Raw genomic sequence first — 55,520 nt, 5'->3', positions numbered from 1 at the left:
ACTGTCAGATTTAACAGCTATCTTTGAGGCGCTAGCTGTACTTCACTAACGAGAAGCCTTGTGCTTTTGCGTGGTGAGACTGAGCAGATGGAATCCCTATGTTCAAACAATTGATTTGCGTGCTCCTGCTGATGAGCGGCTTCATTGCATCGGCAAGAGCGGAGCAGGGCTGTCCTTATACGACGCAGATCGTGTACGCCGATGGCCATTATCGCGCCCAGGACAATGGCCTGCGCTGGCAAAGTCCGAAGGTAGCGTCGCGTGGTGTTGTCGACGGGTTCATTGGCGCAGTCTTCATGCCGGGCGACGGCGAGGAGAGAGGAAACGGCTACATGGACAAGTGCATCTACCGCACCAGCTGGAACGGGGTAGTAGTGTTGAGGCCAAGCAGGGGCAATGAGATTATCAACATGTCGTTGACCAGCTCCTTGTATTGGAAGCTGCAGCCCGATGCGTTCGAGTTGCCGGTGTATACGTGCGTGGACAGCCAACCGGACAATTGCGCGTTCAAGGTCAACGACAAACGTACAGACCTGTCAGTAGTCAGATAAATCTGCCAGAGGATTCCTACCTTCCCAAGCCTTGTCAAAGTGCGCTTGCACCACTGCATCCGGCAGTGTGTTGATATCCGGCCAGTGCCAATGAGGCGTCTGGTCTTTGTCGATCAGGCGCGCCCGAACGCCTTCGGCGAACTCCGGATGACGGCAGCAGTTGAGGCTCAGGGTGTATTCCATCTCGAACACCTGGGCCAGGGATAGGTGGCGCGCGCGCTGGAGCTGTTCCCACACCAGATGCGCCGTCAGCGGGCAGCCCTCGCTGAGGGTTTTGCCGGCGCGGTTCAATAGCGGGTCGCTGTGGTCGCGCAGCAGGCTCAAGGCACGCCAGGCACAGCGTACATCTCCGACATCCAGCCATTCGTCGATTTGTGCGCGGCGCGGTAGCCATTGCGCTTCGGGTTGATCGCTGACCGCCTCCTGGCCCAGGGCCTTTAGCAGGCTGTTGAGTTGCATCGCGCTCTGTTCCTGCCAGTTCAGTTGCAACAGGCCATCGAGCAATTCGTCTTGCTGGTCATCGCGCAGGAAGCGATCGGCCAGGCCCAAGTCCAGCGCGTCACGACCGTTGATATGGGCACCGGTGAGGCCCAGGAACAGGCCGAGCTTGCCCGGCAGGCGGGACAGGAACCAACTGGCCCCCACATCCGGGTACAAGCCAATGCTGATCTCGGGCATGGCCAAACGACTGCTCGGCGTAACGATACGCACGGCGGCGCTTTGCAACAGGCCCATGCCACCGCCCAATACATAACCGTGGCCCCAGCAGATCAACGGTTTGGGGTAGGTGTGCAGGCGGTAGTCAAGACGATATTCAGCGGCAAAAAACTGCGCGGCCAGAGCCGGAACTTCGCCGGGCTGCTCACGGCATGCCTGGGCCAGGCTGCGCACTTCGCCACCGGCGCAAAAGGCTTTGGGGCCGTTGCCGCGCAGCAGCACGCAGACGATCTGCGGGTCTTTGGCCCAAGCCTCCATGCGCTCATCCAGGGCCAGGATCATCGGCAGGGAGAGGGCATTGAGGGACTTTGGCGCGTCCAGGCTGGCGATGCCGATGCGAGCGCCGCCACTGCCGGTCAGTTCTTCGAAATGCAGGTTCATCGTGACCTCAATCGAGAAGGTGAAGGATGAGTATGATCCCTTCGTGGGAAAGTGCCGGTGCTGTGTCAGATCAATTGACAAGCGGGGTCGGCTTTCCTAGGGTTCGCCTCATTCTTTTTTACAAGACAATTGAACTATGACCGATGGCGACCGTATCAAACTCGAACCCAGCTGGAAACACGCCCTGCGCGATGAGTTCGAGAAGCCCTACATGGCGCAATTGCGCGAGTTTCTGCGCCAGGAACATGCCGCTGGCAAAGAGATCTACCCGCCCGGCCCGTTGATTTTCAATGCCCTTAATTCCACGCCCCTGGACAAGGTCAAGGTGGTGATCCTCGGCCAAGACCCCTACCACGGCCCTGGCCAGGCCCACGGTCTGTGCTTCTCGGTACAACCGGGCGTGCCGGCGCCGCCGTCGCTGGTCAATATCTATAAAGAGCTCAAGCGCGACCTGAACATCGACATCCCCAACCACGGTTACCTGCAAAGCTGGGCCGACCAGGGCGTGCTGATGCTCAACACCACCATGACCGTGGAGCGCGCCAACGCCAACGCCCATGCGGGTAAGGGCTGGCAGTTTTTTACCGATCGAATCATCGAAGTGGTCAGCGAGCATCAGCCGCACTTGGTGTTCCTGCTGTGGGGCGCCCATGCTCAAAGCAAGCAGAAGCTCATCGATGCCACCAAGCATCTGGTGCTGACGTCGGTGCATCCGTCACCGTTGTCGGCGTATCGTGGGTTTCTGGGCTGCGGGCATTTCAGCCGGACCAACAAGTTCCTTGAGCAGAATGGCGAGGCCCCCATCGAGTGGCGTTTGCCACCGGTCTGAGGCCTGGCACATTCAGAATGTGGGAGGGTTTAGAGAGGGTCTGGCTGACGGTTCCAGTGCCGAAACAAAGGCTCGGCCAAAAACAGCACGAACAACAGGCGCATCACCTGCATCGCCGTCACCAAGGGCACCGACAGCTGCAGGGTTTCAGCCGTCAGGCTCATCTCAGCGATACCGCCTGGCATCATGCCCAGGGTCAGTGATCGCAGGTCGAGGTGAGTGAGGGCGCTCAAGCCCACCGCCGCCAATGTCGCCAGCAGCATGGTCAATGCCGTGCCAATCAAGGTGCGGCCCATGAACGATGGCGCGCGACGAAAGAACTGCCGATTGAAGTGGCAACCCAAACCGCTGCCGATCAACCATTGGCCGATCTGGCTGCCGCCGTCTGGCAGGCCGATGTGCAAATCCCAGGTCACGCTCGCCACCGCACTCACCAGCAATGGTCCGAACAACCAGGGGTTGGGTTGGCGCAAGCGTTGCCAGCCCCAGGCGACCAGCGCACCCACCGGAAACAGCAGGGCCAGCCAGGCCCAGTCTACGGGCGCCGGATGAAACTGCGGCGCGCCGCCTCCGAGCAAATACTTGAAGATCGCCGGCACACACAGCACCACCACCAGCACTCGCAGGCTTTGCCCGGCCGCAACCCGGCTGAGCACCGCGCCATTGCGGGCGCCGAGGTTGACCATCTCGCCGGAACCGCCCGGCATGCTGGAGAAAAACGCCGTGGCACGGTCTTCACCGCTGCGGCGCATCAACCACACGCCCACCACGCTCGACAAGCTGGTGACCAGTGCGCCGAAGAAGATCAGGCCGAAATGGCTCATCACCTGCTCGATCACCACCGGGGTGAAGTGCAGGCCGATGCCGATGCCCACCACCCATTGGCCGCATTTGCGCCCGCCGGGAATCTCCGCCAACTGCCAGGGCGTGAGGCACCGCACCAGGATGATCGCCAGCAACGAGCCGACCATGTACGGCAAAGGCCAGCCCACCAGGCTGGCCAGGTAACCGCCGGCCAGGCCGACCAGCGGTGTTCCCCACCAATGTTTAAAGGTGACCTCAGACATCGGCCAGGGCACGACGCTGTTGCACGCGTTTACGCCAGATACGCAGCAGCGGTACAAGCAGCATGATTGCGGTGAGTACCCAGACGCCAAAGGTGATCGGGCTCGACCACAGGATTTCCAGCGCACCGTTGGAGATCGACAGCGCGCGGCGCAGGTTCTGCTCCATCAGGCCGCCGAGGATAAAGCCCAGCAGCAGCGGCGACAGCGGGAAGTCCAGCTTGCGCAGGATGTAGCCGAAGATGCCGATGGCGATCATCAGGAACAGATCGAAGGTGGTGGCATGCACGGCGTACACGCCAATCGCGGTGATGATGGCGATCACCGGCACCAGCGCCCAGTTCGGCACGGCGAGGATACGGGTGAAGATGCGGATCATCGGGATGTTGAGCACCACCAGCATGATGTTGGCAATGAACAACGACGCGATCAGGCCCCAGACAATGTCCGGTTGCTGTTGGAACAGCAGCGGGCCAGGAGTGATGTTGTACAGCGACAGGGCGCCGATCATCACCGCTGTGGTGCCCGAGCCCGGAACACCGAGGGTCAGCATCGGTACCATGGCGCCGCAAACCGATGCGCCAATCGCGGTTTCAGGGGCGGCCAGGCCGCGCATGTCGCCTTGGCCGAACTTGCCGCTCGCGCCTGCGATGCGTTTCTCGGTCATGTAGGCAACGGCCGACGCCATGGTCGCACCGGCACCCGGCAACACGCCGATGATAAAGCCCGACACGCCGCAACGCAGGTTCACGGTGAGTACCGACAAGGCTTCCTTGGCGTTGAACATCATGCGCCCGGTGGCTTTCACTGCTTCCTGGCCACGGTGGGTTTTTTCCAGCAGCAGCAGAATCTCGCTGATGGAGAACAGCCCCAGTACCAGCACCACGAACTGGATGCCGTCGGTCAGGTGAATATTGTCGCCGGTAAAGCGGTACACACCGCTGTTGGCGTCGATGCCCACGCAGGAAAGGAACAAGCCGATCAGCGCCGCAACAAAAGTCTTCAGCGGTTTGTCACCGGCCATGCCGCCCAGGCAGACAATCGCAAACACCATCAATACGAAGTATTCCGCCGGGCCGAACGCAATCGCCCACTTGGCCAGCAGCGGGGCGAACAGCACCATGCCGCAGGTGGCGATAAACGCGCCGATGAACGAACTCCAGGCCGACAATGACAGCGCCACGCCAGCCAGGCCTTTGCGGGCCATCGGGTAACCGTCGAGGGTGGTCATCACGGTGGACGCTTCGCCCGGGATGTTAAGCAGAATCGAACTGATGCGGCCACCGTATTCGCAGCCCAGGTACACGGCTGCCAGCAGGATCAGCGCCGACTCGGGCGGCAAGCCCAGGGCGAAGGCGATGGGGATCAACAGCGCCACTCCGTTGATCGGGCCCAGGCCCGGCAACAGGCCGACCACGGTGCCGATCAAGGTGCCGCACAACGCGGTCACCAGGTTATAGGGGCTCAGCGCAACGCCGAAACCCTGGCCCAAATAGCCAAAAGTATCCATATCAGTTCTCCAGAACGTCGAGCAGGCCGAGGGGCAACGGTACGTCCATGGTTTTATCGAACAGCAGATAAAGACCGACGCTCATCAAGGTGATGATCACCACGCTGGGCAACCAGCGGCCGCCATACAGCCGTGCCATCGGAATACCGATCAGCATGCTGCTGAGAATGAAGCCCAAGGATTCGAACGTGCCGGCAAACACCAGCAGCAGGGCCACACAGATGCCGATCTTGATCAACGTGGGTTGGTCCAGTGCGGGTTCATCGTCGGTGTGTTTGGTCGCCTGCGGGCGAATCATCATGTAGATGAGCGCCAGGCCCATCAGCCCGAGCAGCAGCAGGGGGAAGGCCCTGGGCCCCACGGGTTCGTAGGAAAAGGCCGCCTGATACGGCCAGGCCATCAGTGCCAGGCCGATACAGGCCAGTAACAGCACCGCGGCAAAAATGCGTTGTAAGAGCATAGAAAACTCCAAGGCCCCTCTTGTAGGAGCGAGCTTGCTCGCGAAAAACGTCAACGATGACGCCGGCCATCCTGGATGCACACGGTGTACTTGCGTTCTTCGCGAGCAAGCTCGCTCCTACAGGGGCATTACACAAAAAGAGGGGCGATTACTGGATCAGGCCGAACTCTTTGGCCAGCACTTTGTAGTCAGCCACCTGCTTCTTCACGTAGGTGTCCAGCTCCTGGCCGGTCATGGCAAACGGGAACAGCTCGCGCTGGTCACGCAGCTTGGCGAACTCCTCGGAAGCCAGCAGTTTGTCGAAGGCGGCTTTCCACCAGGCGTAGTCTTCATCGCTGACCTTTGGCCCCAGGTAGAAGCCACGCACCACCGGCCAGACGATGTCGTAGCCTTGCTCTTTGGCGGTCGGAATATCCTTCATTTCCGGCTCATCCAGGCGCTTCTCGGAGAACACCGCCAGCAGGCGCATGTCGCCGCTCTGGATATGCGGCATGGAGTCGGAGATGTCGGTACTGCCCACTTGGATGTGACCACCCAGCAAGGCTGTGGCGATTTCACCGCCGCCCTCAAGGGCGACGTAACGCAGCTCGCGCGGGTTGATCCCGGCGGCCTTGGCAATCAGTGCGGTTTGCATCCAGTCCTGGCTGCCGACGGTGCCGCCGGAGCCGATCACCACGCTGCCTGGGTCTTTCTTCAGGGCTTTGACCAGGTCGTCGAGGGTCTTGTAGGGCGAATCGCTTTTCACCGCGATGGCGCCATAGCTGGTGCCCACTGCCGCCAACCAGCGCACGGCGCTTTCATCAAAACGGCCGAACTTGCCCTGGGCCAGGTTCAGCAGCGAACCGCTCGACCAGGCGACCAGAGTACCGGCGTCCGCAGGGCGCTGGGCGACCACTGCGTTGTAGGCCACTGCGCCCACGCCGCCGGGCATGTAGGTCACACGCATCGGTTTGGTCAGCAGCTTTTGGTTTACCAGCGCGCTTTGCGCCAGCTTGCAGGTCAGGTCAAAACCACCGCCAGGGGAGGCCGGGGCGATGCATTCCGGACGCTTGGGTTCGTCGGCGGCCAGCAGTTGGCCGGCGAACAGCATGCAGCCGGCGGCGAGGGCAAATTTACGCAGTGAAAGGGTCATGGTGATCTCCATCGTTGTTGTTATGAGGGGGGTATTACCAAAGTGCGACGCTGTAGCTGACCAGCAAGCGCATTTCATCTGCGTCACGGGCCGAATAGTTGGAGCGATAGGTGGCGTTACGCAGGCGCACGGCCACATCTTTGAACGTGCCGCTTTGCACCACGTACTTGATCTCGCTGTTGCGTTCCCACTCCTTGCCGGTCTCGCCATTCTTGAGCTTGATGTTGTCACCCGAGAGGTAACGGCTCATGAAACTCAAGCCCGGAATGCCCAGCTTGGCGAAATCGTAGTCGTAACGTGCCTGCCAGGAGCGTTCTTCGGCGCCGGCAAAATCGTTGATCTGCACGAAGTTGACCAGGTACGGGTCACTGCCATCCACATACGGGAAGGCGCTGTCGCCGGACATGTGCTGGTAGCCGGCGCTGAGCTTGTGGCCATTGAGGGCATAGCTGAACAGGCCGTTGAGGGATTTGTTATCGATATTGCCGCCGCGCGCTGAGCCGGTGTCATCACTGATGGCTAGGCGCAGGTCGGCGGCGAAGGTGCCAGGGCCCATCGGGCGGGATGCGACCATGCCGAGGAAGTGCTGGCGATACACGTCGTCAAGTTGGGCGAAGTGGTAGCTGCCGGTGACCTTTTCGGCGAACTTGTAGTCCACGCCACCAAAGTTGAAGTGCTTGCCGGTGGCACCGCTGAGGAAGCGGCTGTTCTTGTTATTGAGCGCGATGTCTTCGTAGTTGGTGTCGTCGCGGTCCTTGGCTTTGTCCAGGCGGCCACCGGTGAACACCAGGTTCTTGAATTCCTTGGAAGTGATCAAGCCACCGTTGAAGGTCTGCGGCAGGATGCGCCCGTCGTTGGGCTTGAGGATCGGCAGTTCGGGGATCAGCGAGCCGATCTTAAGCTCAGTGGCGGAGATTTTCACTTTGCCGGTCAGGCCCAGCTTGGAGTACTCGTTGGCGGCGCGGCCGTCATCGTGGGTCGGCAGCAGGCCGGTGCCGGTGCGGTCGGGGCTGGAGTCGAGCTTGACGCCGAGCATGCCCAGCGCATCCACGCCAAAGCCGACGGTGCCGTCGGTGTAGCCCGATTGCACATTGAGCATGAAGCCTTGTGCCCATTCGTCGCGCTTGGATTGCTGCGCACTGGTACCGTCGCGAAAGTCGCGGTTGAAGTACATGTTGCGGGTTTCCAGGGTCGCGCTACTGTCTTCGAAGAAGGCAGCCTGGCTGAGCGGCGTAAAGCCGGCAAGGGCGGCGGCACTGGCGAGGGCGGTATGGGTCAGGCGGGAAGAGCGAACAGGCGCGCAAGCCTGTGGCTGGGTCGACAGCATCGTGGTGTACTCCGTTATTGTTCTTATTTTGGCGAAAACGCTTCGAGGCGTTTTTCGGGCGCTACGGGTCAGGCAACTCGGCGGGCATAGACCACCGTGTTTAGATCCTAAAGGGCGAAGCTTTCACTAACCTTTCAATCGCCTTTCAATGTTTTCGGGCTTCACAGGCCAGGTTGCGGCTGTAAACTGCCGGGCAAAGCGTGGCGCCGACCACCCCTGAATGAGGTAGAAATCCATGCGTGTCCTGTTGGTTGAAGACCATCTGCAGCTCGCCGAAAGTGTCGCCCAAGCGCTCAAGAGCATGGGTTTGACCGTTGATGTGTTGCATGACGGCGTGGCGGCGGACCTGGCCTTGAGCAGCGAGGAATACGCCGCGGTGATCCTGGACGTAGGGTTGCCGCGCCTGGATGGCTTCGAGGTGCTCGCGCGTTTGCGGGCACGTGGAAAAAACCTGCCGGTGCTGATGCTGACTGCTCGCAGTGATGTAAAAGACCGCGTGCACGGCCTGAACCTGGGCGCCGATGACTACCTGGCCAAGCCGTTTGAACTCTCGGAGCTTGAAGCACGGGTCAAGGCACTGTTGCGGCGCAGCGTGTTGGGCGGCGAGCGCCAGCAGACCTGCGGTGTACTGGTGTACGACCTCGACACCCGGCGCTTCACGGTCGCAGGCGAACTGATGACCTTGACCTCCCGAGAGCAAGCGGTGCTCGAAGCCTTGATTGCCCGGCCGGGTCGCGTGATGAGCAAGGAACAATTGGCTTCCCAGGTATTTGGCCTGGACGAGGAGGCCAGCCCTGACGCCATCGAAATTTACGTGCATCGCCTGCGCAAGAAGCTCGATGGCCAGCCCATCGCCATTGTTACCTTCCGTGGCCTTGGCTACTTGCTGGAAGCCCGTGATGCATAAGCCCAGCAGCCTGCGCTGGCGCTTGCTGTGCAACCTGGCGCTGTTGCTGGTGCTGTTGATGCTCGCCAGCGGCATGAGCGCTTATTGGAACGGTCGCGAAGCCGCCGACACCGCCTATGACCGCACGCTGCTGGCCTCGGCGCGCACCATTGCCGCCGGCTTGACCCAGGTGGACGGCACCCTCAGCGCCAATGTGCCTTATGTAGCCCTGGACACCTTTGCCTACGACAGTGCCGGGCGCATTTATTATCAGGTCAATGACATTGATCAGAAGCTGATTTCCGGTTACGAAAACCTGCCCGGCCCGCCGCCCGGCACGCCCCGCACCGACGATTACCCAGCCTTGGCGCGGTTCTACAACGCCATGTACCTGGGCCAGCAAGTACGGGTGGTGAGCCTGCTCAAGGCCGTCTCGGAGCCGAACATGAATGGCATGGCCGAAATTCGTGTCGCGGAGACCGACGAAGCGCGGGTGGCCATGGCCCGCAGCCTGATGGCTGACACCCTGCTGCGCCTGGGCATGCTCGCCATCGGCGCATTGTTGCTGGTGTGGTTCGCGGTAAGCGCCGCCCTGCGCCCGCTGGAACGCCTGCGCACGGCGGTGGAAGAGCGCCAGCCCGATGACCTGCGGCCCCTGCCTTTGGTGGAAGTTCAGGACGAGTTCGGCCCACTGGTGCGCTCGCTCAACCATTTCACCGAACGCCTGCGCGGGCAGTTCGAGCGTCAGGCGCAGTTTATTGCCGATGCTGCCCACGAACTGCGCACACCCCTGGCGGCGCTCAAGGCCAGGCTGGAACTGGGCCTGCGTGCCGAAGAACCGGCCACCTGGCGCAGCACCCTGGAAACGGCCGCCCAGGGCACCGACCGCTTGACGCACCTGGCCAATCAATTGTTGTCCCTGGCCCGCATCGAAAACGGTGCCCGGGCCATTGCCGAAGGTGGTGCGCAGTTGCTCGATTTAAGCCAGTTGGCCCGTGAGCTCGGTATGGCCATGGCGCCGCTGGCCCACGCGCGGGGCGTGGCGCTGGCGCTGGAGGCCGATGAGCCGGTATGGCTGCGTGGCGAACCGACGCTGCTCAATGAGCTGCTGAGCAACCTGGTGGACAACGCCTTGGCCCATACGCCACCCGGCGGCAATGTGATTCTGCGGGTGACGGCCCCGGCGGTGCTGGAGGTGGAAGATGACGGCCCCGGTATCCCGCTGGATGAGCGGGACCGGGTGTTCGAGCGCTTTTATCGACGCAGCCAGCAGGGCATGGGCTCGGGCTTGGGGTTGGCGATTGTCGGGGAGATTTGCCGTGCGCACCTGGCGCAGATCAGCCTGCATGATGGCGAGCTGGCGGGGCTTAAGGTACGCGTGAGTTTTATCGCGGGTTGATCAGTAAAACATCGAGCGGGCTTCGTCCAGTTCGCTGCGCAGGGCGTCGCTGTGCAGGTCTATGCGTAACTTCATGAGAGCCGGCAATGTGGCAAGCGGCACGGTGCCCAGGGGATGGTCGGTGCCGCGGTGGCAGTACAGCGCGGCGACTTGCACCAGGTCGACGTAATCCAGGCTGGCAGAGTCGCGTGTCAGGTCCAGGTATTGGCCCGGCACGTTCACCAGCATCTCGGGGAAGTCCCACACCCGTAGCAGCTTGTCCCCCAGCACCGGGTGAATGCTGTCGATGACGTGGTTGAGGCTGACGGGGTCGGCCAGCAGCTCATAATGGTCCTCGGCATACGTGAGGATCGGCAGCACGCCGATCTGATGCACCAGGCCGCCCAGCGCCGCCTGGTCCGGCTTGAGCTGGCTGTGGCGACGGCACAAGGCGTAGCTCACGCCCGCCACCTCCAGGCTGCGGCGCCACACGTCGCGCATTTTCTGTTCGACCACCTCGGAGCGGGCGTGAAAGATCTGCTCCATCACCAGGCCGATAGCCAGGTTGCTGCTGTAGTTGGTACCGAGCCGGGTGATGGCGGTGTGCAGGTCGGTGACTTCCTGGCTGGCCCGCAGCAACGGGCTGTTGACCACTTTGATCAGGCGCGCCGACAGGGCCGTGTCACGACTGATCACTTTGCTCAGGTGGCTGATGCTGATCTCCGGGTCTTCGGCGGCCTGGCGAATTTTCAGGGCCACCTCCGGCAATGTCGGCAGAACCAGGTCATCGTTATCGATGGCCGTTACCAACGCTTGTTGGACTTTTTCCGCCAGCTTGTTCATTCATGCTCTCTAGGGTGCTGCAAAAAAGTACGGCGATTAACGCTGGATCTCGCGATCTCGGTCCAGTTGGTAGGGCAGGTCAAGCAAGTGCAGGCCTGGGCCTTCCAAGGTGCCCAAGCGCACGTCGCCACTGTCGGCAGCTTCGGCTTGCAGCACAGCGAGAAGTTCAATCGACTGGTCAGCTTTTGCGGCGATGACCACTTCGCCGATTGCGCTGTTATGGCTGGGGGAAAACAGTGGAGTACCTGGCTCGGGGAGTTCGGCAGCCTCCAGGTTCAGGCGATACAGACGCCGCTTGAGTTTGCCCAGGTACTGCATGCGCGCGACGATTTCCTGGCCGGTGTAGCAGCCTTTCTTGAAGCTGACGCCACCCACGGCCTGCAGGTTGAGCATCTGCGGGATGAACAGCTCGCGCGTCTGGGGCATCACCTGGCCGATACCGGCACGGATCTGGCCAAGTAGCCAGGCATTCAATTCAGACTGTTGCAACTGCGCGGCCAATTGGCTGCGCACGGCGTCGGCGTGTTCGGCAGGTACCCAGAGTTCGGCACGGCCCTGGGAAACGCGGACGGCGATCAATGCCTCGTTGCGTGCCACGCTGTCGGTCTCGACCGGCAGTTCCAGGCCCAGAGCGGTCAAGGCCGCGTCTGCGTTAGCCAGGCCGAAGCGCGCCCAGGCAGCGCTTTCGTCGGTGAGCTTGGATTTAGAGAACACCGCGTACTTTTTCAAATCTGCCAGCTGCGGTTCAAGCAACTCGGTGGCCATGGCCAGGAGTACGCCATCCCCCTGCAGCAGGATGCGGAAGCTCGACTGCATCCGGCCTTTTTGCGTGCAGCGCGCGCCCAGGCTGGCCTGGGTTTCACTCAGGTAATTGAGGTTGCAGGTCAGTTGGCCCTGCAGGAACTTGGCAGCATCAGAGCCGCGGACGGCGAGAACGCCTTCGTGGGACAGGGAGCAGAAAAAAGCGGAGTCAGCCATGGGTCATCGCAGGTCAAAAAGTCATGGGTGCATCATAGAGGGGCGTCCGGCAAATGCATAGTTTCCATATAGGGCGACCAAAGCCGACTGTTCCAGTGTCGTCGGGGCTGTATACTTGCGCTCTATTTTAGGAGGGCTCCATGGTCGAAGATGTAGAAATCAATCGCCTCTACTGGCACAGCCGTCGCGGCATGCTGGAGCTGGATGTGTTGCTGGTGCCTTTCACCAAAGAGGTGTACGCGACGCTCAATCAGGTGGACCGCGACCTCTACGTCAGGTTGCTTACGTGCGAAGACCAGGACATGTTTGGCTGGTTCATGGAGCGCGCCGAATCCGAAGACCCGGAGCTGCAGCGCATGGTTCGGATGATCCTGGACCGTGTCCAGCCCAAGTAATCGTTTCGAATGCCGCTGGCAGGCCTCGCGGCTGTTGCTGGCGGCCTATGTGCTTGCCCAACTGATCGCGCTGGGCAGCCTGCTGGTTCTAAACCTGCCTTACTCAAGCCTGGGCATCCTGTTATGCCTGGCTCATTGTGCCTGGGTGTTACCGCGGCAAATTCTGCTCACTCACCGTTCGTCGATTCGTGGCCTGCGCCGTGACGACGATGGCTGGCAATTATGGAGCGCCGCACGCGGGTGGCACCCTGTGCAACTGCGGCCCGACAGCCTGGCGTTGCCGCTCATCGTGGTGTTGCGTTACCGGGCGCAGGGTGAACGGCGAGTGCGGTCCATCTGCGTGCCAAGGGATGCACAGGCCGCCGATGTGCACCGGCGCCTGCGGGTACGCCTGAAGTTCAGCCGGCGTAGGTGGTTGGCACCAGGATAGTGTCCCGGGCTTCGGGCAGCATCTGTGGATAGTCGAGGGTGTAATGCAAGCCGCGGCTTTCCTTGCGCTCCATGGCCGACCGGATCATCAGCTCGGCCACTTGGGCCAGGTTGCGCAATTCGATCAGGTCGCGGCTGACCTTGTAGTTGCTGTAGAACTCGTCGATCTCATCCAGCAGCAAGCGCACCCGATGTTGCGCCCTTTGCAGGCGCTTGTTGGTGCGCACGATGCCCACATAGTCCCACATGAAGCGTCGCAGCTCGTCCCAGTTGTGAGCGATGATCACGTCTTCGTCCGAATCAGTGACCTGGCTCGCATCCCAGCGGGGCAGGGCGGCTGGTACCGGGATGCGCGGCAGTTGCTCAAGAATGTCCGCTGCCGCCGAGCGGGCATACACGAAGCATTCGAGCAATGAATTGCTGGCCATGCGGTTGGCGCCGTGCAGGCCAGTGAAGCTGGTTTCGCCGATGGCATACAGGCCCGGCACGTCGGTGCGGCCATGCTGATCGACCATCACGCCACCGCAGGTGTAGTGCGCGGCCGGCACCACGGGGATCGGGCCCTTGGTGATGTCGATATTGAAGGTCAGGCAGCGTTCGTAGACGGTCGGGAAGTGGGTCTTGATAAAGGCTTCGGGCTTGTGGCTGATGTCCAGATACACGCAGTCGATACCCAGGCGCTTCATTTCGTGGTCGATGGCGCGGGCGACGATATCGCGTGGTGCCAGCTCGGCGCGTGGGTCGAAGCGCTGCATGAAGCGTTCGCCATTGGGCAGCTTCAAATGTGCGCCTTCGCCGCGCAGGGCTTCGGTGATCAAAAAGCTCTTGGCCTGCGGGTGATACAGGCACGTGGGGTGGAATTGGTTGAACTCCAGGTTGGCGACCCGGCAGCCCGAGCGCCAGGCCATCGCAATGCCGTCGCCGCACGCACCGTCGGGGTTGCTGGTATAGAGGTAGACTTTGGCGGCGCCGCCCGAGGCGAGAATGGTGAAGCGTGCGCCATAGGTATCGACTTCACCGCTGGTGCGGTTCAGTACGTAGGCGCCCAGGCAGCGTTCGCCCGGCAGGCCCAGGCGTTTTTCGGTGATCAGGTCGACGGCGACGCGCTGCTCCAGCAATTGGATGTTGGGGCGTTGGCGGGCCTGATCGAGCAGGGTCTTGAAAATCGCGGCCCCGGTGGCATCGGCAGCGTGAATGATTCGGCGATGGCTGTGGCCGCCTTCGCGGGTCAGGTGGAACTCAAAGCCACCGTCGTCGCTGCCGGCATGTTCATCGCGGGTGAAGGGCACACCTTGGTCGATCAACCATTGGATGGCTTCCCGGCTGTGCTCGACGGTGAAGCGCACGGCGTCTTCGTTGCACAGGCCACCGCCGGCGTTAAGGGTGTCTTCGACGTGGGATTGCACGGTGTCTGTGTCGTCCAGCACCGCAGCCACGCCGCCCTGGGCCCAGAAGGTCGAGCCGTTGGCCAGGTCGCCTTTGCTCAAAACCGCTATACGCAAATGGCTGGGCAGGGTCAGGGCCAGGCTCAAGCCGGCGGCGCCGCTGCCGATGACGAGGACATCGTGTTGAAACTGTTGGCTCATTTGACGGATTCCGCAAAAAGCGATCCAAAGGGGGGCGCAAACAGGACGCCTGGATCGGCGAATCAAAGGGTCACACGGGCCACTAGTATATAGAGGGGTGGAGCGGCACAATAGCCACGCCTTCGTGGCATTGTGAGATTATGCTGCGCAGCGTTGGGAAACGGCCGGTTGGCGGGACGGGAACTTTTTGCATAAGCCCCGACTCAATAGCAGGTTGCCCGAAAGCTGGGAAAACGTTGAGTTTATTGGCCCGTCGGGAGCATTGGACGCGTCACGAAACCGGCGACAAGATTATTCGCGCAGCCGGCACCGACCGTGCTGCGTTTTTCGTGTGTGCCAAATCAGTGCATGCCGGAAACTTGCTTGAAGGGGGAGAACTTTTGCGAAAAGCCCGAGTCTATGTTTGCAAGCCTGATCGTTTAGTTATGCAAGCCTCCTTCAAGTACAACGAGGAGTGTTCATGCTAACCCAGGAAGAGGATCAGCAGCTGGTCGAGCGCGTACAGCGCGGTGATAAGCGAGCATTTGATCTGCTAGTGCTGAAATACCAGCACAAAATTCTCGGGTTGATCGTGCGGTTTGTGCACGACACCCATGAAGCGCAGGACGTTGCACAGGAAGCCTTTATCAAGGCTTACCGTGCACTTGGAAATTTCCGCGGTGACAGTGCGTTTTATACGTGGCTGTACCGCATCGCCATTAACACGGCGAAAAACTATCTGGTGTCACGCGGTCGCCGCCCACCAGACAGTGATGTCAGTTCAGAAGATGCAGAATTTTACGATGGTGATCACGGCCTCAAAGATCTCGAGTCGCCGGAGCGTGCATTGCTGCGCGACGAGATCGAAGGCACCGTTCATCGCACTATTCAGCAACTGCCAGAAGATTTGCGTACGGCGTTAACTTTACGTGAATTCGATGGTCTGAGTTACGAAGACATTGCGAGCGTCATGCAATGTCCGGTGGGGACTGTGAGGTCACGGATTTTCCGGGCCCGGGAAGCCATCGACAAAGCCTTGCAACCGTTGTTGCAGGAAAACTAAAGACAGCGGCGACAGCCAAGAGAGGAACCGCCATGAGTCGTGATGCCCTGCAGGAATCGCTGTCCGCAGTGATGGATAACGAAGCGGATGAACTGGAACTTCGTCGAGTGCTCAACGCATTTGATGACGCCGAAACCCGTGATACCTGGTCTCGTTACCAAGTCGCTCGGGCGGTGATGCACAAGGATCTCCTAATCCCTCGTCTGGATATTGCTGCGGCCGTTTCTGCTGCACTGGCGGATGAAGCCGTTCCGGCAAAAGCCTCGCGTGGTCCATGGCGTAGCCTGGGTCGTCTGGCAGTGGCCGCCTCGGTGACCGTTGCTGTGTTGGCAGGTGTTCGCCTGTACAACCAGGACGAGATCGCAGGCAACGAGCTGGCCCAACAGACTCAGCAACCGGTCATGGCCGGTCCGCAAGTCAAGGGCCCGGCCGTGCTGGCTGGCTACAAGGAAAGCACCGATACCACCGGCCCTATGGCCAATGGTGTACTTCAGGGGCAATCCGGTTGGCAGGATCAGCGCCTTCCAGGCTACCTGCGTCAACATGCGCAGGAATCGGCCGCCAAAGGCACTGAAAGCGCTCTGCCATACGCTCGTGCAGCAAGCCAGGAAAACCGCTGATTCGCTAAGGAGCCCTATGCGCGCCATACCGCTCCTTACGCTTTTGCTCAGTAGTTGGTTTGCACTATCCGCCCATGCCGATGAAGCCCAAGACTGGCTGACTCGACTTGGGCGTGCAGAGCAGCAGCAAAGCTTTGAAGGTACGTTTGTCTACGAACGTAACGGCAGTTTTTCCACCCATGACATCTGGCATCGCGTCCAGGAGGGTCATGTCCGTGAACGCTTGTTGCAGCTTGACGGCTCCGCCCAAGAAGCGGTTCGGATAGACGGCCGGGCGCAATGCGTCAGTGGCACGTTGGTTGCCAGCCTCGGTCATTCTTCTGATGCACCCTCGCGTATTCTCGATCCCAAAAAACTCAATCCATTCTATGAACTGGCCGTCATTGGCAAATCCCGCGTGGCTGGTCGTAATGCGGTGATTGTGTCGATCAGTCCGCGTGACCCTTACCGTTATGGGTTTGAATTACACCTGGATCGTGAGACTGCGCTGCCGCTCAAGTCCTTGCTGCTCAACGATCAAGGGCAGTTGTTGGAGCGTTTCCAGTTCACGCGCCTGGACCCCTCGGCCATTCCTTCTGAGCAGGACTTGCAGCCCAGCAGCGACTGTTCGCCGGTAACAATGTCGTCCGCCGCTAAAGCACCTGACTTGTCTGCCACGCAAAGGTGGCATCTGGACTGGCTACCGCCAGGTTTCCAACAGATTAGCAGCGCCACGCGCAAAGATACCCAAACGAAATCTACCGTCGACAGCCTGATGTATGACGATGGGCTCGCGCGTTTTTCGGTGTTTCTTGAGTCAGCCAGCGGCGCTGACGTGAATGAAACCCGTGCTCAGCTTGGGCCGACCGTGGCAGTCTCGCGGCGCTTGAATACGGTGGATGGCGAAATGATGGTCACGGTGGTCGGCGAAATTCCCATTGGCACTGCTGAGCGTATCGCGTTGTCGGTGCGTGGTGAAAAGGCCGCCGCCAAGCCCTGAGATTGTTAATCTTATGTTCATCCTGTTCTTTCAATCTGAGCCCGAATTTGGTTGGGGGCTGGGTGTATGAAATCTCTGGATCAGCATTTTCACTTGCAAAAACTTCCCATGTTTTTTATAGGTCAGGGTTTGATGGCTCTGGCCTTGTTTGTTCGCGGAACAAAAAATGCCGGTCGCAGTGCCCGGCATTTATTGAACCCTGTCGCTTAACCCTGCTCGTCGTAACGGGAGCTGTATGTCGATACCACGTTTGAAGTCTTACTTATCCATAGTCGCCACAGTGCTGGTGCTGGGTCAGGCCTTACCTGCGCAAGCGGTCGAGTTGCCTGACTTCACCCAACTGGTGGAGCAGGCCTCGCCTGCCGTGGTGAACATCAGTACCACGCAGAAGCTGCCGGATCGCAAAGTCTCGAACCAGCAGATGCCCGACCTGGAAGGCTTGCCGCCCATGCTGCGCGAGTTCTTCGAACGAGGGATGCCGCAACCACGCTCCCCCCGTGGCGGCGGTGGCCAGCGCGAAGCCCAATCCCTGGGCTCCGGCTTCATCATTTCGCCTGACGGCTATATCCTCACCAACAACCACGTGATTGCCGATGCCGACGAGATTCTCGTGCGCCTGGCCGACCGCAGTGAACTCAAGGCCAAGCTGATTGGCACCGATCCACGTTCCGACGTGGCCTTGCTTAAAATCGAGGGCAAGGACTTGCCGGTGCTTAAGCTGGGCAAGTCCCAGGACCTGAAGGCCGGTCAGTGGGTGGTCGCGATCGGTTCGCCGTTCGGCTTTGACCACACCGTTACCCAAGGCATCGTCAGCGCCATCGGTCGCAGCCTGCCGAACGAAAACTACGTACCGTTCATCCAGACCGACGTGCCGATCAACCCGGGTAACTCCGGTGGCCCGCTGTTCAACCTGGCCGGCGAAGTGGTGGGGATCAACTCGCAGATCTACACCCGCTCCGGCGGCTTCATGGGCGTGTCTTTCGCGATCCCAATCGATGTGGCCATGGACGTCTCCAATCAGCTCAAAAGCGGCGGCAAGGTCAGCCGCGGCTGGTTGGGCGTGGTAATCCAGGAAGTGAACAAGGACCTGGCTGAGTCCTTCGGTCTCGACAAGCCGGCCGGTGCCCTGGTTGCGCAGATTCAGGACAATGGCCCTGCGGCCAAAGGCGGCCTGAAAGTCGGTGACGTCATCCTGAGCATGAACGGCCAGCCGATCATCATGTCGGCAGACTTGCCTCATTTGGTCGGCGCGCTCAAGGCTGGCGGCAAAGCCAAGCTGGAAGTGATTCGTGATGGCAAGCGCCAGAACGTCGAACTGACCGTAGGTGCCATCCCGGAAGAAGGCGCGACCCTGGATGCCCTGGGCAACGCCAAGCCCGGTGCCGAGCGCAGCAGTAACCGCCTGGGTATCGCCGTGGTTGAACTGACCGCCGAGCAGAAGAAAACCTTCGACCTGCAAAGCGGTGTGGTGATCAAGGAAGTTCAGGACGGCCCAGCCGCCTTGATCGGCCTGCAACCGGGTGACGTGATCACTCACTTGAACAACCAGGCAATCGATACCACCAAGGAATTCGCCGACATCGCCAAGGCGTTGCCGAAGAATCGCTCGGTGTCGATGCGCGTCCTGCGTCAAGGCCGTGCCAGCTTCATCACCTTCAAGTTGGCTGAGTAATCCGCTAGCCCCATAAAAAAGCCCCGCTGCCGAACTAACGGCAGCGGGGCTTTTTTGTGGGCGGCGGGTTTAGCTCATCATGCCTTTTACCAGGCGCTCCTGTTCGATCAGTTCACGCTGACGGGCGTCGATGCGTGAGGACAACGGGAAGTTATTGCCAGCGCGCCGCTTGGCAAAGTCCAACTGCTGGATGGCTTGCTGGAAATCCCCCACCAGTGCGAAATATTCGGCACGGGCCTGATGCAGGCCAATGATGTTGCCCGACAAGCCGCGTGTTTCGGCGACCTGATACCACACGTCCGGATCGTCCGGGCGCGATTTGAGCAGCCCGTCCAGCGCCTTTTCTGCATCGGCGGTACGGTTCTGTTTAAGCAACAGATCTACCCGCACCTGGTTCAGCGGATAGTTGCTGGGGTACTGGGTGAGCATGCGGTCGGTACGTTGCTGCGCATCCGGCATACGGTTGCTGGTGATGTCCAGTTCGATTTGGGCCAGGTTGTAGGTGATGTCGTTGGGCGCCTTGGCCAGCAGCGGCGCCAGGCTTTCCCGTGCTTCCTTGAGTTGAGTGCCCTTGATCTGGGCGATGGCCAGGCCATAGCGCGCCACGTCATTTTTAGGGTTTTCATCTAGCTGCGCCTGGAAGCGCTTGGCAGCCAGGCCTGGTGTGTCTTCGTACTTGAGCTGTACCCGTGCGCGAATCAGTTGATAGCGCAGGCTGTCTTCCTTGCCGCCGGGTTTGGCCTGTTCGGCGCGGTTGCGGGTGTCGGCGATACGCGATTCGGTGACCGGGTGAGTCAGCAGGAACTCTGGCGGCTTGGCGTCGAAGCGGTATTGGCGCATCAGCCGTTCGAACATGGTGGGCATGGAGCGAGGGTCGTAGCCTGCTTTCTCCAGGTTAAGGATACCGATGCGGTCAGCCTCTTGTTCGTTCTGGCGGGAGAAGCGGCGCTGCTCCTGGATCGCCGCGGCTTGTGAGCCGGCAATCGCGGCGATACCGGCATCCCCGGCACCCGCAGCGGCGGCGATAATGCCGCCAAGCAGGGCGGCCATCATCGGCAGTTGCATGCGTGATTGCGCTTCCACGCCTCGGGCGAAGTGGCGTTGGGACAAGTGCGCCAGTTCGTGGGCCAGTACCGACGCGTATTCGCCTTCGGTCTGTGCATTGAGAAACAGGCCGCCGTTGACCCCGACGATCCCACCTGGTGCCGCAAAGGCGTTGAGCTGTGGGCTGTTGATCAGGATAAATTCCAGGCGCCGGTCATTGACCTGGCTGGTCTCCACCAGCTTGTACACGCTGGTTTCGACGTAATCCTTGAGTTGCGGGTCATTGAGTTGCGAGACCTGGCCGCGCAGGTAAGCCAGCCAGGCGCGGCCCAGTTGGTATTCCTGTTGCGGCGAGACAATGGCAGAGCTGGCGTCACCAAGTGACGGCAGGTCGTCAGCGAAGGCCGGGGAGGCCAGCAGGCAGGCCAGCGTCAGCAGGGTAGGGCGCAAAAAAGTCATGCACAAAGCCTTTCGACAAAGAGCTTACTGTAGCCGGACACTGAGCTTGGGACCAGATATTCTAAGCAGCCTAAATGTTTGCCTGGAGTAACACCATGACCGACGTTGTAGCCTGTGACGCCGAACTCGACGCCAGCGGTCTGAACTGCCCGTTGCCCTTGCTCAAGGCCAAGCTGGAGCTCAATAAACTGGCCAGCGGTGCCGTGCTCAAGGTGACAGCCACCGACGCCGGCTCCCAGCGCGATTTTCGCACCTTTGCCAAGCTGGCCGGCCACACCCTGGAGCATGAAGACGCCGCCGAGGGTGTGTATCGTTATTGGTTGCGCAAGGCCTGAAGGCCTTATCGAGGCAAGATCAAGCCTTGTTCAGCGCCTGCGCTGCCGCCAGCACGGCATCAACATGCCCCGGCACTTTCACGCCGCGCCATTCCTGGCGCAGCACACCTTGGCTGTCGATCAGGAAGGTGCTGCGATCCACGCCCAGGTATTCCTTGCCGTACAGTTTCTTCAACTTGATCACATCAAACAGCTGGCAGACCGCTTCGTCCTTATCGCTGATCAGCTCGAAAGGAAATTCTTGTTTGCCTTTGAAGTTCTCGTGGGACTTCACGCTGTCACGCGACACGCCGAATACTTCGGTATTGGCGGCCTTGAACGCGGCGTACTGGTCACGAAAGCCTTGGCCTTCGGTGGTGCAGCCAGGGGTGCTGTCTTTCGGGTAAAAGTAGATCACCACTTGCTTGCCCTTGAGGGCTGCGAGGCTGAAGGTCTGGCCGCTGGTGGCCTGGGCCTCGAAATCGGCCACGGGTGTGTCGATGGCTACCGGCATAGAGAAGTACTTCCTTACATGGGGTTCTGTGGGCGCCATGGCTCAATCAAGGCGTCGAGGTTCAGGGCATCGGCGAAATCCAGGAACTGGTCGCGCAGCCAACTGATTTGTACGCCGGCCGGCAAAGTCACGGTAAAGGTGGCATTGAGCATGGTGCCGCCGGTTTGTGGCGCCTGGTAGGTGTCACAGGTCAGGTTTTCCAGTTCGACGTTATGGTCGATAAAGAACTGGCACAGCTCGTTGACGATGTCCGAGCGGTAGGCCGAGCTGACATACGCTACATAAGGCAGAGCCTGGGGGCGGTTTTCCAGGGCGGCGCTGCGTACTACGTTGACGGTGAAGTCATGCTTCTTGGCCAGGCCCGGCAGGCCGGTTTCCAGGCGCGCCAAGGCATCCCAGGAGCCAGAAATTTGCAGGACCAGCGCACTGCACTCGCCATGGCGGGTGAGGCGGGAGGTCACGACGGCGCAGCGATTCTCATGGCTGGCGCGGCACAGCACGTTGGTCAGCTCCATGGGGTTGGCGCCGAGGGCACTGATAACAAGGAATTGTTCGCGAACTGTGGGGGTGGACATGCAGCCTTCCTAAAGCGATGAGCGGTCGATGCCGTGTGGGCGGTATCGATCAAAGGATCAAGGGTAGCGAAAAGCGTCGCCAAGGGCTAGGAGGTGGCGTTTTCATTGCGTGATCAGCCGCCTTCGGGCGGTGCTTTGGCCCAATGATGGCATTGCCCGAGGTTTAGTTGCGCCAGAACGCATCCTCACGCGGTACTTCGCTTGTACAAGCATCTTGGCGCCAGTACCATTACGGCTCTCTTTTTCCGGCAGGAGCGGTTGCATGATTGCGGGCAGTATGGTGGCACTGGTCACACCCATGGATGCACAAGGTCGTCTCGACTGGGACAGCCTGGGCAAACTGGTGGACTTCCACCTGCAAGAGGGCACCAACGCCATTGTGGCGGTCGGCACCACAGGTGAATCGGCCACCCTCGATGTGGAAGAACACATCCAGGTGATCGAGTTCGTGGTCAAGCGCGTGGCGGGCCGCATTGCCGTGATCGCCGGTACGGGCGCCAACTCGACGCGTGAAGCGATCGAGCTGACCAAGAACGCCAAGAAGGCCGGCGCCGACGCTTGCCTGCTGGTAACCCCGTATTACAACAAGCCGACCCAGGAAGGCTTGTACCAGCACTTCAAAGCCATCGCCGAAGCCGTGCAGATCCCGCAGATCCTCTACAACGTGCCGGGCCGCACCGCGTGCGACATGAAGGCCGAGACCGTGATCCGCCTGTCCACCGTGCCGAACATCATCGGCATCAAGGAAGCCACCGGCGACCTGCAGCGCGCCAAGGACATCCTGGCCGGCGTGAGCAGCGACTTCCTGGTGTATTCCGGTGACGACGCCACCGCTGTCGAGCTGATCCTGCTGGGTGGCAAGGGCAACATCTCCGTGACCGCCAACGTGGCCCCGCGCGCCATGAGCGAGCTGTGCGCCGCCGCCATTGCTGGCGATGCAGCCACCGCTCGTGCGATCCACGAGAAGCTGATGCCGCTCAACAAAACACTGTTTATCGAATCCAATCCTATTCCCGTGAAGTGGGCGCTGTTTGAGATGGGCCTGATGCCGGACGGTATCCGTCTGCCGCTCACCCGCCTCAGCGAAGCCTGTCACGAACCGCTGCGACAGGCCCTGCGCCAGTCCGGCGTCCTGGTTTAATTGAGGAAGCACTACGCATGAAGCGATTGGCCGGACTTTCCGCACTTGCCTTGATTATCTCCAGCACCAGTGGCTGCGGTTGGGTATGGGGCCCGGAAGGCTACTTCCGTGACCGCGGCAGCGATTACCTGGAAGCGCAAGCAACCAAACCGATGCAACTGCCGCCTGATGTCAATGTCGCCAAGCGCCTTGACCCGCTGCTGCCGATTCCACGCAACGTTGCCGACGACACGGTCAAGGGTGAGTACGTAGTGCCACGCCCACAGCCGATCACGGCCGTGGCCGATGCCAGCGACTACAGCCTGCAGAAAAGCGGCGACAACCGCTGGATCGTGGCTCAGCGCCCACCTGCTGAAGTCTGGCCGGTGGCGGTGCAGTTCTTTCAGGACAACGGTTTCCGCCTCGACCAGCAACGCCCGCAGACCGGTGAGTTCACCACCGCGTGGCAGCAAGGTCGCGAGCTGTCCGCCAACATGGCCCAGCGCCTGCTGGCGGGCGGTGTAGCCGCCGACAGCGAAGCCCGTGTGCGTGTGCGCATCGAGCCTGGCGTGCAGCGCAACACCAGCGAAGTCTATGTGGTCAGCGCCGAGCGGCCTGCCGGCAGCACGGCTGACGTCGACTTCACCCCGCGCTCGGTCAACACCGGTGTCGACGCCGCGCTGGTCGACGAGATGCTGGCCAGCATGAGCCGTATCTCCGAGAAGGGTGGTTCCGTATCCTTACTCGCCGCCCGTGATTACGACACCCCTAGTCGCGTCAGCCTCACCGAAGACGGCAGCGGCAACGTGGTGCTGAACCTGGGTGAAGACCTCGACCGCGCCTGGGCCAGTGTTGGCCGCGCGTTGGAGCAGGGCCCTTGGCGCGTTGAAGACATCAACCGCAGCCTGGGCCTGTACTACATCAACGTGGCTGAAAAGGCCGAGAAAAAAGACGACGAGCCAGGTTTCTTCGGCAAATTGTTCGGCAGCGCGCCGACCAAGGAAGAGATCGAAACCCGCGCCGAGCGTTACCAGGTTCGTTTGAGCAAGGTGGGCGAAAGCGTGCAAGTTACCGTCGAGAAGAACATCAACACCGTCGCGCCAGCTGAAACAGCGCGCAAAGTGTTGGGCGTGATTCAAGACAACCTGGGCTGATCCGATGCGTTTTGCCGTTCTCGGCAGCGGTAGCCAAGGGAACGGTACGCTGGTCGCCCATGATGACACGTACGTGCTGGTCGATTGTGGTTTCTCCCTGCGGGAAACCGAGCGGCGCCTGTTGCGCCTGGGGGTTCACCCCACGCAACTGAGCGCGATTCTGGTAACCCACGAACATGCCGACCATGTGCATGGCGTGGGTTTGCTGTCTCGGCGCTACAATTTACCGGTGTACTTGAGTCGCGGCACGTTGCGCGGGATGCGCAAACCCATTGAACCTGCTGGCTTCCTGGCCGGTGGTGAGCAACTGCAAATTGGCGCCCTGAGCATCAATGTTGTTGCGGTTGCTCATGATGCCCAGGAGCCGACGCAATATGTATTCAGTGACGGTGAGCGGCGCTTCGGTGTGCTCACCGATCTGGGTTCTTATTGCGCCAAGGTGCTGGAGGGTTACCGGGACCTCGATGCCTTGATGATCGAGTCCAACCACTGCCGAGACCTGCTGGCACGCGGTCATTACCCTTATTTTCTCAAGCAGCGGGTGGGCGGCGAGCTGGGACATTTGAACAACCACCAGGCCGCATACCTGGTGTATGAGTTGGGCTGGCAAGACCTGCAACACCTGGTCCTGGCTCACCTCAGCAGCAAGAACAACCTGCCGACGCTTGCCCGGCAATGTTTTGTCGACACCCTAGGGTGCGACCCGGACTGGCTGCAACTGGCCGATCAAGATTCAGGGCTCGACTGGCGACACATCGCCTAGCCCACCTTACTCAAAGCGGAGCCCATCATGGAAAAACGTGAAGAACTCTACCGCGGCAAAGCCAAGTCGGTGTACAAGACCGACGACGCCAACCGCCTGATCCTGCTGTTTCGCAACGACACCTCTGCGTTCGACGGCAAGCGCATCGAACAGCTTGACCGCAAAGGCATGGTGAACAACAAGTTCAACGCCTTCATCATGCAGAAACTCGAAGCGGCCGGTATCCCGACCCAATTCGACAAACTGCTGGGCGACAACGAATGCCTGGTCAAGAAGCTCGACATGATCCCGGTCGAGTGCGTCGTGCGTAACTACGCCGCCGGCAGCCTGGTCAAGCGTTTGGGCGTGGAAGAGGGCCTCAAGCTCAACCCTTACACCTTCGAACTGTTCCTGAAGGACGACGCCAAGGGCGACCCGTTCATCAACGAATCCCACGTCGTGGCGTTCGGTTGGGGCACCGCTGAGCAACTGGCGCGCATGAAGGAGTTGTCCCTCAAGGTCAACGACGTGCTGAGCAAGCTGTTCGACGACGCTGGCCTGTTGCTGGTGGACTTCAAGCTCGAATTCGGCGTATTCCACGACGGTTCCATCGTCCTGGGCGACGAATTCAGCCCGGACGGCTGCCGCCTGTGGGACAAAGACACCAAGAAGAAGATGGACAAAGACCGCTTCCGCCAAGGCCTCGGTGACGTGATCGAAGCCTACGAAGAAGTCGCCAAGCGCCTCGGCGTACCGCTGTAATCGACGCAAGCATCTGATAGCACGGAAAAAAATCGCTTCGGCGCTTTGCATCCATCAATCATGCTGTTATGATGCGCGCCGTTGGAGAGATGCCAGAGTGGCCGAATGGGACGGATTCGAAATCCGTTGTACCTTCACCGGTACCTAGGGTTCGAATCCCTATCTCTCCGCCATACAAATAAAAGCCCTGTAAGTCTTTGATTTACGGGGTTTTTTATGTGTGTTGATTTTTTGGTTTGACCACTCAGTTTGACCACTCATCATCCCGCCAAAATACCCTGGCGATCTGTTGTTCAACTCCGTACCAGTGGCGATTGAAATCCTCGGATTTCGATCCTGACGAATTGACCGTACCCTTCGACACAAGGTGCACAGCTCAATCTCCTGCAAATCCCTGAAGGTGAGTGCGTCCATATCTCTGAGGGCTCCTGTGAGCTCGTCACGGTGCGATGGAGTATCGAGCACTGTCCGGAGTACTATCCTTGGCTACCAGCATCTTATGCAGAGCCAAGGATGAAGCCGTGATTATCAATGTCACAGACCACAATAATTATCTCTACCACTATACCAGCGCCGAGACTGCGATCAATTGCATCCTCAAGTTTCGTACTCTCCGGTTTGGCGAGTACAGACGGACCAATGATCCCAAGGAAACTAAAAGTTGGTTGTTCGATTTCGTGTCGTTTGAGCCAAAGGTCGACCGAATAAATTACGACCGCAATGTTATGTCGGCTTGGCTTTCAGACGAGTTGAAGCGCGATACACGTCTAGCCTGTTTCTCACGTGATACAGGGCCGCTGACCGGTAACCACCTCACCGATATTTTCAACCGGGGGTTTTGTAAGCCTCGAATGTGGGCGCAGTACGCTGAGAAGCACACCGGCGTTTGTCTGGTCTTCCACCGCGAAAGTCTTGAGAAAGAAATAACTACTCAGCTCGCTGCACACACTCCATTACTCCGTGGTGAGGTGCAGTACAAAGATTGTGGAATCGCCCGTGACCTTTTTGAAGAGCTGACCTTTAGCATCAACACAGACGATCTTGAAAAGTATGGTCAAGACAGGTACCCGGCGATCCATTTAAGAAAGCATTATCAGCAGCTTTTCTTCGAAAAAATGAGCGATTGGGAAGCTGAGAATGAATATCGCTATGTGGCATTTACAAAGTCGACGGAGCCGCTGGATATAAAATACGGAAATGCTTTGGTGGGTATGGTGTTCGGTGAGGACACCAGTGAGGAGAACAAAAGGGAAATGTCCTTGCTCACCAGCGGAGCGGGAGTCGAAATGCGAGGGTTAAAATGGAAGAACCACAGCCCTTGGTATGACTTCGAGCGGCAAGGCTACCGTTGACCGACTGAGTATAGACAGCACCGATACCTTTCTCATCCCCACCAGCTCACACGACCATTACGGAAAACGCTCACACGCGATATCCAAAGCGTTTGGCAGATTGCGCACAGCAGCAATCTCCAAACTCCCTTCTCTGAAAACAGAGCCGTCTGCTGACGACGCAACGATATTTTGATTGCCACGCGTTCCTGTGTGAATTGTGAGAAACGGTGTGGATCAATGCCCAGCAGAATTCACGTACGCGCGCACTATCCCTTTATGGTTCTGTAAATCTTCCATTGTGCGGCACTGTGCTATCGTAGTTTCCGGGCGAAATTACGCCCTTACTCAAGCTAAGGAGAAGCCGAGTGGTAGGCGCAAATGAAGAGTTCGTGAGCATGCCCTACACCTATTATAAAGGTGAGGAAGCGCCGGTGGATGGGGTGGTGGATGTCCTGCAAAGGATGCAGTTCGATTCTCGCTTTGTGCGGGGCGTGGTGGCCACGCAAATTGCAATGACGCTTAAGGAGCAGAGAGTATTTGTGTGGCGTGATGGGTATGCTCTTATCGGCGGGACCAATAAGATCGATAAGTTCTCGGGCGTGGATATTGTTGTCGATGGGTCATTTGAGACATTTACTCTCCAAGCCTATGACGCTGCCACCACAATTCCCTGAAATTTAGAATCGGCAATCTGGTGAGACTTCTCGTGCGCTTAGCTCTGAAATCCGATGGGTGTCTTTGGATATCGGTCTCCAGCGTTTGATGGACGAGCGTCGGGAAACGATATGGCAATGACTTGTGACAGGGGGTGTGACAGCACTTATGACAAAGCACCTTCTCATGGCCTCATGCACAGACGCTAGCCAAAACCTAATCCGAGGACGATGGGCTCTGACTTTCTGGGTATCCCTTAACTTTGGAGAAAAGTTAGAATGCTCTTTATTAATTGAATTATAAGGTTTTTTGTAACAAGCACTGATACAGGACACTTAAAGCAAATTACCAAAATTTTGTAACCCCTACTATATGGACGAGTGAAGTATGAGCATAGAACGTCGCCATCAAGTTTTTGTAAGCTCCACGTATGAGGATCTTCACGAAGAGCGACACGAAGTAATACAAGCCTTACTTGAGCTGGACTGTATCCCGGCGGGAATGGAGCTATTTCCAGCGACTGATGAAGATCAGTGGAGCCTGATAAAGCGAGTGATAGATGAGTGTGACTACTACATTATAATTATCGGCGGCCGCTATGGATCGATCGGCCCGCAGGGTATAAGCTATACTGAGCAGGAATACCGGTACGCACTAGAAACTGGAAAACCAATCATCGCATTCCTTCACAAGACACCAGCGAATATAACCGCAGCAAAAACTGAAACCAATTTTGAATCAAGGGTATTACTGGAAGAGCTCCGGGCGTTGACTCAAAAGAAAATGTGCAAGTATTGGGAAACGTCAGCAGAACTTGGCTCGGTCGTAAGCCGTAGTTTGGTAAGGTTGATAAAAACTCATCCGATGCCGGGTTGGGTTCGTGCTGATAAGGCTGCTGCATCTCTTGCTGCTGAAGAAGTGCTTCGTCTTCGCAAAATAATAGATGACCTAAAGGAGAAGGTCAATAAGTCACTATTTGAGGTTCCAGAGGGAGTGAGCGAATTGGCTCAAGGGGATGAAGTTTTCCCTGTGGCATTTGAGTTTAATACGGATGATGAGAATGGCGAAATCTGGACCTTCACTCGCATTATCAGGATTTCATGGAACGACATTTTTGAAGATATAGGTGCACTTATGCTTGACGGCTTAAGTGATCATGAGTATCAGGAAGGACTCAATAAAATTGTAGAAACCGACTACATTGGTAGCACCGAAATGGAAAATGACGATCAGTTGAAAGGCCATGATGGCCTTAGGAATTTTAGTATTGTTTGGCGTGATGAGCAGACACTAAAGATTCAGTTAAGAGCTCTCGGTCTTACTGAGTATAATAGCGAGCTATCGAAGTGGAAGCTTACACCGCATGGAAGTAGTGTGTTGCTTAAGCTCCGAGCCATACCTAAAGGCTACTTCGATCAGATTGAGAAAATTGATGAGACTTCTGGGGTTCCTGAGGTTACGGTGTAATTAGCTTGAGTCGGTTCGTGATTAACGCAAAGGCAGAAGCTTGAAGTTTGCAGGCTAATTTCATTTCGGGTAAGTGATAAGCTCGACAGGTAGCCCCCCCCCCCTGTTAGCTTATCACTCTGAGCATGGGCGGCTAAGTGCTCAATAGCTGAAGTGATGGTGTTTCATTGGCAAGTCTGTCTGGACATACGGCAATCGCTCTCATCTGTTGATCCTACTTTTTGGCGGTCGGCTTCGCCGGGCGTTTTTTATCGGTTTCTTTCACCGTTTCCCTTGGTCTTTTCTTCGCCTCTTGCTCTGTTACGTATTCACCTGTGACCGCATCGCGATATTTCGTTGGCATGTAAGCACCCTTGACAGTATGCCGCCCCGGTGGCGACCTTTTTGAGACTAGCTCGCAGGCTTATGCGCACAAGGTTTTCTGTGGGCATTCTGGTTACCAAGCTTTTCCGAAACAGGTGCTTACGTTATGCGGGTTCGGCGGTTTTCGAGCAGGGTTGCGTTGGCTGGGGTAGGGCGCTAACCTTCCGCCGTCGCCCTCATGGCGACCGGTTTTGACAGGCCGAAGAACGTGCGATCTCTGTGCATCCCCAAACTGGTCCCAGGCGTCTGTCTGTGCCCATTTGTTATGGCGGCTGTGCGTGGGGCATCTTCGGGTGCGCCGGGTTTCCACGTTTCCGGTCTGTCAACCCGCGTACAGCTGCCACCCAATCCTGTTTGACAGCGGGGGAGTGGTAGCTTCTTTTCATAACGTGGAGTTACATCATGAAGAACAGCACTGCTGATTTTACCGAAGGGCATGCGCGCAAACTCTTTTGCGTAGCCGATGACATCGGCACCGAAGAAGCCCTCACAAACGCCACCGAAATCCTGTCATCCGCCCTGCAAACCGCTTACCAATGCGCCGAAGATCCAGTCAGCACACAGTCGCCTGTCATCATGGCTCTGGCTCAATTGATTGAGAACGCGCAAGCCCTGGTGGACGCTGTCCTCGAGCGTGATTTCCCCACGGCCCAATAAACACCTGCTCCGGAAACGAAAAAAGCCTGTTGAACTCAACGCTCAGCAGGCTTTTTTTTGGCTGCAACTCGGTCAGGCAGGCTGCGCCACCAAGCTGTTGCTCACCTTGCGGCCCAACACCAGCACGGTCGCAAACCCCAACCCCACCAACACAGTGGCCAGGCTCAACAACACCGAGCTGCCCATTTGGTCGACGATCCGCCCACCAAAGAACGAGCCCAGGGCAATGATCACCTGAAACAGCGCCACGAACAGCGGCATGCCTCGCTCCACATCCTTGGGCGCTACCACGAACATCCAGATACTGGCGCAGGCCGGGAAGGCGCCAAAGGCAAAGCCCCAAAGCGCGATCAGCACCACGGCACCCGTCATACCGGTGGCGAAGTAAGGGAACAGGGCGGTGCTGGTACCGATCATCAGCGCGACCAGCAGCAAGGTGTTACGTACGCTGCGGTTGGCGGCGAAGCCGGCGAACACATTGCCCAGAACGCCTGCCACGCCATACAGCAGCAACAATGAGCCAATCGTCGGCCCGTCGAAGCCGGAGCTGTGCTTGAAGAACGGCGCGACATAGGTGTACGCAGCAAAGTGCGCCAAGCCGATCAACAGTACGGCGATCAACCCGACGCGCGCTTGTGGGTTGATAAACAGGGCCGGCAGGTCGCGTACCTCTATGGCCTTTTCCGGTTTGAGGCGCGGCAGCAGCAAGACTTGCGCCAGCAGCACCGGCACACCCACCAGCGCGGTGACCAGAAAGGTCATGCGCCAGCCCATCAGGCCGCTGAGCCAGGTGCCTACGGGCACACCGAGTACGGTGGCCAGGGTCACGCCCATCATGATGATCGACGTGGCTTTTGCGACGCCCACGCCCTTGGGCGCCAGCCTGCCGCTGAGGGCGATGGCAGTGGCCCAGAAACCGCCGATGCTGATGCCCAGCAGTACGCGGCCGAACAGCAGCAGGCTGAAATCGGTGGCATAGGCCACCACCCCGTTGGCGAGGATCATGACCAGCGTCAGGCCGATCAGCAGATAGCGGCGGTCCATGGCGCCAATGCCAACCGACAGCAACGGCGCTGCAAGGGCCGCCATGATGCCGGGCAGGGTGACCATCAGGCCTGCGTGGCCGGCACTGATGCCCAAGTCGCTGGCGACGTCGTTGAGCACGCCCACCGGCAGAAACTCGCTGGTCACCAGGGCAAATGCACCCACGGCGACCGAAAGAATTGCCAGCCACTGCTGTTTGACGCTTTGTTGATTATGTTCGGGAAGGCCGTTAGAGGCCTGGCTCGCGCTTGGCATGGTGTGGGATTCCAAGGTGAAAGTCGCCTGAGGTCAGACGCAGGAGAGGGAAGCTGGGGGCGATTATAGGAATCAGTGTTGGCAATCGAGCAGGCGCTCGTTTCGATAGTAATCATCAGTGCTATCGATGTGAGGTTTTTGAAGAGTCCTCACTCAGCATCACAAACGAAAAAGCCCGAAGTTGAGTCAGCTCCGAGCTTTTCCGGTTATGACGATGTTTAAGGTGCAGGGGGTGGAGTTTTATTTTAGCTAGCCAGCGCGTTCAGTACATGTACTGGGTCATTATGGATAGCTTTCAACAACGCCTTTGCCGGCCCAGTAGGTTCGCGACGACCCTGCTCCCAGTTGCGCAACGTACCGAGCTGAACGTCAATCAGCGCTGCGAATTTAGCCTGGGTCAGCCCTGTTGCCTTACGGATTTCTTTAACTCGCATTGAGTCAACATGAAATTCACGGGATGGCTCCCGTTCTCCGCGCAGGATCTCGTTCATCTCTTGAACGCTTTCCATCAATTCATCAAAAAGTCGGCTCATAGCTATCTCCAGTGCTCAATCGCAGCCTTCAGTGACTTGCGTTCGTCGGCGCTCAAGTCCTGCTGTTCATTTTTGGGATAGATCATCAGTAAAACAATCTGTGATGCCGAGGCGAAGTGGTAATAGATCACACGTGCCCCGCCTCGTTTACCATGGCTCTTGGCTGCTACTCGTATTTTGCGGATACCGCCCGTACCCTCAATCACATCGCCTGCGGCGGGATTCACTACAAGCACGTTCTGAAAGGCCATGTAGGCATCCTCGTCGATCAATTCTTTAACGCGACGTGTGAAGACCGATGTCTCAATGAAAATCATCGCTAATGTACGCCATTGGCTTAGTTGGCTGCAATCCTAGCCGTGCGCGCTTCGGTGAGCATCCGGTGAGTTGTAACTGCTTTTTGGCGCACTCGGATGCGGCCAATTATGTTCTGGCCAACCGCTCCAAAAGGCACTCAATAAACACCCCCTCCGCCCGACTCATCTTCTGCTCCCGATTCCACAGCACGTGAATATCCACATCCGCAATGCCCTCATCCGGCGGCAACCGCCAGAGCAGCCCGTTCTCCACATCCTCGGCCACCACGTGCACCGGCAGGCATCCCAGGCCATACCCGGCAATCACCAGGCGCCGAACTTCTTCAAGGCTGGATGATGACGCCACGATCCGCCCGCCGAACCCTTGCTGATCGCGAAAAATCGTCAGCGGCGAGAGCATCCCGCCGATCTGATCGCTGGTAAAACTCACGAAGTTTTCCGACTGCAAGTCTCCTTCGACCAAGCCGGTGCGTCCGAACAAGGGGTGGTGTTTCCCACAAAAAAACGCATAGCGCTGACGTAGGAACAGGTGCTGTTCCAGGCGCGGCTGTGGCCGACGGTTGAGGCTCAGCCCCAAGGTTGCGGTTTTTTCCAGCAGGGCGGCGACGATGTCGGAGCTGCGCATCACTTCGACCTCCAGGTCTACCCGTGGGTGCTCGCGATGAAAGCCTGCGAGAAAGTCATCGAACGTGTCGGAATTAATCCGGCTGATCATCAGCAAGCGCACTTTGCCGATCACTTCATCACCCGGCTTTTGCAGGGCGTTGCTCATCTGCGAGACCTGGCCGTACATCTCACCGGCAATGGCGAAGATCTGCTCACCGGCCTCGGTAAGCACAAAGCGCGGGCCACGGCGCAGGATGAGCTGGCAGTCGAGCTGTTCTTCCAGGCGCTTGAGCGCCTGGCTGATCGCCGGTTGCGTGAGGTGCAGGCGGGCGGCGGCGCGGCTGATGCTCAGTTCCTGGCCGATCACCCGGAAGGTGCGCAGCAAGTTCCAGTCCAGGCGGTCATTGAGCAGGGGGTGAATATCGCGGCGGGATTCGGGCATGGGGTCGCTCGATAATAAGCAGTTCTTATAATCAAGATAATAAATAGAAAATTGACTAATCATAGCCCCAGGCCGAAAAATCGGGCTCAACAAGCGCCACCAGAGCGCACTGGTTTGACCTTCTCCTGCCAAAAAAATAACCAAAGGAGCCAGCCCCATGAAGCCTTCCGCTTCGCCGCAGCCTCGCCGTGCCGCGGCCGCCGCCTTTATCGGCACCATGATCGAGTGGTACGACTTTTACATCTACGCTACCGCCGCCGCGCTGGTGTTCGGTCAGCTGTTCTTCCCTTCCGACGATAAACTGTTCAGCACCATGGCCGCATTCGGCACCTTCGCCGTGGGCTTTTTCGCACGGCCGTTGGGTGGCGTGGTGTTCGGCCATATCGGCGACCGCATCGGGCGCAAGAAGTCCCTGGTGATTACCCTCGTGATGATGGGCGTGGTGACGGTGTGTATCGGCCTGTTACCGACCTATGCGCAGATCGGCGCTGCGGCCCCGGTGTTGCTGATTTTGCTGCGCGTGGTGCAGGGCATCGCGGTCGGTGGCGAGTGGGGCGGGGCGGTGCTGATGGCCGGGGAACATGCGCCAAAGGGGCGCCGTAACTTCTTTGCATCCTTCGCGCAATTGGGTAGCCCGGCCGGTTTGATCCTTTCCTTGCTGGCGTTCAGCGCTGTGACCCGTCTGCCAGAAGAGGATCTGCTCAGTTGGGGCTGGCGCCTGCCGTTCCTGGCCAGTGCCTTGCTGCTGGTGGTCGGCCTGGCGATTCGCCTGGGTGTGAACGAGTCGCCGGAGTTCCTCGAAGACAAAGCCCTGGCGGAAAAAGCCCGCGCCATCAAGAAAGACCAAGCCCCCGTGCTGGAAGTGCTGAAGACGGCTTGGCGCCCCCTGTTGCTGTGCATTGGCGCCAACACGTTGGGGATTGCCGGCGTGTATTTCACCAACACCTTCATGATTGCCTACAGCACTCAGCAATTGGACCTACCGCGATCGCTGATTCTGGAATGCCTGTTCTTCGTTGCCATTATCCAGTTCTGCGTTCAGCCGCTGGCCGCCTGGGTGGCGGAGAAGGTCGGCGCTACGCGGTTCCTGTGCGCCATGTGCGTACTGGCAATGGCTTCGCCGTATCCGATGTTCGTCTTGGTCAGCAGCGGCCAGGCGCCCTTGATCATCTTTGGTATTGCCTTGGCGGTAGTGTGCATGGCGTCGTTCTACGCCGTGATCGCGGGTTACGTCAGCGGCCTGTTTGAAACCCGTGTGCGTTACACCGCGATCTCTTTGGCCTATCAGGTGTGTGGCGCGTTGGCCGGTGGTTTGACGCCGCTGATCGGCACCTGGCTGGCCCATCAATACCTGGGCCAATGGTGGCCGATGGCGGTTTTCTACAGCGTCATCGCAGCGGTGTCGTTGGTGTGCGTACTCGCTTTGTCCCGCCGCCACGCCACGGCCCACCGCCTGGAAATGGCACACAGTTGAGGGAGTCAGCAATGTTGAAGATTAATGGTGAGCGCCTGTGGCATAGCCTGATGGCCATGGCCGAGATCGGCGCGACGGCACGCGGTGGCAGCTGCCGTCTGGCATTGAGCGCTGAAGACAAGGCCGGTCGGGAGCTATTCAGCCACTGGTGTAAAGCAGCTGGCCTGACGTTGAGCGTGGACGCTATCGGCAACCTGTTCGCTCGCCGCGCCGGCACCGATAAGGACGCCGCCCCGGTGATGATGGGCAGCCATCTGGATACCCAGCCCGAAGGCGGACGTTTCGATGGGGTGTACGGCGTGTTGGCTGGCCTGGAGGTGATCCGCAGCCTCGACGACCACGGCATCCAGACGCGCAAGCCGTTGGAAATTGCGGTGTGGACCAACGAGGAGGGCGCCCGTTTCACCCCGGCCATGCTGGGCTCGGCGGTATTCACCGGCACGCTCGCCTTGGACAAGGCACTGGCCACCGCCGATGTCGATGGTATCAGCGTGGCCGAGGCGTTGCGCACCACCGGCTACAATGGTGAGCGCCCGTTGGGTGGCGCAGTGGATGCGTATTTTGAGGCGCATATCGAGCAAGGCCCGATCCTGGAAGACAACGCCAACAGCATCGGCGTAGTCACCGGTGGTCAAGCGATTCGCTGGCTCGATGTGCGGGTCGAAGGCATGGCTGCGCATGCCGGCACCACGCCAATGCCGTTGCGTAAAGATGCGCTGTACGGCGCGGCGAAAATGATCCAGGCCCTGGAAAACCTCGCCGCCGATTTTGCCCCGCAGGGCCTCACCACTGTGGGTGAGCTGAGCATCGCCAAGTCGTCGCGCAACACCATTCCCGGCTTGCTCAATTTTACCGTCGACCTGCGCCATCATCGCGACGCCGATATCGACGCCATGGAGCAGCAAGTGCGCGCACGCCTGCAGGCAATCGCTGACCACCGTGGCCTGAGCGTCGCCATCACACCGCACTGGGTCAGCCCGGCCACGCCGTTCGACGCCGAGTGCGTGGCCTGCGTGCAGGCTGCGGTGGACGCTTTGGGCTACAGCCAGCAGACCATCGTCAGCGGCGCCGGCCACGATGCGATTCACCTGGCGCGCTATTGCCCCACCGCGATGATCTTCATCCCCTGCGTCGGCGGCCTCAGCCACAACGAAGCCGAAGATGTCTTGCCCGACGATGTGCGCCAGGGCACCGATGTCTTGCTCAACGCCGTGTTGAAACGCGCCGGGCGTGTTCATTTCTGAAGGCTGACGCCATGCCCCTGTGGGAGCAGGCAAGCCAGCTCCCACAGGTTCTGTGTTTATCCAGGAGCAACTCATGAAGACGTTTTTTCACCCCGAACAACTCCTGCATCACCCGCGTAGCTACTACTCCCGCGGCCAGATGCGCACGCCCCAGGAGGTTCCCGAGCGTGCGCGCAACCTGTTGCTGGCTGCGCAAACCCTGGGCTTCGATATCCATCAACCAGCCGATTACGGTCTGGATCCGTTGCTCGCCGTGCACGGTGGCGCCTACCTGGCTTTTCTTCAAGAAGCTCATCAGCGCTGGAAAGAGATCCCCGAAGACTGGGGCGACGAAGTCATGTCCAACATCTTCGTACGTGAACCCAATGCCCTGCGCGGCATCCTGGCCCAGGCTGCGCGCTACCTGGCCGATGGCAGTTGCCCCATCGGTGAGCTGACCTGGCGCTCGGCTTATTGGTCAGCCCAGAGCGCCGTTGCCGCAGCGGGTGACATCCTCGATGGCGCACCTGCCGCCTATGCCTTGTGCCGGCCCCCGGGCCATCACGCCCGCTTCGACGCGGCCGGTGGCTTCTGTTACATCAACAATGCGGCCGTGGCTGCGCAAGCGCTGCGCCAAGGTTTCCAGCGTGTCGCCGTGCTCGATACCGACATGCATCACGGCCAAGGCATCCAGGAAATTTTCTACGACCGCGATGACGTGCTGTATGTGTCGATCCACGGCGACCCGACCAACTTCTATCCGGGCGTGGCAGGCTTTGCCGAGGAAAAAGGCAACGGCGCCGGCGAAGGGTACAACCTCAACCTGCCGATGGCCCATGGTGCCAGCGAAGCGGTGTTCTTCGAAAAGCTGGAGCAGGCTCTGGCAGCGGTGAAGGACTTCTCGGCGGATGTGCTGGTGTTGTCACTGGGTTTTGATATCTACGAGCTGGACCCACAAAGCAAAGTCGCGGTGACGCGGGAAGGTTTTGCGCGGTTGGGGCAGTACATTCGAGGGCTGGGGCTGCCGTGCCTGATCGTGCAGGAGGGTGGTTATCACCTGGAGACGTTGAATAGTAATGCGCAGGCGTTTTTCAGTACGCCAACAGCCTGGAAGACGCTAAAAGCCTGCTGATCAGTTTTCAGCAGGCTTTTCAGTCCTTGTTGGGTGCTCGTTCTCACCTGCGTGCAACCACGCCGTGTAGTCTTGCCCGCCGTAAAACATCCCCACTATCGACACCGTTTTGAAGTCAGGCCTCACCCTGAAAGCAATAATGGTGCTGCGACGATAGTGAGTGATGCGCAAGTCTTTCAGCAGGTCGTCACGGCGCACTCCACGCAAGGGAAACAGGGCAAGGCTTTCGCAGTAGCTGACAAGATTGTCGATAAAACGCGCTGCTACAGGAGGGGAGCCGACATCGCTGATGTAGTCTTCGAGTGCATCGAGTTGCGCCAAGACCTCGGGCGAAAAAACTACCGAGTAGCTCACGCTTCCCTTGTGCCTTTGCGCTGACGTCTGGCCGCCATATGTTCGCGGACCTGTTCTGGCGATAACCCAAGCTCAGGCTTCGCCTCAAGGGCGGTCGCTGCTGGGATGACTTCGTCTCTGAGCCAGTCTTCCATGGCGCGGTCACGCGCCAGCAACGCCCGCAGGCCGTCGCGAATCACTTCACTTTCGCTGGCATATTCGCCGGCAGCCACCTTGGCTTTGACCAGTGCTGCCATTTCAAGGGGCAAGGTGATGCTCATTTGCTGGGTTGAGCGCATGGGGGTATCCGCCGCAGGTGAGTAGGATTCAATCCTACTCGACCATTGGCGCGATGCAAGAAGCAACTGATCGATGCCGATGCCCGGCACTTCGTCGTCCATCCAGAAGGGGTAGGTTTGCATGAGTTGCTACGTCTCCAGTTGTGTAGGTCAGGCTCCAAGTATTGACCCGTTTTGGCGATCGCGTGGCCGCAGGCGGCCGATAACCTGCTGATATGTATGACTTCATATGTGTAACAGGATGATCTCGACAAACCCTCTCGGCACACATGGCGTCCCACCGGCTCCCATACGATAATGCTCGCCACCTCGACCACCTTTGGCCTGCCTCCCGTGATCATCAACTTCGACCTCAACGACCTCCAAGCCTTCCGCGCCGTGGTGGACAAGGGCAGTTTTCGTGGCGCTGCCGAGGCCATCCGTATCTCGCAACCGGCCCTCAGTCGGCGTATCGAAAAGCTCGAATCGGCGCTGGATGTAAAGTTGTTCGAACGCACTACGCGGCGGGTCAGCCTGACCATGGTCGGGCGCGCGTTTTTGCCCCAGGTGGAGCGAATGCTCGATGATCTGGACATCGCCTTGATGGGCATCAGCAACGTCGCGTCCACACGCATGGGCAACGTCACCATCGCCTGTGTGCCGTCTACCGCGTATTACTTCATGCCCCACGTGATCTCCGAATTCCACAAGCTGTATCCGAAGATTCGCCTGCGGGTGCTGGATGCCAGTGCCGGCGAGGTGTGCAATGCGGTGGCCAGCGGCGAGGCAGACTTTGGCGTGAGTTTCAGCGGCAGCCTGGCCGATGAGGTGGAATTCGAGTTGCTGCTGCAGGAGCGCTACGTGCTGGCCTGCCGGCGGGATCACCCTCTGGCTGCGCGTGACAGCGTGAGCTGGACCGAGGCTTATGAGCATGACTACATTGAGGTGGACAAGACGTCGGGCAACCGCTTCCTGCTCGACCAGGCCCTGCGTGGGGTGCGGGTGAAAAAGCCGAGTATCTGCGAGACCCACCATGTGACCACGATGATCGGGCTGGTGGAGGCGGGGCTGGGCGTGGCGATGGTGCCGTCGATTGCGATGCCGGCGCACACTCACCCGATTCTGGTCAGTGTGCCGCTGGTGGAGCCTCACGTACTGCGCAATGTGGGCTTGATCAAGCGCCGCGGGCGGACGTTGCCACCAGCGGCGTTGGAGTTGGAGCGCTTGGTGCGGGAGATGCCGTTCCGGTCAGCGTGACACCGAGTCCAGGCCGGTGGATTGCACTTCCGGCTGGGCCTCGGGCGATGCCATGAACTGCAACAGGGCCTTGGCCTGCTCCGGGTGTTCGGCGTTCACCGGAATACCGGCGGCAAAACGGGTAACGGACTGCACGTCTTCCGGGATCTTGCCCACAAACGTTACACCCTTGACTGGCAACAACTCCGCCACTTGCTGCAAGCCGACCTCGTAATCACCCTTGGCCACCTGTTCGCCCACCGGCACGCGTTCGATCATGGTGCCCTTGGCCGGCATGCCGAGCTTCTTGAACAGTTCCTTCTCGACATACACGCCGCTGGCGCTATCCGAATAGGCCACCGACTTGGCTTGGCTCAGCACAGCCTTGAGCTCGGCATCGGTACTGATCGCAGGTTTGGCCGCACCTTCCTTCACCACCAGGCCGATCCGCGAGTCTGCCAATTCCACGCGCGAGGCGGGGTCGACTTTGCCTTGTTTGATCAGCTCATCCAGGGCATAGCCGACCATGATCACCACATCGGCGTGCTCGCCACGGGCCAGGCGGTTAGGAATCGCTTCCGGCGCCTTGCCCATGGACGGGCCGAGGATGGTGTCGAGGGTGTCACCGCTTTGCTCGGCGTATTGCGGGCCGAGCAATTTATAGGCGGCGGTGAAGCCACCCGAGGTCATGACTTTGAGTTGTTCGGCCTGGGCGGTCAGCGCCAGGGTGCCGAGGACGACAGCAGTGAGGGTCTTGACCAGCGGCTTCATTGCGCTGCCTCCTGCATGACTTGGCCACGGGTATTGGCGCGGCGATACAACGCCAGGGTCGAACACAAGGCACACAGCGCGGCGAAGATCATCCAATATGCAGGTGAAGCCTTGTCTTCAGTGATATGTATGAACCAGGTGGAGATCGCCGGGGTAAAGCCACCGAACACTGCGGTCGCCAGGCTGTAGGCCAGGGAGAAACCCGCCACACGCACTTCCACCGGCATGATTTCGGTGAGCGCCGGGATCATCGCGCCGTTGTACATGCCATACAGGAACGAGAACCACAGCAGGGTTTCCAGCATGTGCGCAAAGCTTGGTGCGTTGACCACGTAGGACAATGCCGGATAAGCCGTAAGGACAGTCAGCACCGTCATGGCGATCAGCACTGGTTTGCGGCCGAAGCGGTCGCTTAACGTGCCGCCGATCGGCAGCCAGAAAAAGTTCGAGATCGCAACCAGCAAGGTCACCAGCAAGGCGTCCGAGGTGCTCAGGTGCAACACGGTTTTACCGAAGGTCGGTGCGTACACGGTGATCAGGTAGAACGCGGTGGTGGTCATGGCCACCATCAGCATGCCGCCGATGACCACGGTCCAGTTCTTCACCAAGGTCGCCATCACTTCACGCATGGTCGGGCGATGCTTGCGGTTGGCGAACTCTTCGGTTTCCTGCAGGTTGCGACGCAGCACAAAGATAAACGGAATGATCACGCAACCGACGGCAAACGGAATCCGCCAGCCCCAATCAGCCACCACCGCAGGTTCCATCCACACGTTGAGGCCATAACCCAGGGCCGCGGCAACGACGATAGAGATCTGTTGGCTACCCGACTGCCAGCTGGTGTAGAAGCCTTTACGGCCCGGCGTGGCCATTTCGGACAGGTACACCGACACGCCACCCAGTTCCGCGCCGGCCGAGAAGCCTTGCAGCAGGCGCCCCAACAGCACCAGAAACGGTGCCCATAGGCCGATGGTCTGATAACTCGGCACCAGCACGATCAGCAGCGTACCGCTGGCCATGATCGACAAGGTCACGATCAAGCCTTTGCGACGGCCCACGTCATCGATATAGGCACCCAGAATAATCGCGCCCAATGGCCGCATCAGGAAGCCCGCGCCGAACACGGCGAAGGTCATCATTAATGACGCAAACTCATTAGCGGCCGGGAAGAACGCGGCAGCGATATAGGTGGCGTAGAAACCGAACAGGAAGAAGTCGAACTGTTCGAGGAAGTTGCCCGAAGTAACGCGCAATACCGCGCCTACTTTCGAGGGGGCAGCCGCAGGCCGGGAAGGGGTCGTCATGGTTTTGTGTCTCCAGCGTTCTTTTTAAAGTGCTTGTTTCGCTTAAGACTTGGGATAGTGGCTGACACATTTAGAAATGATAAGTGACAAATTTGGATTGATTGATGTGTGTTGGCTATCAATCTGAGCCAGCTTCAAAATGGCCTGCCGTGTTCTATGCTTGAACCTGGGTCCAATTCTTATCGGCGGAGGTCGCTATGGGGAACGAACAGCAGCACAACAAGCCGGAGCGTGAAGAACCCCGGCAGCCGCGCGAAGACGAAAAACCGCAAACCTGGAAGCATCCGGACGACGGCACCGAGCTTTCCGAACGTGACCAGGAGCGCCCGCTAAAGCCCTGAGCATCAGGTAAAACGCGGTCTAATTGTGGGAGCGGGCTTGCTCGCGAAGGCGGTGTGTCAGTCAACGGAGTCGTCGGCTGAACCATTGCCTTCGCGAGCAAGCCCGCTCCCACATGTTTTACCGTGCACATAGACGCAGCTCCCCAGCCTTCCTAAACTGCCGCTTGTCTTGGGGAAAGGGGCAGGCGCCGATGAATCGCAATGAATTACGCAAGGCCGACATCAACCTGATGGTGGTCTTCGAAGCACTGATGCTCGAGCGCAATGTGACGCGGGTGGCGGAGAAGCTGTTTCTCGGCCAACCGACCATCAGTTCGGCCCTCAACCGCCTGCGTACCCTGTTCAACGACCCGCTGTTTATTCGTGTCGGCCATCGCATGGAGCCTACGGCGCGCGCGGAGGAGATCATCCAGCACCTGTCGCCGGCCTTGGATTCGCTGTCTTCGGCCCTGAGCCTGACCCATGATTTCGACCCGTCCATCAGCACCATGACTTTCCGCATCGGCCTGTCCGATGATGTGGAGTTCGGCCTGCTGCCACCCTTGCTGCGCGCCTTGCGCCAGGAAGCGCCACAGGTGGTGTTTGTGGTGCAGCATGTGGACTACTGGCGCATTCCCGACCTGCTGGCTTCCGGCGACATTACCGTCGGCATCACCCAGACCCGCGGGCTGCCGGCCAATGCCAAGCGTAAGCTGTTGCGGCACATTCGCCCGTGCCTGCTGCGCGCCGATGCCTCGGACACACCGCTGACCCTCGACGAATATTGCGCACGGCCCCACGTGCTGGTGTCCCACACCGCCAACGTGGCCGGGTTTGCCGATGAGTGGCTGGCCGAGGTGGGCCGCAAACGCCATGTGGTGCTCTCGGTGCCGCAATACAGCTCGTTGCCGGCCTTGCTCGCCGGCACCGACATGATCGCCAGCCTGCCGGATTACACCGCCCAGGCCATGGCCGCCAGCGGGAACCTGTTCTGCGAGCCGTTCCCGTTCGAAACCCCGACCCTGGATTTGTCGATGGTGTGGCTCAGCCATGTCGACACCGACCCGGCGGAACGCTGGATGCGCTCGCGGCTGGAGGCCTTCATGAGTGATCGCGGGTTGGTAGCGAATAAAGCCTGAGGCTTATATCCGTGCTATGGGCAGGGAGGGCGGCTCAAGCACGGCTAATCCTCAACGTGCTCTTCTTGAACAGGGTTGCTAATCAGCGACGCACGCAAAATACGGATGCGTTGCTCGGAGTGATAGGCGCCTGCTTCTGTAAACCTGAGGAATGCTCGCGAGCAACACTTACAGCCCCAGATGCTTGAAATATTATAAGGAAAGAAATCAAAGCAGATAGGCGCGTCCTCAGACCAGAAATGGGTACCGTTCGGGTGGTATTCCTCAAGGCTGAGTTCTTGTGCCCTATCGCTCGATATTTCGCCTATGAAGCGCAATAGGCTGCTCGCCTCGAGTGTTTTGGGTAAGGTTTCCCACCCCTGCGACAAGCCCCGAACACAAGAGCAGGCAGTAGACTCCAGCGAAGAGCGTTCGGCAATCTGCCTGATAGTTTCTGGCGTGAGTATCATTTTTATGCTGTTCCAGGCGGTAATAGCTCAGATTCGGTTCTTGCTTAAAACCAGTTTGTTCAAATAGCTTTCAATTTTGGGTAAAACAAACTGCAGTATCTTCGGCATGGTGTGAATAGGCAGTTGGCAGCATGCAAAATACAACGCCATTGTGGGCGATAAGCTGACACCAAGAGCAGACCATAATAGTCCAACATTTCTATTGCCGCCGTTGAGTGCCATGGTGAACTTGGAGATCAATGATCCGGGATATAAACAGCCCATGAGAAGCTGCAGGCAAACGTTGATGCAGTAGGCGATGGCGATCATTGAGATGGCCAACGAAGGGGTCTCCAGAATTACCTGCTGCATGCCCGCCATCGTGCCTACTGCAAAGAGGAAAAGCGCGATGACGACAATACCGTCAATAGCCAGGCCGTGCGTGGCGACGAAGGTGTGGGAAAAACGACGTATCAAAATAGCAGCGCCTTCGGCGCCTCCTATCAACACGGCCAGTCTGATCGCCAGATCAACAGGGTTCAAGGAGAGTGAAAGGCCATCAGCGAATAGGTGGAGTATCAGCGGAGCGGTGACAGGGATAATTGCCATTGAGCAGAGTGCAGTCACCAACGACATGGAAGGGTCAAGCCCGAGCATTCTCGCGACGGCTGCATTTCCGCTGGCGGGCGGGGCGGCAACAGCGATGGCTATCGCAAGGGACAGTTCTTGATTGCCGGTGAGGTAAAGCGAAAGCATTCCAAAAATATAAGGGCAAGCCACCACCATCAGGGCTGGAAATATCAGAGATATTTTCAAGTTTCTTGCTGCAGTGATGACTTCAGCGTTGTTAATACGCAGCAGAGTGCCCAGAACAAATATGAAAACCATGACGGGGAGCAACGGCCTCGCCAAGTCTGCAAGATAGGGAATAGCCAATCCAATTGCGCAACCGCATGCAAGTACGGTAGGCCCTCTGCGCGTAATTTCGGGCAGAATTCTGTGCATATGAGTGCTCTCGAGGCGACGTCCCTTTCGGGACGCTGCTATTAGGTACGCAGAGTTATTTCAGGTGTGACAGACGGCGGTGGCGAGTTCCTGGATTGCCTCACGACCAGGCGCCCATCGATCAGAATCGAGGTAATACTTGGAAGGTCACCACTGCTGAAACTTCCAAGTACGCTGGGTTGCGCTCCTCCCAAAGGCCCGCAGGCGATCAGAATGTCGGCTTCTCTTCCGACGCCCAGAATCCCGCGATTCAACTTTCGCACCTTGGCGGTGTTACCCGTTGCGAAGCAGACGGCCTTTTCCGGTGGTACGTCGCCGAAACTACTGAGCAAGGCAATTGCCCTGAGCATACCAAGCGCGGGAACCCCACATCCGGCAGGAGAATCTGTGCCAATGACGATACGGTCCAGTTGGTTCATTTCTCGTGCGTAATTCAGGGTGGTGACCGCCGCGAACTCGTTCCCGTTATGTACGATTTCCAAGGCACCCAGACAGCCTTCACACAGGCATCTGATTTGGCTCGGTGCCAGTGCGGTATAGCCGCCGTTGATATGCCCGATGATATCGGGCGCAATTTCAAGGATCTCTTCTGCGCCCATGCTCTGGGAAGTAGAAATTGAAGGACCGCCCGTGTGGGTGATAGAGGTCATGCCGTGTTTGCGAGCCATTTTGACCAATTCAGCTGCACGACTGACTGACTTGACAGGGCCAATCCCGACCTCTCCCAGTTGGTTGATGCCTTGAGCAACCATTGCGGCGAAATCCTCATCCGAAAATTCATCGTTGAGCAGTGGCGCGCCGGCTTCCATTTTTATTCCGCTAGGGCGCGCATTGGAGAAAGAGCGCTGCGCTGCGATTGCCATGGCGATAGTACCGACCCTGTCGGTCGGTAGCCCCGGAACGTGCACTTCACCGGCAGAGATCATGCTCGTCACGCCGCCCTGCAAGGAGTGCCAGATCCAACTGTGGTTGCCAGAGCGCGGGCTGTACTCACCCAGGGTCGGGTGAGTGTGGTTGTCGATCAAACCTGGCATGACCGTGCTCTGTTTGGCGTCAATCAGCAGGTCTGCGTGTGAAAAATCTACATCTACTGCCTGACCAACGTAGGTGATCATTCCATCAACACTGACGAGGGTATCGGCTGTAATGAGTGGAGTTGCGAGATCACCCGTGAGAAAAGTGCCTATATTATGAATAATTGACGTATATGGCTTATGGTTCGACATTTAATTTATCTCTTTATATCATCGAGTAACGGGTTCGAAGATTCGCGCGCCACACTTGTTGAATGAGCGGAAGTTCCACAAGTTGTTAGTGATGAACAAACGCTGGATCCAACGGTACGCATGCCCCTCTGGATCGAAACTGGGGGTGAACTTATCACGCGAATGGAGCATGAAACGATTGTTGATGTACACCAACTTGCCAGGTTGAATGTCCAGCGGCCGCGCTACGCTTTTAAGCGCGTTGTAAAACCTCAACAGGGTATTTTGTGCTTCGTGATCAGCGGCAATTACCATGTCCGGGTAAAACGCAGCAGTGACTCTAGGGTGAGTCAGCGGGCCGCTCAGAATTGGGTATACATGAGTTTCTTTCGCGCCTGCGGTACTGTTCCTCCAGCGGTAGGGCTGACGAATGATGAAATGTTTGCCATATAGGATTTCAATATCGGCCTGTTCCAGTGCCTGAAGGGCTTCCCTCGCATCGGCAACCCAGGTTTTCGGGCCCACCCCGGCAGGGTCACCGCGAACGCCGAGAAGCAAAAGAGCCAGCGGCGAGGTGTCTCCACGGGAGTCATAAGCCTGAAAGGCATTCTCGGTGTGCAGGTCCAACTCCAGGTCCGAACCGTTGCCGGTATACTCGCCCATGGCCTCCGGATGCGGTACCAAGTCATTGACCAGTTTTGGCCCCTCATGCTTGATGGAGTAGGGCTCCGCTATCAAACTGCCCAGGGCAACCAGCACATTTTCAGAAAGATAACCGCTTTTAAAGTTCAAGCTATTAGCGTCGCCCTGCGGGCTGCCAAATGTGTTATCAATCGGAAGGTTCTCGAATACACAATAAGAAGCATCGTCATCTTTAAGGGATTCAAGCTTTTTTAGAAGTCGCGCAGGAAACTTTTGATAAGCGGTCATGCGAATGAGGTGGATGTAGTCTCGCCCTCCCGTTGGCTCGTAACAAATGTCTATAAGCGCGTCCCGAATACTCTCTTTTTCAACGGCCGTCAGCCAGAAGCTGTTGGCGTCTGCACATGAATCGTCCACACGCACTCCTTTAAAGGTCTGATTGATTTGTCATGAGTTAAGTTATAAGTAAATTACGACTTTCAAGCGCTGAGGTGGGGGCCCCGTAAGCACGACCTGACAGTGTCCATGCTTCGATAAGGCCCGACCTGAGTGGGTGACTCAACCTAAGAGCTTATCTGTGTACGCACCGGTGAAGTGATGGGTGGTAAATTGGCCATCAGCATCATAGGGTTGTCCTTCATCGGTGCTGATGATTCTTGATAATCGCCCACGATGATAGGCAGTCAAGAAGTTGAAGAATGGCGTGCTTTCTTCTCTTGTGTCAGATACTCCGTAAAGCCTCAACTGTTTTATTATTGCAGCTTCAAGGTGTGGCAACATATACCAAGGGCACGTTGGAAAGCAGTGGTGGGCCGCGTGGTAACCAAAATTCAAAATAATCAGATTGAGGAAGGTAAACTTTCTTGCCACCGGTACGGAGAAGGTATTTTGGATTTCGTAGTGTTTTCCATGGGTTAGCTTTTCTCCCTCGGTATACACCTGCTGGAAAGAATGCTGGAAACAGTCGACAAATCGTACGATGTGTATCCTCAGGAAGGAGGAGGTTTGCCATACCAGCACAAGCATCAGGGAGAACCGGGCAAACGTAGCAAAGGCTACAACGTAAATGCACAGGCTTCCAATACCCCTTGCAACCTCGCGCCTGCTGCCACTAAATATCACAGCGTAAATATTGGTAAGCTTGATCAAATAGTAGAAGGCGGGAAGGTATATTTTTTCTGCAACAATGATCGCACTAAATAGCCTTGGATGAGCGACAGCAAAGTGACCACTATCGAACCCACCAATGTCAATTTTTTCGGCATGATGGCGAACATGATCTTTTCTATAGGCTTCAAATGAAAAGAAAGAGAGGCCGTTAAGGAAAGACAGCAACTCTCCGACGACAGCATTGACTTTCTTCGACTTGAAAACAGAATTGTGCGCGCAATCGTGGCTCAGGTACCAGGACCAGATCTTCGCAAGGGCAATTAAGATAATCGCACCGAGTGCCGCAACGATCTGTTGAGTATACGCCAGGAATATGCCCCATACAGTGAAGGTTGCTATCACACTTAGTACAATCACTGATGGCAATAATTTTCGCTCTTTCGCTATTGAAATAAGCAGGGTTTTCACGTTAGCGTCTTTGATGGCGCGCAGATAATTATCAGCATACAGTAAAGACATCTCATCACCTTCAAGAGCAAAATTCACCGAAACGCTTATTGAGCTGGTTGGGGGGCTGGCATTGAACAACGGATCATGCCTGGACAGGCGTAATCCCTTCCGTGCGCATGTGGAATTAACGACGGGGCTCGAATATGAGCACGCACACAATGCCAAAGATGTAGTGCAGGTGTACGGGTGGCTAGGGTTCTTTTGCTGTTGCTTCTGGTGCCAGTGAAGGCGGCACTAGCGAGACTGCAGCGTGAGTATCCGCGCCCGAGGGTTGATCGCCGCTACTGGATTTGTAGCCGATCAGTATCACGCCGACGATGCACAATAAAACACCGGCAATGTTTAAATAGGAGAGTCCTTCTTTAAGCAGAAATACCCCGATGAAGCCGAGCGCAATATTGATAATGGCGCCGGTAACGATATTGCCCGTGCTGAGGTCCCATCCACTGCGATACATCATCAAGAAGCCGATTTCCATCATCAAGATGCAAAACGCGATGCCTCCCTGAAGCCAGGTCATTTGCTTCAAGCCCGCGAGTAACGTTCCACTGCCCAAAAAAAACGGCAACATCAATGTGGACAGGATGACGATCGCCACATAGATACTGACAATTGAAACCAAGGGGTTGATCGTAGACGGTATTTTCTTCATGAGCATGTGATAGCCCACGGTGCCCAGTATCGCTACGATCGCTGATAGATAGAATGTGTATTCTTTACCTAGCACGTTCAATACTCCTACTAGTTGGGTTCAAGTTCACGAAATGTGGTGGTTTCCAGGAACCTCTTGTCCATGTACTCACCCGCGATGATCGCTCTGTATTTCGCAGGACTGCCCTCTGCGCAACAGCTGGGCAGGCACTCCACTTTGGCGGTGTAGTCTGGATCCATAAAGAACGCCGCCGAGTGGCGTAATTGGCCAGAGGTATTTATCACTCGATGCAGCGTTGCTTTGTAACGGTCATTCGTCCAGCGAGACATTAGATCCCCGACATTGACGACAAAGGCATTTGGGATGGGTTTGACTTTGATCCAGGTGCCGTTAGCACTCTGTACCTCCAGCCCCCCGGTGGCACTTTCCGAGATCATGGTTATCCAGCCGAAGTCTGTGTGCTCTCCAGCACCCATCGGCGCTCCCTGTGTATATTGAGTGGAGGGATAACGCAGGACTCTCAATTGGGCCATCGGCTTCTTGAATTTATCATCGAAGTAATCGATCGGCATATTGAGCGCAAGGGCAAACACGTTTAGCAGTTTTTTTCCGAATATGAGCATTTGCGAGTGATATTCCGTCATCGCAAGCTTGAAGTCGGGCAATTCCTCTGGCCATACATTGGGGCCGTAAAAAGGTAATTTGGCTTTTACGAACTCGTCGTCAAGCGACAAGTCCGCTGCCATGTCAAAACCCTCTTTGACATCGCCCAATATGCCATCCGACTTATCAGCGCCTTCGCTGAAGTAGCCACGCATATAGGGAGATTTATGAATTTCGATTTTCTCCTTGGCCTGAACAGGCAGGTCGAAAAACGATTGTATTTGAGAGAAAACAGTTGAAATAAGCGTGTCATCTACACCGTGATTGACGACGGTGAAGAATCCGACCTCCCTGCACGCGTTGTCGATCTCCTTGACTAGGCGTGGTGATATCTCTGCGCCCTGCGTCAAACTACCGACGTCAATGATAGGTATGTTCTTTTCCATGGATGCACCATTTGCTCTAAAAAAGGCGCAACGAGACCTACTCCATGAATACTGAAGTGCACTCAGGGATAGACCGTATATAGGCCAGTGTCATTTATTTAGACTAAGGAATTCCGTCAGCTCGCAAGCGCTGGCAGTAAGCACTCGACATTCTCGATCGGCGCGCCTCCTGTTACAGGCTAGGTGGCGTAGCCTAGAATTCACTTCTATGAAAGCGAAGGCAAATCAGATAAAGTAAGCCTGGCTTAGTTTTTTTACCATGGAAGGGGGATTGATTAATGTTCGCAAAATTGCCGTTGACAGCCATTCGAGCATTTGAATCTGCCGCAAGACTCGGTGGGTTTAAAGCAGCCTCCGCGGAGTTGTTTGTCACCCCGGCGGCAGTATCACAACAAATAAAAACACTTGAAAACTTATTGGGCAGTATGCTTTTTGTACGCACTCCTCATGGTGTTCAACTCACTGCGAACGGTGAGAGGCTATATTCAAAGGTGCATCTTTCTTTTTTGGATATAAGCAGTAGTATGTCGTCGCTTAAGCCACCCGCCGACTCCAACACACTCCGAGTTTCTACCACGCCGGCATTTGCGTCTTTATGGTTGATTCCTCGGCTGGCGAAATTTTATAGTGAACATCCAGATATTCATGTCAGTGTTGAAACCAGTAATGAAGTGGTGGATTTGTTTCGTGACTCATCTGTTGATTTAGCTATTCGTTGTGGGTTTCGCGATTTTCCAGACTTGTACAGCCACGCGCTTATGCGCGAACAGTTTGGTGTTTTCTCCCACGCCCATTGGAAGCAAGGAGAAGCTGAAGCTTCGTTGAAACTTATAAATATACGTTGGGCTACGGCATCGCCCGCTTCAATTAGTTGGGCTTCCTGGTGCGCGGCTGCGAATCATGAGAGTTGGCTATCAAACGCGGTCTATCGTGAATACAACGATGAGCATTTTGCGCTTCAGGCCGCTATTGCGGGGCATGGCTTGACGCTGGCGAGCACGGTCTTGGCAGCAGACTATGTTGCGAATGGATTGCTGATTCCTTACAGACCCGACATCAAGATTCCGGGCGCGCAGTTTTCAGCCGTGTGCGTGCCGGGGCGTGAGCGTTCAGGTGCCGTAAAGCAGTTTCTGGCCTGGATGGTCAAAGTGATAGCCGCCTGCCATACCGATTACCCTGTCGCTCGGGATGACGCGTCGCAGGCTGTCACTAAGCGCCGAACATCACTGGCTATCTGATTAGGGTGTGGAGAGCTTGATCAGGCGCGTTCCTATAACAAACCCTGATCCGCACACACCTTCACCACTTGTTCCCGAAACCAGGTATTGGCGCTGTCCTGCCCACTGGTTTCGTTCCACTGCATATCCAGGGTGAATCCCGGCAACCCGTTGGGGGCTTCGCAAACGCCGAATGCCGGCGCCGGTGCCAGCAATTTTTGCACGCGGCGGGGCAGGGTGACGATGAAGTCGGTGCCGGCAATCATCTTCAATGCCGCGCTGTAGCTGTTGGCCCGCGCGATCACCTGGCGCTTGCGGGCCTGGCGGGCGAGCCAGCCGTCGATCATGTTGGTGTCGGAGGTCCAAGGCGTTGGGAATACGTGGCGCCGCTCAACGAAGGATTGCAGGCTGAACGCCTGTTCCCTGGGCGCCGAGCGTTGGTCGCATACGCAGACCAAGTCGTCCTCCAACAGCATCTGGGTCTTGAAGTCTTTATGGGCGCGGTGAAAGTGCGGGCCGAAGCAGATCACCAGGTCCAGCCGACCTTCACGCAGGTCGTCGGCGGGGATCTCGGTTTCCAGCTTCTGCACATTGACGATCACCGGCAGGTCGGCATGGTCGAAGCGCTTGAGCAGGCGGGGCAGGATCAACTGTTCGAAATATTCTGGCGCGCACACATTGAAGGTCACCGCCTGTTGGGTCGGGTCGAACGCTTGGCCACCGGCATGACACAGGTTGATGCTTTCCAGAATCTTCTGCACATGCTCGTACATGGTGGTGGCCTTGTACGTAGGGCGCATGCCCGCGCGGGTGTTGATAAACAGCTCATCTTCAAAGCTGGTGCGCAGCTTCTTCAGGCTGTAGCTCACAGTGGACTGGCTGACGAACAGCGTTTCGGACACCTCGGTAACGCTGCTCTGGTCGTAGACGGCGATAAACACCATCAAATCCTGCATATCGAGCTTTCTGAGCAAGTTACTGTTTAGCATCGGTTTCGTCCGTAAACCCTTTGTACCGAACTCAGTACAAGACTGAGCAAAATGTTAACGGAACGCCCGTACCAATAGAAAGCTCTGTAGGACCCTTCTATGTTTCGTGTGGGACAAAAAATGTTTGTAATACGACGTCAGCGGATATGCCGTGCGTAATGCGCCGGGTTGAAACGCATCACGATCAATAGCATCAGCCCGCTCACGGCCATCAATGACCACCAGGCCCATTCGAAGCTGCCCAACTGGTCGCGGATCATGCCGGCGATCAGCGGCGATAGGCCGGCGATCAGATAACCGATGCCCTGCACAAATGCGGTAAGGCCACCGGCGCGACGTGGGTTGTCGAGGTGGTCCAGGGACAGGATCAGGCTCATCGGGAACAGGCCGCCAATGCCCAGGCCGAGCAGGCAGGGCCACAACAGGCTCCAGCGTTGCGGGCTGAGAATGAGGCCGTAGAACCCCAGGATGATCAGCACCAGCAGCACCGCCACCACCCCGCGTTTATCCTGGCGGCGGTTGGCAATGGCCGGAGTGACCAGGCCGGAGATCACTTCCATGGCGGTCAAGAAGCCGAGCAGCAAGCCGGCATTCTGTTCACTCCAGCCCTGCTCGACGTAGTACGGCGCCAGCCACGCCAGCACACAGGTGTAGGACGCTGTGCCGAGGCCAAAAAAGATCGCGAGCAACCAGGCGCGGCGGTTGCTGAAAAATGCCTCCTGGGGGCCAGAACCGGCTTGAGGCAAGGGCGGCAGGGCCGAACGCTGCGCATACCAGAACATCAGGGCCAACAACGCCAGCATCGCCCAAATCGCCAGGCCGATACGCCAACTACCGGTGTGGGCTTGCACCCACGGCGAGAACGAAGCAGCCAGTGCCGCGCCGCCCATGATCGCAGTGACATACAGGCCCATGAACAACGAGACGTTGGCGCTGAACCGCGACTTGATCAGCGCCGGCATCAATGCCTGGATCAGCGCAATGCCGACACCCGCCGCAATGGCACTCACGATCAACTCCAGCGCCGAATCCAGGAACAGCCGCGACACGGTCGCCAGCCCAATCACCAGCAGCGACACCACAATGCTGCGATGCTCGCCCACGCGCTTGGCCAGGCCCATGCCAAGGAACATCGCCAGACCCATGGCCATGACTGGCAACATGGTCAGTAAGGCCGCGCTGCTGAAACTCAGCGGCACATCCGCGCGAATTGACGCCAGCAGCGGCCCCACGGCTGCCATCGAGGGGCGCAAGTTGAGGGCGACGAGCACCACGCTGACCGTCAGCCATACGGCGGTGGTGGATTTTGCCTGAACGTTTTCCATGGGCTTGCCTTGAATGAACAAGGGCGAATCAGGCCATGCAGCGTGTAGCGGGGCAAATGAGAAAGTCGCAGGGGCTATTGAAAAAATGCGGATGCCGAGTGGTGAGGTAAGCGCGCATTGGGCGTCGGCTATCAGGCCGCCTTCGCGAGCAAGCCCGCTCCCACAATTTGATCGCGGGGCGTCGGGAAGATATGGGTTGACTGTCAGGCCGGGATTACAGACTCGGCAACTCCCACCGCCCCTGGTCGATTTCAAGCAGCGTCGGCCCCTGACGATCGGCGGCAGCACGTAAAGCAGTGCGCAATGCTTCAATGTTATGGACGCTCTGCGCCGCGCAGCCCAGGGCCTTGGCCACACCGATAAAGTCCGGTGTGTAGATGTCCACACCCACCGGCTCGATGTCACGGTTGACCATGTACTTCTTGATCTCTTCATAACCCTGGTTATTCCACAACAGCACGATCACCGGTGTACGCGCCTCCACCGCGCTGGCCAGTTCCGGCAGGGTGAATTGCAGCCCGCCGTCGCCGATCAGGCACACCACCGGTTGGCCATCGCCGCGCCCGAGCCAGGCGCCAATGGCGGCGGGCAGGGCATAACCCAGGGTGCCGTACCCGGTGGAGGCGTTGAACCAGCGGCGTGGGTGGTTGAGGTTCAGGGTCAGGTTGCCGCTGTACACCGGTTGAGTGGAGTCGCCCACGAACACCACGCCGGGCAGTTCCTCCAGAACAACGTTGAGAAACCGGGTTTGCGCGCGCGTCGCAGCGTCCCATGCAGGTTCCAGCTCGGCCCACAAACGGGCGACGCGTGCGGTGCCCCAATCGGGCGAGCGAGGCGCCAATGGCTGGCGGTTCACTTCGGTGAGCAGCGCCTGGGCGGCGATGCGTGCGTCGGCCACTAGCGCAACTTGAGGCGGGTAGTTGCGCACGTTCTGGTCCGGGTCGATATCAACGCGCAGCAGCGCACCGGGAATGTCGAAGCCGCCGGCGAAGGTGACGTCGTAGTCGGTTTCGGCCAATTCCGTGCCGATGGCCAGCACCACGTCGGCTTCAGCCACCAAGGCACGGGTGGCGAGCAGGGTTTGCGTGGAGCCGATCAGCAGCGGATGCGCGGCGGGCAACATGCCCTTAGCGTTAATGGTGAGGGCCACGGGCGCGCCGAGGGCTTCTGCGAGACGGGTCAGTTCGGCGGCTGCGTCAATGGCGCCGCCACCGGCCAGGATCAGCGGGCGCTTGGCGGCAGCCAGCCTCTGGCTCATCTGCTGCACGGCCGCCGGTGCTGCGCCAGCGCGGGCGACGCTGACAGGCGTGCTGCCCAGCAACGCGTCGGCATTTTCCACCAGTACATCCAGGGGAATCTCGATATGCACCGGGCGCGGCCGACCGGCCTGGAACACCGCAAACGCCCGCGCCAGCACACTTGGCAGTTCCGCCGCCGACATCAAGGTGTGGGAGAACGCCGCCACACCAGCCACCAGCGCGCTCTGGTTCGGCAGCTCATGCAACTTGCCGCGCCCGCCGCCCAGTTGGCTGCGTGACTGCACGCTGGAAATCACCAGCATCGGGATCGAGTCGGCATAGGCCTGGCCCATGGCTGTGGTGATATTGGTCATCCCAGGGCCGGTGATGATAAAGCACACCCCCGGCTTGCCGCGGGTACGCGCATAGCCGTCGGCCATAAAGCCGGCGCCCTGTTCGTGGCGCGGGGTGACATGCCGGATGCTGGAACGCGCCAAGCCCCGGTACAGCTCCACCGTGTGCACGCCGGGAATGCCGAATACGTGGTCAACGCCGTAACTTTCCAGAAGGTGCACCAATACTTCGCCGCAGGTCGCCATACAGGTCGCTCTTGTGAGGGATTCGAAGCGCTATTGGAGCGGTTGGCCGGTGGCGGCAACAATCGATAAAAAGTCATACTCGGCATGTCCTCACGTCATGGCTGGCCCCAATGAAACGCCTCCCACCGTTAACCGCGCTGCACACCTTCTGGGTCACGGCCCAGTGCTGCAACTTCACCCGTGCCGCCGAGCAATTGCACATTACCCAGGGTGCGGTGAGCCGTCAGGTTGCCGGGCTGGAAAGCCAGTTGGGCTACGCCTTGTTCCAACGCCAGGCGCGGGGCTTAAGCTTGACCGAAGAGGGACGCCAATGGCTGATGTGCGCGCAGCAAGTGTTTGGCTTGCTCGCTGACGCGGTGGAGCACGTCGGTGACCGGCGCCGAACCTTGCAGCTCAAAGCGTCCACCTGCGTGATGCGCTGGTTGTTACCGCGCTTGTTGCAATGGCAAAAAGAGCGCCAGGATGTGCCGGTGGAGCTCACCACGACGGTGGCCTATAACGTGGACTTTCGTCGTGAGCCGTTTGACGCGGCGGTGATCTACGGGCCCATCGCCGAGCAGCCGGCCGAGGCGCGGCATCTGTTCGACGAGCGCCTTACGCCGGTCTGCGTGCCTGGGTTGCTGGGCACTTTGCGTACACCGCAGGATTTGCAGCATCACGTCCTGTTGCACCCGACCCGAGACGAGCGCGATTGGACGCTGTGGCTCAAGGCTGCCAATACCTGCTTGAGCGATCCCATCCAACGGCATCACTTTGAAACCCTGGACTTGGCAATGACCGTGGCGTCCCAGGGCACTGGGGTGGCGATGGGCGACAGTGCGCTGATTGGCGAGGATCTGAAGGCGGGGCGGTTGGCGATGCCGTTTGAGCTGCGGGTGTCGACGGGGATGGGGTATTACTTGGTGTATCCGCCGGGGAAGGAACCGTCGGTTGGGTTGGTCGAGCTGATGGATTGGTTGGTCGGTGAGGCCAGTGTGGGGTGACGGCCAACGCCTATCAAACTGACTCGCCGCGATCCAACTGTGGGAGCTGGCTTGCCTGCGATGACGGCCTGCCAACCGATACTTCTCTCCCTGACACCCCACAACCCAACTGTGGGAGCGGGCTTGCTCGCGAAGGCGGCCTGACAGTCAACACGGTTGGATTGTGTGCATATCCATTGCTGCGGTAACGGCCACTTAGGGTTCCGCCCTGACGGCGGCTCAC

General features: G+C 58.3%; 57 protein-coding genes and 1 tRNA gene. 28 read left to right on the top strand and 30 right to left on the bottom strand.

Annotated features, from left to right (window positions below):
* The first annotated feature begins 98 nt into the window (after window positions 1-98).
* Window positions 99-551 (top strand): DUF3757 domain-containing protein, encoded by a 453-nt coding sequence (locus tag QK296_RS22815; protein WP_032900451.1) that lies wholly within the window; start codon window positions 99-101, stop codon window positions 549-551.
* Here QK296_RS22815 and QK296_RS22810 read toward each other — a convergent pair.
* Window positions 537-1,649, bottom strand: a complete 1,113-nt coding sequence (locus QK296_RS22810) for an enoyl-CoA hydratase/isomerase family protein (protein ID WP_003189421.1) — start codon at window positions 1,647-1,649, stop codon at window positions 537-539. The two genes, QK296_RS22815 and QK296_RS22810, sit on opposite strands and share 15 nt — an antisense overlap.
* Window positions 1,650-1,785: 136 nt before the next feature.
* On the opposite strand from QK296_RS22810, the gene ung reads away from it, so the two are divergent.
* Window positions 1,786-2,478, top strand: coding sequence for a uracil-DNA glycosylase (ung, locus tag QK296_RS22805; protein ID WP_003189424.1), 693 nt, complete (start codon window positions 1,786-1,788; stop codon window positions 2,476-2,478).
* A gap of 29 nt (window positions 2,479-2,507) precedes the next feature.
* On the opposite strand, the gene QK296_RS22800 is transcribed toward ung, so the two are convergent.
* The 5 genes from QK296_RS22800 to QK296_RS22780 all read right to left on the bottom strand — a co-directional run bounded on the left by QK296_RS22800 (window position 2,508) and on the right by QK296_RS22780 (window position 7,971).
* On the bottom strand, window positions 2,508-3,545 hold the full coding sequence (locus QK296_RS22800; protein ID WP_003189426.1) for an AbrB family transcriptional regulator: 1,038 nt from the start codon (window positions 3,543-3,545) through the stop codon (window positions 2,508-2,510).
* Window positions 3,538-5,052 carry a tripartite tricarboxylate transporter permease gene (locus QK296_RS22795; protein WP_003189428.1) on the bottom strand — a complete coding sequence of 505 codons (1,515 nt, stop codon included), beginning with the start codon at window positions 5,050-5,052 and terminating at the stop codon, window positions 3,538-3,540. The genes QK296_RS22800 and QK296_RS22795 overlap by 8 nt, the downstream gene beginning before the upstream one ends.
* Window position 5,053: 1 nt before the next feature.
* Window positions 5,054-5,512 (bottom strand): tripartite tricarboxylate transporter TctB family protein, encoded by a 459-nt coding sequence (locus tag QK296_RS22790; protein ID WP_003189430.1) that lies wholly within the window; start codon window positions 5,510-5,512, stop codon window positions 5,054-5,056.
* A gap of 148 nt (window positions 5,513-5,660) precedes the next feature.
* Window positions 5,661-6,650 carry a tripartite tricarboxylate transporter substrate binding protein gene (locus QK296_RS22785; RefSeq protein ID WP_169855587.1) on the bottom strand — a complete coding sequence of 330 codons (990 nt, stop codon included), beginning with the start codon at window positions 6,648-6,650 and terminating at the stop codon, window positions 5,661-5,663.
* A gap of 28 nt (window positions 6,651-6,678) precedes the next feature.
* On the bottom strand, window positions 6,679-7,971 hold the full coding sequence (locus tag QK296_RS22780; protein ID WP_192001988.1) for an OprD family porin: 1,293 nt from the start codon (window positions 7,969-7,971) through the stop codon (window positions 6,679-6,681).
* A gap of 235 nt (window positions 7,972-8,206) precedes the next feature.
* On the opposite strand from QK296_RS22780, the gene QK296_RS22775 reads away from it, so the two are divergent.
* Together QK296_RS22775 and QK296_RS22770 are read left to right on the top strand one after the other, a co-directional pair.
* On the top strand, window positions 8,207-8,878 hold the full coding sequence (locus QK296_RS22775) for a response regulator (RefSeq protein ID WP_003189437.1): 672 nt from the start codon (window positions 8,207-8,209) through the stop codon (window positions 8,876-8,878).
* On the top strand, window positions 8,871-10,256 hold the full coding sequence (locus QK296_RS22770; protein WP_169855444.1) for a sensor histidine kinase: 1,386 nt from the start codon (window positions 8,871-8,873) through the stop codon (window positions 10,254-10,256). Before QK296_RS22775 ends, QK296_RS22770 begins: the two co-directional genes overlap by 8 nt.
* Here QK296_RS22770 and QK296_RS22765 read toward each other — a convergent pair whose 3' ends face one another.
* The gene (locus QK296_RS22765) at window positions 10,257-11,078 is read right to left on the bottom strand and encodes an HDOD domain-containing protein (protein WP_003189441.1); all 822 of its coding nucleotides are present in this window, start codon (window positions 11,076-11,078) and stop codon (window positions 10,257-10,259) included. It abuts the gene before it with no gap.
* Between the two features lie 36 nt (window positions 11,079-11,114).
* Window positions 11,115-12,056 (bottom strand): folate-binding protein YgfZ, encoded by a 942-nt coding sequence (locus QK296_RS22760; RefSeq protein ID WP_003189442.1) that lies wholly within the window; start codon window positions 12,054-12,056, stop codon window positions 11,115-11,117.
* A gap of 140 nt (window positions 12,057-12,196) precedes the next feature.
* Here QK296_RS22760 and QK296_RS22755 point away from each other — a divergent pair, with 140 nt between their 5' ends.
* The gene (locus QK296_RS22755; protein ID WP_014717362.1) at window positions 12,197-12,451 is read left to right on the top strand and encodes a succinate dehydrogenase assembly factor 2; all 255 of its coding nucleotides are present in this window, start codon (window positions 12,197-12,199) and stop codon (window positions 12,449-12,451) included.
* Complete coding sequence (locus QK296_RS22750) at window positions 12,435-12,881, top strand: protein YgfX (RefSeq protein ID WP_003189446.1); 447 nt, start codon at window positions 12,435-12,437, stop codon at window positions 12,879-12,881. Before QK296_RS22755 ends, QK296_RS22750 begins: the two co-directional genes overlap by 17 nt.
* Here the strand turns inward: QK296_RS22750 and nadB are convergent.
* Entirely contained in the window at window positions 12,850-14,466 is a 1,617-nt protein-coding gene (nadB, locus tag QK296_RS22745; protein ID WP_003189449.1) for an L-aspartate oxidase, read from the bottom strand. The two genes, QK296_RS22750 and nadB, sit on opposite strands and share 32 nt — an antisense overlap.
* Window positions 14,467-14,926: 460 nt before the next feature.
* Here nadB and rpoE point away from each other — a divergent pair, with 460 nt between their 5' ends.
* From rpoE to QK296_RS22725, 4 genes are all read left to right on the top strand, one after another.
* A complete protein-coding gene (gene rpoE / locus QK296_RS22740) occupies window positions 14,927-15,508 on the top strand; it encodes an RNA polymerase sigma factor RpoE (protein ID WP_003172477.1) in 582 nt (193 codons plus the stop codon).
* Window positions 15,509-15,540: 32 nt separating this feature from the next.
* The gene (locus QK296_RS22735) at window positions 15,541-16,128 is read left to right on the top strand and encodes an RseA family anti-sigma factor (protein WP_003189451.1); all 588 of its coding nucleotides are present in this window, start codon (window positions 15,541-15,543) and stop codon (window positions 16,126-16,128) included.
* 16 nt (window positions 16,129-16,144) lie between these two features.
* Entirely contained in the window at window positions 16,145-17,107 is a 963-nt protein-coding gene (locus tag QK296_RS22730; protein ID WP_282391321.1) for a MucB/RseB C-terminal domain-containing protein, read from the top strand.
* 235 nt (window positions 17,108-17,342) lie between these two features.
* On the top strand, window positions 17,343-18,779 hold the full coding sequence (locus QK296_RS22725; protein WP_003189456.1) for a DegQ family serine endoprotease: 1,437 nt from the start codon (window positions 17,343-17,345) through the stop codon (window positions 18,777-18,779).
* A gap of 69 nt (window positions 18,780-18,848) precedes the next feature.
* Here the strand turns inward: QK296_RS22725 and QK296_RS22720 are convergent, their stop codons facing one another.
* Entirely contained in the window at window positions 18,849-20,282 is a 1,434-nt protein-coding gene (locus tag QK296_RS22720; RefSeq protein WP_003189458.1) for a M48 family metalloprotease, read from the bottom strand.
* Between the two features lie 95 nt (window positions 20,283-20,377).
* Between QK296_RS22720 and QK296_RS22715 the strand changes: the two genes are divergently transcribed.
* Window positions 20,378-20,617 (top strand): sulfurtransferase TusA family protein, encoded by a 240-nt coding sequence (locus QK296_RS22715; RefSeq protein ID WP_003189460.1) that lies wholly within the window; start codon window positions 20,378-20,380, stop codon window positions 20,615-20,617.
* A gap of 19 nt (window positions 20,618-20,636) precedes the next feature.
* Here the strand turns inward: QK296_RS22715 and QK296_RS22710 are convergent, their stop codons facing one another.
* On the bottom strand, window positions 20,637-21,110 hold the full coding sequence (locus QK296_RS22710) for a peroxiredoxin (protein WP_003189461.1): 474 nt from the start codon (window positions 21,108-21,110) through the stop codon (window positions 20,637-20,639).
* Between the two features lie 14 nt (window positions 21,111-21,124).
* On the bottom strand, window positions 21,125-21,685 hold the full coding sequence (locus QK296_RS22705) for a glycine cleavage system protein R (protein WP_003189463.1): 561 nt from the start codon (window positions 21,683-21,685) through the stop codon (window positions 21,125-21,127).
* Between the two features lie 262 nt (window positions 21,686-21,947).
* Here QK296_RS22705 and dapA point away from each other — a divergent pair, with 262 nt between their 5' ends.
* The 8 genes from dapA to QK296_RS22665 all read left to right on the top strand — a co-directional run bounded on the left by dapA (window position 21,948) and on the right by QK296_RS22665 (window position 28,918).
* Window positions 21,948-22,826: a 4-hydroxy-tetrahydrodipicolinate synthase gene (gene dapA, locus QK296_RS22700; RefSeq protein WP_034135081.1), complete on the top strand. Its 879-nt coding sequence runs from the start codon at window positions 21,948-21,950 to the stop codon at window positions 22,824-22,826.
* A 17-nt stretch (window positions 22,827-22,843) separates the two neighbouring features.
* Window positions 22,844-23,959: an outer membrane protein assembly factor BamC gene (gene bamC / locus QK296_RS22695; protein ID WP_003189467.1), complete on the top strand. Its 1,116-nt coding sequence runs from the start codon at window positions 22,844-22,846 to the stop codon at window positions 23,957-23,959.
* Window positions 23,960-23,963: 4 nt separating this feature from the next.
* Window positions 23,964-24,722, top strand: coding sequence for an MBL fold metallo-hydrolase (locus QK296_RS22690; RefSeq protein WP_003189469.1), 759 nt, complete (start codon window positions 23,964-23,966; stop codon window positions 24,720-24,722).
* 27 nt (window positions 24,723-24,749) lie between these two features.
* Window positions 24,750-25,463, top strand: a complete 714-nt coding sequence (gene purC / locus QK296_RS22685; protein ID WP_027604309.1) for a phosphoribosylaminoimidazolesuccinocarboxamide synthase — start codon at window positions 24,750-24,752, stop codon at window positions 25,461-25,463.
* An 83-nt stretch (window positions 25,464-25,546) separates the two neighbouring features.
* Window positions 25,547-25,636 (top strand) — tRNA-Ser (locus tag QK296_RS22680).
* A 309-nt stretch (window positions 25,637-25,945) separates the two neighbouring features.
* Entirely contained in the window at window positions 25,946-26,815 is an 870-nt protein-coding gene (locus QK296_RS22675; RefSeq protein WP_240520865.1) for a DUF2971 domain-containing protein, read from the top strand.
* A gap of 377 nt (window positions 26,816-27,192) precedes the next feature.
* Window positions 27,193-27,471 carry a hypothetical protein gene (locus QK296_RS22670; protein ID WP_164692266.1) on the top strand — a complete coding sequence of 93 codons (279 nt, stop codon included), beginning with the start codon at window positions 27,193-27,195 and terminating at the stop codon, window positions 27,469-27,471.
* Window positions 27,472-27,838: 367 nt separating this feature from the next.
* Complete coding sequence (locus QK296_RS22665; RefSeq protein ID WP_205884984.1) at window positions 27,839-28,918, top strand: DUF4062 domain-containing protein; 1,080 nt, start codon at window positions 27,839-27,841, stop codon at window positions 28,916-28,918.
* Between the two features lie 214 nt (window positions 28,919-29,132).
* On the opposite strand, the gene QK296_RS22660 is transcribed toward QK296_RS22665, so the two are convergent.
* Window positions 29,133-29,261, bottom strand: a complete 129-nt coding sequence (locus QK296_RS22660) for a multidrug transporter (RefSeq protein WP_080765583.1) — start codon at window positions 29,259-29,261, stop codon at window positions 29,133-29,135.
* A gap of 422 nt (window positions 29,262-29,683) precedes the next feature.
* Here QK296_RS22660 and QK296_RS22655 point away from each other — a divergent pair, with 422 nt between their 5' ends.
* Complete coding sequence (locus QK296_RS22655) at window positions 29,684-29,938, top strand: DUF3077 domain-containing protein (RefSeq protein ID WP_034135082.1); 255 nt, start codon at window positions 29,684-29,686, stop codon at window positions 29,936-29,938.
* 72 nt (window positions 29,939-30,010) lie between these two features.
* Here the strand turns inward: QK296_RS22655 and QK296_RS22650 are convergent, their stop codons facing one another.
* From QK296_RS22650 to QK296_RS22635, 4 genes are all read right to left on the bottom strand, one after another.
* Complete coding sequence (locus QK296_RS22650; RefSeq protein ID WP_034135083.1) at window positions 30,011-31,237, bottom strand: MFS transporter; 1,227 nt, start codon at window positions 31,235-31,237, stop codon at window positions 30,011-30,013.
* 245 nt (window positions 31,238-31,482) lie between these two features.
* On the bottom strand, window positions 31,483-31,770 hold the full coding sequence (nadS, locus tag QK296_RS22645) for a NadS family protein (RefSeq protein ID WP_014717446.1): 288 nt from the start codon (window positions 31,768-31,770) through the stop codon (window positions 31,483-31,485).
* Between the two features lie 2 nt (window positions 31,771-31,772).
* The gene (locus tag QK296_RS22640; RefSeq protein WP_034135084.1) at window positions 31,773-32,087 is read right to left on the bottom strand and encodes a type II toxin-antitoxin system RelE/ParE family toxin; all 315 of its coding nucleotides are present in this window, start codon (window positions 32,085-32,087) and stop codon (window positions 31,773-31,775) included.
* Window positions 32,088-32,193: 106 nt separating this feature from the next.
* Window positions 32,194-33,135 carry a LysR family transcriptional regulator gene (locus QK296_RS22635; RefSeq protein ID WP_057710827.1) on the bottom strand — a complete coding sequence of 314 codons (942 nt, stop codon included), beginning with the start codon at window positions 33,133-33,135 and terminating at the stop codon, window positions 32,194-32,196.
* A 157-nt stretch (window positions 33,136-33,292) separates the two neighbouring features.
* On the opposite strand from QK296_RS22635, the gene QK296_RS22630 reads away from it, so the two are divergent.
* The 3 genes from QK296_RS22630 to QK296_RS22620 all read left to right on the top strand — a co-directional run bounded on the left by QK296_RS22630 (window position 33,293) and on the right by QK296_RS22620 (window position 36,964).
* Window positions 33,293-34,609 carry an MFS transporter gene (locus QK296_RS22630; RefSeq protein WP_034135086.1) on the top strand — a complete coding sequence of 439 codons (1,317 nt, stop codon included), beginning with the start codon at window positions 33,293-33,295 and terminating at the stop codon, window positions 34,607-34,609.
* An 11-nt stretch (window positions 34,610-34,620) separates the two neighbouring features.
* On the top strand, window positions 34,621-35,853 hold the full coding sequence (locus QK296_RS22625) for a Zn-dependent hydrolase (protein ID WP_003189541.1): 1,233 nt from the start codon (window positions 34,621-34,623) through the stop codon (window positions 35,851-35,853).
* Between the two features lie 73 nt (window positions 35,854-35,926).
* A complete protein-coding gene (locus tag QK296_RS22620; protein WP_094775216.1) occupies window positions 35,927-36,964 on the top strand; it encodes a histone deacetylase family protein in 1,038 nt (345 codons plus the stop codon).
* Here QK296_RS22620 and QK296_RS22615 read toward each other — a convergent pair whose 3' ends face one another.
* Entirely contained in the window at window positions 36,965-37,318 is a 354-nt protein-coding gene (locus QK296_RS22615; RefSeq protein WP_094775217.1) for a type II toxin-antitoxin system RelE/ParE family toxin, read from the bottom strand.
* Window positions 37,315-37,596: a type II toxin-antitoxin system ParD family antitoxin gene (locus QK296_RS22610; protein WP_164692268.1), complete on the bottom strand. Its 282-nt coding sequence runs from the start codon at window positions 37,594-37,596 to the stop codon at window positions 37,315-37,317. Before QK296_RS22610 ends, QK296_RS22615 begins: the two co-directional genes overlap by 4 nt.
* 333 nt (window positions 37,597-37,929) lie before the next feature.
* Between QK296_RS22610 and QK296_RS22605 the strand changes: the two genes are divergently transcribed.
* Window positions 37,930-38,832 (top strand): LysR family transcriptional regulator, encoded by a 903-nt coding sequence (locus QK296_RS22605; protein WP_032901014.1) that lies wholly within the window; start codon window positions 37,930-37,932, stop codon window positions 38,830-38,832.
* Here the strand turns inward: QK296_RS22605 and QK296_RS22600 are convergent.
* Window positions 38,824-39,582, bottom strand: a complete 759-nt coding sequence (locus tag QK296_RS22600; RefSeq protein ID WP_034135088.1) for a substrate-binding domain-containing protein — start codon at window positions 39,580-39,582, stop codon at window positions 38,824-38,826. The genes QK296_RS22605 and QK296_RS22600 overlap by 9 nt on opposite strands.
* The gene (locus tag QK296_RS22595) at window positions 39,579-40,886 is read right to left on the bottom strand and encodes an MFS transporter (RefSeq protein ID WP_003189550.1); all 1,308 of its coding nucleotides are present in this window, start codon (window positions 40,884-40,886) and stop codon (window positions 39,579-39,581) included. The genes QK296_RS22600 and QK296_RS22595 overlap by 4 nt, the downstream gene beginning before the upstream one ends.
* Before the next feature lie 197 nt (window positions 40,887-41,083).
* Here QK296_RS22595 and QK296_RS22590 point away from each other — a divergent pair, with 197 nt between their 5' ends.
* Window positions 41,084-41,227, top strand: a complete 144-nt coding sequence (locus tag QK296_RS22590) for a hypothetical protein (protein ID WP_003189552.1) — start codon at window positions 41,084-41,086, stop codon at window positions 41,225-41,227.
* A 191-nt stretch (window positions 41,228-41,418) separates the two neighbouring features.
* Complete coding sequence (locus QK296_RS22585) at window positions 41,419-42,345, top strand: LysR substrate-binding domain-containing protein (RefSeq protein ID WP_003189553.1); 927 nt, start codon at window positions 41,419-41,421, stop codon at window positions 42,343-42,345.
* A gap of 476 nt (window positions 42,346-42,821) precedes the next feature.
* On the opposite strand, the gene QK296_RS22580 is transcribed toward QK296_RS22585, so the two are convergent.
* The 6 genes from QK296_RS22580 to QK296_RS22555 form a co-directional block, all read right to left on the bottom strand.
* A complete protein-coding gene (locus QK296_RS22580; protein WP_003189555.1) occupies window positions 42,822-43,778 on the bottom strand; it encodes a hypothetical protein in 957 nt (318 codons plus the stop codon).
* Between the two features lie 41 nt (window positions 43,779-43,819).
* Entirely contained in the window at window positions 43,820-45,004 is a 1,185-nt protein-coding gene (locus tag QK296_RS22575; RefSeq protein WP_034135089.1) for an amidohydrolase family protein, read from the bottom strand.
* An 18-nt stretch (window positions 45,005-45,022) separates the two neighbouring features.
* Window positions 45,023-46,042: a TauD/TfdA family dioxygenase gene (locus QK296_RS22570; protein ID WP_282391320.1), complete on the bottom strand. Its 1,020-nt coding sequence runs from the start codon at window positions 46,040-46,042 to the stop codon at window positions 45,023-45,025.
* A gap of 141 nt (window positions 46,043-46,183) precedes the next feature.
* Complete coding sequence (locus tag QK296_RS22565) at window positions 46,184-47,323, bottom strand: fatty acid desaturase (protein ID WP_169855449.1); 1,140 nt, start codon at window positions 47,321-47,323, stop codon at window positions 46,184-46,186.
* Between the two features lie 112 nt (window positions 47,324-47,435).
* Window positions 47,436-47,972, bottom strand: coding sequence for a hypothetical protein (locus tag QK296_RS22560; RefSeq protein WP_050547331.1), 537 nt, complete (start codon window positions 47,970-47,972; stop codon window positions 47,436-47,438).
* A 14-nt stretch (window positions 47,973-47,986) separates the two neighbouring features.
* Window positions 47,987-48,946, bottom strand: coding sequence for a 2-oxoglutarate and iron-dependent oxygenase domain-containing protein (locus QK296_RS22555; protein ID WP_057710830.1), 960 nt, complete (start codon window positions 48,944-48,946; stop codon window positions 47,987-47,989).
* A 278-nt stretch (window positions 48,947-49,224) separates the two neighbouring features.
* Between QK296_RS22555 and QK296_RS22550 the strand changes: the two genes are divergently transcribed.
* Entirely contained in the window at window positions 49,225-50,184 is a 960-nt protein-coding gene (locus QK296_RS22550; protein WP_057710831.1) for a LysR substrate-binding domain-containing protein, read from the top strand.
* A gap of 32 nt (window positions 50,185-50,216) precedes the next feature.
* On the opposite strand, the gene QK296_RS22545 is transcribed toward QK296_RS22550, so the two are convergent.
* The 3 genes from QK296_RS22545 to QK296_RS22535 all read right to left on the bottom strand — a co-directional run bounded on the left by QK296_RS22545 (window position 50,217) and on the right by QK296_RS22535 (window position 54,314).
* Complete coding sequence (locus QK296_RS22545) at window positions 50,217-51,152, bottom strand: LysR family transcriptional regulator (protein WP_034135092.1); 936 nt, start codon at window positions 51,150-51,152, stop codon at window positions 50,217-50,219.
* Between the two features lie 137 nt (window positions 51,153-51,289).
* Window positions 51,290-52,477 (bottom strand): cyanate transporter, encoded by a 1,188-nt coding sequence (locus QK296_RS22540; protein ID WP_120247657.1) that lies wholly within the window; start codon window positions 52,475-52,477, stop codon window positions 51,290-51,292.
* A 214-nt stretch (window positions 52,478-52,691) separates the two neighbouring features.
* Window positions 52,692-54,314 carry a 5-guanidino-2-oxopentanoate decarboxylase gene (locus tag QK296_RS22535; protein ID WP_212613937.1) on the bottom strand — a complete coding sequence of 541 codons (1,623 nt, stop codon included), beginning with the start codon at window positions 54,312-54,314 and terminating at the stop codon, window positions 52,692-52,694.
* A gap of 110 nt (window positions 54,315-54,424) precedes the next feature.
* On the opposite strand from QK296_RS22535, the gene QK296_RS22530 reads away from it, so the two are divergent.
* Window positions 54,425-55,297: a LysR substrate-binding domain-containing protein gene (locus tag QK296_RS22530; RefSeq protein WP_057710833.1), complete on the top strand. Its 873-nt coding sequence runs from the start codon at window positions 54,425-54,427 to the stop codon at window positions 55,295-55,297.
* Window positions 55,298-55,520 lie beyond the last annotated feature (223 nt).

This window comes from Pseudomonas sp. AL10 (assembly GCF_029960685.1).
Classification (GTDB): Bacteria; Pseudomonadota; Gammaproteobacteria; order Pseudomonadales; family Pseudomonadaceae; genus Aquipseudomonas; species Aquipseudomonas lactis.
This window is presented reverse-complemented; position numbering and strand designations above follow the sequence as displayed.

Coding starts and splice junctions, on each gene's coding strand:
- QK296_RS22815 (WP_032900451.1), top strand. CDS start 99: ATGTTCAAACAATTGATTTGCGTGCTCCTGCTGATGAGCGGCTTCATT.
- QK296_RS22810 (WP_003189421.1), bottom strand. CDS start 1,649: ATGAACCTGCATTTCGAAGAACTGACCGGCAGTGGCGGCGCTCGCATC.
- ung (WP_003189424.1), top strand. CDS start 1,786: ATGACCGATGGCGACCGTATCAAACTCGAACCCAGCTGGAAACACGCC.
- QK296_RS22800 (WP_003189426.1), bottom strand. CDS start 3,545: ATGTCTGAGGTCACCTTTAAACATTGGTGGGGAACACCGCTGGTCGGC.
- QK296_RS22795 (WP_003189428.1), bottom strand. CDS start 5,052: ATGGATACTTTTGGCTATTTGGGCCAGGGTTTCGGCGTTGCGCTGAGC.
- QK296_RS22790 (WP_003189430.1), bottom strand. CDS start 5,512: ATGCTCTTACAACGCATTTTTGCCGCGGTGCTGTTACTGGCCTGTATC.
- QK296_RS22780 (WP_192001988.1), bottom strand. CDS start 7,971: ATGCTGTCGACCCAGCCACAGGCTTGCGCGCCTGTTCGCTCTTCCCGC.
- QK296_RS22775 (WP_003189437.1), top strand. CDS start 8,207: ATGCGTGTCCTGTTGGTTGAAGACCATCTGCAGCTCGCCGAAAGTGTC.
- QK296_RS22770 (WP_169855444.1), top strand. CDS start 8,871: ATGCATAAGCCCAGCAGCCTGCGCTGGCGCTTGCTGTGCAACCTGGCG.
- QK296_RS22765 (WP_003189441.1), bottom strand. CDS start 11,078: ATGAACAAGCTGGCGGAAAAAGTCCAACAAGCGTTGGTAACGGCCATC.
- QK296_RS22760 (WP_003189442.1), bottom strand. CDS start 12,056: ATGGCTGACTCCGCTTTTTTCTGCTCCCTGTCCCACGAAGGCGTTCTC.
- QK296_RS22755 (WP_014717362.1), top strand. CDS start 12,197: ATGGTCGAAGATGTAGAAATCAATCGCCTCTACTGGCACAGCCGTCGC.
- nadB (WP_003189449.1), bottom strand. CDS start 14,466: ATGAGCCAACAGTTTCAACACGATGTCCTCGTCATCGGCAGCGGCGCC.
- rpoE (WP_003172477.1), top strand. CDS start 14,927: ATGCTAACCCAGGAAGAGGATCAGCAGCTGGTCGAGCGCGTACAGCGC.
- QK296_RS22735 (WP_003189451.1), top strand. CDS start 15,541: ATGAGTCGTGATGCCCTGCAGGAATCGCTGTCCGCAGTGATGGATAAC.
- QK296_RS22730 (WP_282391321.1), top strand. CDS start 16,145: ATGCGCGCCATACCGCTCCTTACGCTTTTGCTCAGTAGTTGGTTTGCA.
- QK296_RS22725 (WP_003189456.1), top strand. CDS start 17,343: ATGTCGATACCACGTTTGAAGTCTTACTTATCCATAGTCGCCACAGTG.
- QK296_RS22720 (WP_003189458.1), bottom strand. CDS start 20,282: ATGACTTTTTTGCGCCCTACCCTGCTGACGCTGGCCTGCCTGCTGGCC.
- QK296_RS22715 (WP_003189460.1), top strand. CDS start 20,378: ATGACCGACGTTGTAGCCTGTGACGCCGAACTCGACGCCAGCGGTCTG.
- QK296_RS22710 (WP_003189461.1), bottom strand. CDS start 21,110: ATGCCGGTAGCCATCGACACACCCGTGGCCGATTTCGAGGCCCAGGCC.
- QK296_RS22705 (WP_003189463.1), bottom strand. CDS start 21,685: ATGTCCACCCCCACAGTTCGCGAACAATTCCTTGTTATCAGTGCCCTC.
- dapA (WP_034135081.1), top strand. CDS start 21,948: ATGATTGCGGGCAGTATGGTGGCACTGGTCACACCCATGGATGCACAA.
- bamC (WP_003189467.1), top strand. CDS start 22,844: ATGAAGCGATTGGCCGGACTTTCCGCACTTGCCTTGATTATCTCCAGC.
- QK296_RS22690 (WP_003189469.1), top strand. CDS start 23,964: ATGCGTTTTGCCGTTCTCGGCAGCGGTAGCCAAGGGAACGGTACGCTG.
- purC (WP_027604309.1), top strand. CDS start 24,750: ATGGAAAAACGTGAAGAACTCTACCGCGGCAAAGCCAAGTCGGTGTAC.
- QK296_RS22670 (WP_164692266.1), top strand. CDS start 27,193: ATGCCCTACACCTATTATAAAGGTGAGGAAGCGCCGGTGGATGGGGTG.
- QK296_RS22665 (WP_205884984.1), top strand. CDS start 27,839: ATGAGCATAGAACGTCGCCATCAAGTTTTTGTAAGCTCCACGTATGAG.
- QK296_RS22660 (WP_080765583.1), bottom strand. CDS start 29,261: ATGCCAACGAAATATCGCGATGCGGTCACAGGTGAATACGTAACAGAG.
- QK296_RS22655 (WP_034135082.1), top strand. CDS start 29,684: ATGAAGAACAGCACTGCTGATTTTACCGAAGGGCATGCGCGCAAACTC.
- QK296_RS22650 (WP_034135083.1), bottom strand. CDS start 31,237: ATGCCAAGCGCGAGCCAGGCCTCTAACGGCCTTCCCGAACATAATCAA.
- nadS (WP_014717446.1), bottom strand. CDS start 31,770: ATGAGCCGACTTTTTGATGAATTGATGGAAAGCGTTCAAGAGATGAAC.
- QK296_RS22640 (WP_034135084.1), bottom strand. CDS start 32,087: ATGATTTTCATTGAGACATCGGTCTTCACACGTCGCGTTAAAGAATTG.
- QK296_RS22635 (WP_057710827.1), bottom strand. CDS start 33,135: ATGCCCGAATCCCGCCGCGATATTCACCCCCTGCTCAATGACCGCCTG.
- QK296_RS22630 (WP_034135086.1), top strand. CDS start 33,293: ATGAAGCCTTCCGCTTCGCCGCAGCCTCGCCGTGCCGCGGCCGCCGCC.
- QK296_RS22625 (WP_003189541.1), top strand. CDS start 34,621: ATGTTGAAGATTAATGGTGAGCGCCTGTGGCATAGCCTGATGGCCATG.
- QK296_RS22620 (WP_094775216.1), top strand. CDS start 35,927: ATGAAGACGTTTTTTCACCCCGAACAACTCCTGCATCACCCGCGTAGC.
- QK296_RS22610 (WP_164692268.1), bottom strand. CDS start 37,596: ATGCGCTCAACCCAGCAAATGAGCATCACCTTGCCCCTTGAAATGGCA.
- QK296_RS22600 (WP_034135088.1), bottom strand. CDS start 39,582: ATGAAGCCGCTGGTCAAGACCCTCACTGCTGTCGTCCTCGGCACCCTG.
- QK296_RS22595 (WP_003189550.1), bottom strand. CDS start 40,886: ATGACGACCCCTTCCCGGCCTGCGGCTGCCCCCTCGAAAGTAGGCGCG.
- QK296_RS22590 (WP_003189552.1), top strand. CDS start 41,084: ATGGGGAACGAACAGCAGCACAACAAGCCGGAGCGTGAAGAACCCCGG.
- QK296_RS22585 (WP_003189553.1), top strand. CDS start 41,419: ATGAATCGCAATGAATTACGCAAGGCCGACATCAACCTGATGGTGGTC.
- QK296_RS22580 (WP_003189555.1), bottom strand. CDS start 43,778: ATGCACAGAATTCTGCCCGAAATTACGCGCAGAGGGCCTACCGTACTT.
- QK296_RS22575 (WP_034135089.1), bottom strand. CDS start 45,004: ATGTCGAACCATAAGCCATATACGTCAATTATTCATAATATAGGCACT.
- QK296_RS22555 (WP_057710830.1), bottom strand. CDS start 48,946: ATGGAAAAGAACATACCTATCATTGACGTCGGTAGTTTGACGCAGGGC.
- QK296_RS22550 (WP_057710831.1), top strand. CDS start 49,225: ATGTTCGCAAAATTGCCGTTGACAGCCATTCGAGCATTTGAATCTGCC.
- QK296_RS22545 (WP_034135092.1), bottom strand. CDS start 51,152: ATGCTAAACAGTAACTTGCTCAGAAAGCTCGATATGCAGGATTTGATG.
- QK296_RS22540 (WP_120247657.1), bottom strand. CDS start 52,477: ATGGAAAACGTTCAGGCAAAATCCACCACCGCCGTATGGCTGACGGTC.
- QK296_RS22535 (WP_212613937.1), bottom strand. CDS start 54,314: ATGGCGACCTGCGGCGAAGTATTGGTGCACCTTCTGGAAAGTTACGGC.
- QK296_RS22530 (WP_057710833.1), top strand. CDS start 54,425: ATGAAACGCCTCCCACCGTTAACCGCGCTGCACACCTTCTGGGTCACG.